Source organism: Streptomyces oryzae, assembly GCF_017676365.1.
GTDB lineage: Bacteria > Actinomycetota > Actinomycetes > Streptomycetales > Streptomycetaceae > Streptomyces > Streptomyces oryzae.
On record NZ_JADKMA010000036.1, the window covers coordinates 1 to 43,232 of the forward strand.

The 43,232-nt window shown below is 71.1% G+C and carries 46 protein-coding genes; 23 read left to right on the forward strand and 23 right to left on the reverse strand.

Translation table 11 applies throughout. The features are described 5' to 3' along the window. The first annotated feature begins 103 nt into the window (after positions 1–103). Both ITI46_RS09670 and ITI46_RS09675 read left to right on the forward strand, forming a co-directional pair. A complete protein-coding gene (locus tag ITI46_RS09670; protein WP_209239076.1) occupies positions 104–1,162 on the forward strand; it encodes a LacI family DNA-binding transcriptional regulator in 1,059 nt (352 codons plus the stop codon). 97 nt (positions 1,163–1,259) lie between these two features. Continuing rightward, the gene (locus ITI46_RS09675; RefSeq protein ID WP_209239035.1) at positions 1,260–1,805 is read left to right on the forward strand and encodes a MarR family winged helix-turn-helix transcriptional regulator; all 546 of its coding nucleotides are present in this window, start codon (positions 1,260–1,262) and stop codon (positions 1,803–1,805) included. An 80-nt stretch (positions 1,806–1,885) separates the two neighbouring features. On the opposite strand, the gene ITI46_RS09680 is transcribed toward ITI46_RS09675, so the two are convergent. Continuing rightward, entirely contained in the window at positions 1,886–2,536 is a 651-nt protein-coding gene (locus tag ITI46_RS09680; protein ID WP_209239036.1) for a TetR/AcrR family transcriptional regulator, read from the reverse strand. 294 nt (positions 2,537–2,830) lie between these two features. On the opposite strand from ITI46_RS09680, the gene ITI46_RS09685 reads away from it, so the two are divergent. Together ITI46_RS09685 and ITI46_RS09690 are read left to right on the forward strand one after the other, a co-directional pair. Next, positions 2,831–3,667 carry an alpha/beta fold hydrolase gene (locus ITI46_RS09685; RefSeq protein ID WP_247745732.1) on the forward strand — a complete coding sequence of 279 codons (837 nt, stop codon included), beginning with the start codon at positions 2,831–2,833 and terminating at the stop codon, positions 3,665–3,667. A gap of 73 nt (positions 3,668–3,740) precedes the next feature. Further along, on the forward strand, positions 3,741–4,268 hold the full coding sequence (locus ITI46_RS09690) for a DinB family protein (RefSeq protein ID WP_209239038.1): 528 nt from the start codon (positions 3,741–3,743) through the stop codon (positions 4,266–4,268). Between the two features lie 66 nt (positions 4,269–4,334). Here ITI46_RS09690 and ITI46_RS09695 read toward each other — a convergent pair whose 3' ends face one another. Continuing rightward, the gene (locus ITI46_RS09695; RefSeq protein WP_209239039.1) at positions 4,335–5,612 is read right to left on the reverse strand and encodes a DUF6986 family protein; all 1,278 of its coding nucleotides are present in this window, start codon (positions 5,610–5,612) and stop codon (positions 4,335–4,337) included. Positions 5,613–5,995: 383 nt separating this feature from the next. Between ITI46_RS09695 and ITI46_RS09700 the strand changes: the two genes are divergently transcribed. Then, positions 5,996–6,445: a subtilase-type protease inhibitor gene (locus tag ITI46_RS09700; RefSeq protein WP_209239040.1), complete on the forward strand. Its 450-nt coding sequence runs from the start codon at positions 5,996–5,998 to the stop codon at positions 6,443–6,445. Between the two features lie 93 nt (positions 6,446–6,538). On the opposite strand, the gene ITI46_RS09705 is transcribed toward ITI46_RS09700, so the two are convergent. The 3 genes from ITI46_RS09705 to ITI46_RS09715 all read right to left on the reverse strand — a co-directional run bounded on the left by ITI46_RS09705 (position 6,539) and on the right by ITI46_RS09715 (position 8,938). Next, positions 6,539–7,501, reverse strand: a complete 963-nt coding sequence (locus ITI46_RS09705) for an electron transfer flavoprotein subunit alpha/FixB family protein (RefSeq protein WP_209239041.1) — start codon at positions 7,499–7,501, stop codon at positions 6,539–6,541. A gap of 81 nt (positions 7,502–7,582) precedes the next feature. Beyond that, positions 7,583–8,374 carry an electron transfer flavoprotein subunit beta/FixA family protein gene (locus ITI46_RS09710; protein ID WP_209239042.1) on the reverse strand — a complete coding sequence of 264 codons (792 nt, stop codon included), beginning with the start codon at positions 8,372–8,374 and terminating at the stop codon, positions 7,583–7,585. Between the two features lie 231 nt (positions 8,375–8,605). Next, entirely contained in the window at positions 8,606–8,938 is a 333-nt protein-coding gene (locus tag ITI46_RS09715) for a TlpA family protein disulfide reductase (protein ID WP_209239077.1), read from the reverse strand. A gap of 140 nt (positions 8,939–9,078) precedes the next feature. On the opposite strand from ITI46_RS09715, the gene ITI46_RS09720 reads away from it, so the two are divergent. Beyond that, positions 9,079–9,798 (forward strand): lysophospholipid acyltransferase family protein, encoded by a 720-nt coding sequence (locus ITI46_RS09720; RefSeq protein WP_209239043.1) that lies wholly within the window; start codon positions 9,079–9,081, stop codon positions 9,796–9,798. A gap of 214 nt (positions 9,799–10,012) precedes the next feature. On the opposite strand, the gene ITI46_RS09725 is transcribed toward ITI46_RS09720, so the two are convergent. The 6 genes from ITI46_RS09725 to ITI46_RS09750 form a co-directional block, all read right to left on the reverse strand. Continuing rightward, entirely contained in the window at positions 10,013–10,444 is a 432-nt protein-coding gene (locus ITI46_RS09725; protein ID WP_209239044.1) for a MarR family winged helix-turn-helix transcriptional regulator, read from the reverse strand. Between the two features lie 72 nt (positions 10,445–10,516). Further along, complete coding sequence (gene asnB / locus ITI46_RS09730) at positions 10,517–12,358, reverse strand: asparagine synthase (glutamine-hydrolyzing) (RefSeq protein WP_209239045.1); 1,842 nt, start codon at positions 12,356–12,358, stop codon at positions 10,517–10,519. 163 nt (positions 12,359–12,521) lie between these two features. Next, positions 12,522–13,103: a transglutaminase-like domain-containing protein gene (locus ITI46_RS09735; protein WP_209239046.1), complete on the reverse strand. Its 582-nt coding sequence runs from the start codon at positions 13,101–13,103 to the stop codon at positions 12,522–12,524. A gap of 88 nt (positions 13,104–13,191) precedes the next feature. Next, a complete protein-coding gene (locus ITI46_RS09740; RefSeq protein ID WP_209239047.1) occupies positions 13,192–14,298 on the reverse strand; it encodes a threonine aldolase family protein in 1,107 nt (368 codons plus the stop codon). Next, entirely contained in the window at positions 14,277–15,068 is a 792-nt protein-coding gene (locus tag ITI46_RS09745) for an SDR family NAD(P)-dependent oxidoreductase (protein WP_209239048.1), read from the reverse strand. The genes ITI46_RS09740 and ITI46_RS09745 overlap by 22 nt, the downstream gene beginning before the upstream one ends. A 53-nt stretch (positions 15,069–15,121) precedes the next feature. Then, positions 15,122–16,534 (reverse strand): DUF6421 family protein, encoded by a 1,413-nt coding sequence (locus tag ITI46_RS09750; RefSeq protein ID WP_209239049.1) that lies wholly within the window; start codon positions 16,532–16,534, stop codon positions 15,122–15,124. A gap of 247 nt (positions 16,535–16,781) precedes the next feature. Between ITI46_RS09750 and ITI46_RS09755 the strand changes: the two genes are divergently transcribed. Further along, a complete protein-coding gene (locus tag ITI46_RS09755) occupies positions 16,782–17,465 on the forward strand; it encodes a glycerophosphodiester phosphodiesterase (protein WP_209239050.1) in 684 nt (227 codons plus the stop codon). Positions 17,466–17,471: 6 nt separating this feature from the next. On the opposite strand, the gene ITI46_RS09760 is transcribed toward ITI46_RS09755, so the two are convergent. Then, positions 17,472–18,026, reverse strand: coding sequence for a GNAT family N-acetyltransferase (locus tag ITI46_RS09760; RefSeq protein ID WP_209239051.1), 555 nt, complete (start codon positions 18,024–18,026; stop codon positions 17,472–17,474). Between the two features lie 44 nt (positions 18,027–18,070). Here ITI46_RS09760 and ITI46_RS09765 point away from each other — a divergent pair, with 44 nt between their 5' ends. Further along, positions 18,071–18,463: a VOC family protein gene (locus tag ITI46_RS09765; RefSeq protein WP_209239052.1), complete on the forward strand. Its 393-nt coding sequence runs from the start codon at positions 18,071–18,073 to the stop codon at positions 18,461–18,463. Positions 18,464–18,487: 24 nt separating this feature from the next. Here ITI46_RS09765 and pdxR read toward each other — a convergent pair whose 3' ends face one another. Beyond that, complete coding sequence (pdxR, locus tag ITI46_RS09770) at positions 18,488–20,074, reverse strand: MocR-like pyridoxine biosynthesis transcription factor PdxR (RefSeq protein WP_209239053.1); 1,587 nt, start codon at positions 20,072–20,074, stop codon at positions 18,488–18,490. 28 nt (positions 20,075–20,102) lie between these two features. On the opposite strand from pdxR, the gene ITI46_RS09775 reads away from it, so the two are divergent. Then, complete coding sequence (locus tag ITI46_RS09775) at positions 20,103–20,717, forward strand: LysE family translocator (RefSeq protein WP_209239054.1); 615 nt, start codon at positions 20,103–20,105, stop codon at positions 20,715–20,717. A gap of 35 nt (positions 20,718–20,752) precedes the next feature. Beyond that, positions 20,753–21,451 carry a B3/B4 domain-containing protein gene (locus tag ITI46_RS09780; protein WP_209239055.1) on the forward strand — a complete coding sequence of 233 codons (699 nt, stop codon included), beginning with the start codon at positions 20,753–20,755 and terminating at the stop codon, positions 21,449–21,451. A gap of 40 nt (positions 21,452–21,491) precedes the next feature. On the opposite strand, the gene ITI46_RS09785 is transcribed toward ITI46_RS09780, so the two are convergent. Further along, positions 21,492–22,721, reverse strand: coding sequence for an acyl-CoA dehydrogenase family protein (locus tag ITI46_RS09785; protein WP_209239056.1), 1,230 nt, complete (start codon positions 22,719–22,721; stop codon positions 21,492–21,494). Between the two features lie 165 nt (positions 22,722–22,886). On the opposite strand from ITI46_RS09785, the gene ITI46_RS09790 reads away from it, so the two are divergent. Beyond that, positions 22,887–23,540 (forward strand): TetR/AcrR family transcriptional regulator, encoded by a 654-nt coding sequence (locus ITI46_RS09790; protein ID WP_209239057.1) that lies wholly within the window; start codon positions 22,887–22,889, stop codon positions 23,538–23,540. A gap of 168 nt (positions 23,541–23,708) precedes the next feature. On the opposite strand, the gene def is transcribed toward ITI46_RS09790, so the two are convergent. Then, on the reverse strand, positions 23,709–24,236 hold the full coding sequence (def, locus tag ITI46_RS09795; protein ID WP_209239058.1) for a peptide deformylase: 528 nt from the start codon (positions 24,234–24,236) through the stop codon (positions 23,709–23,711). A gap of 121 nt (positions 24,237–24,357) precedes the next feature. Between def and ITI46_RS09800 the strand changes: the two genes are divergently transcribed. The 4 genes from ITI46_RS09800 (at position 24,358) to ITI46_RS09815 (ending at position 27,830) form a co-directional block, all read left to right on the forward strand. Then, positions 24,358–25,596: a MurT ligase domain-containing protein gene (locus ITI46_RS09800; RefSeq protein WP_209239059.1), complete on the forward strand. Its 1,239-nt coding sequence runs from the start codon at positions 24,358–24,360 to the stop codon at positions 25,594–25,596. Positions 25,597–25,665: 69 nt separating this feature from the next. After that, positions 25,666–26,394, forward strand: a complete 729-nt coding sequence (locus ITI46_RS09805; protein WP_209239060.1) for a type 1 glutamine amidotransferase — start codon at positions 25,666–25,668, stop codon at positions 26,392–26,394. Between the two features lie 129 nt (positions 26,395–26,523). After that, positions 26,524–27,480: a cytochrome c oxidase assembly protein gene (locus tag ITI46_RS09810; protein ID WP_209239061.1), complete on the forward strand. Its 957-nt coding sequence runs from the start codon at positions 26,524–26,526 to the stop codon at positions 27,478–27,480. Between the two features lie 176 nt (positions 27,481–27,656). Beyond that, entirely contained in the window at positions 27,657–27,830 is a 174-nt protein-coding gene (locus tag ITI46_RS09815; protein WP_209239080.1) for a hypothetical protein, read from the forward strand. A gap of 113 nt (positions 27,831–27,943) precedes the next feature. Here the strand turns inward: ITI46_RS09815 and ITI46_RS09820 are convergent, their stop codons facing one another. From ITI46_RS09820 to ITI46_RS09830, 3 genes are all read right to left on the reverse strand, one after another. Next, positions 27,944–28,483 carry a type 1 glutamine amidotransferase domain-containing protein gene (locus ITI46_RS09820; protein WP_209239062.1) on the reverse strand — a complete coding sequence of 180 codons (540 nt, stop codon included), beginning with the start codon at positions 28,481–28,483 and terminating at the stop codon, positions 27,944–27,946. 96 nt (positions 28,484–28,579) lie between these two features. After that, positions 28,580–29,407, reverse strand: a complete 828-nt coding sequence (locus ITI46_RS09825; RefSeq protein ID WP_209239063.1) for an ABC transporter permease — start codon at positions 29,405–29,407, stop codon at positions 28,580–28,582. Positions 29,408–29,439: 32 nt separating this feature from the next. After that, complete coding sequence (locus ITI46_RS09830; RefSeq protein ID WP_209239064.1) at positions 29,440–30,261, reverse strand: ABC transporter ATP-binding protein; 822 nt, start codon at positions 30,259–30,261, stop codon at positions 29,440–29,442. Positions 30,262–30,335: 74 nt separating this feature from the next. Between ITI46_RS09830 and ITI46_RS09835 the strand changes: the two genes are divergently transcribed. Both ITI46_RS09835 and ITI46_RS09840 read left to right on the forward strand, forming a co-directional pair. Then, complete coding sequence (locus ITI46_RS09835; protein WP_209239065.1) at positions 30,336–30,974, forward strand: TetR/AcrR family transcriptional regulator; 639 nt, start codon at positions 30,336–30,338, stop codon at positions 30,972–30,974. Positions 30,975–30,985: 11 nt separating this feature from the next. After that, entirely contained in the window at positions 30,986–31,312 is a 327-nt protein-coding gene (locus ITI46_RS09840) for a DUF6204 family protein (protein ID WP_307808112.1), read from the forward strand. Positions 31,313–31,319: 7 nt separating this feature from the next. Here ITI46_RS09840 and ITI46_RS09845 read toward each other — a convergent pair whose 3' ends face one another. Beyond that, positions 31,320–32,201 carry a DMT family transporter gene (locus ITI46_RS09845; RefSeq protein ID WP_209239078.1) on the reverse strand — a complete coding sequence of 294 codons (882 nt, stop codon included), beginning with the start codon at positions 32,199–32,201 and terminating at the stop codon, positions 31,320–31,322. A gap of 294 nt (positions 32,202–32,495) precedes the next feature. Here ITI46_RS09845 and ITI46_RS09850 point away from each other — a divergent pair, with 294 nt between their 5' ends. Both ITI46_RS09850 and ITI46_RS35460 read left to right on the forward strand, forming a co-directional pair. Next, positions 32,496–34,430: an HAD-IIIC family phosphatase gene (locus ITI46_RS09850; protein WP_209239067.1), complete on the forward strand. Its 1,935-nt coding sequence runs from the start codon at positions 32,496–32,498 to the stop codon at positions 34,428–34,430. After that, the gene (locus ITI46_RS35460) at positions 34,427–35,236 is read left to right on the forward strand and encodes a 2-oxo acid dehydrogenase subunit E2 (RefSeq protein WP_209239068.1); all 810 of its coding nucleotides are present in this window, start codon (positions 34,427–34,429) and stop codon (positions 35,234–35,236) included. The genes ITI46_RS09850 and ITI46_RS35460 overlap by 4 nt, the downstream gene beginning before the upstream one ends. A 28-nt stretch (positions 35,237–35,264) precedes the next feature. Here the strand turns inward: ITI46_RS35460 and ITI46_RS09860 are convergent, their stop codons facing one another. After that, positions 35,265–35,738, reverse strand: a complete 474-nt coding sequence (locus ITI46_RS09860) for a GbsR/MarR family transcriptional regulator (RefSeq protein WP_209239069.1) — start codon at positions 35,736–35,738, stop codon at positions 35,265–35,267. An 83-nt stretch (positions 35,739–35,821) separates the two neighbouring features. Between ITI46_RS09860 and ITI46_RS09865 the strand changes: the two genes are divergently transcribed. The 4 genes from ITI46_RS09865 to ITI46_RS09880 all read left to right on the forward strand — a co-directional run bounded on the left by ITI46_RS09865 (position 35,822) and on the right by ITI46_RS09880 (position 39,772). Next, positions 35,822–36,781, forward strand: coding sequence for an ABC transporter ATP-binding protein (locus ITI46_RS09865; protein ID WP_209239070.1), 960 nt, complete (start codon positions 35,822–35,824; stop codon positions 36,779–36,781). Between the two features lie 26 nt (positions 36,782–36,807). Further along, positions 36,808–37,578, forward strand: a complete 771-nt coding sequence (locus ITI46_RS09870; RefSeq protein WP_209239071.1) for an efflux permease Rv1217c-related protein — start codon at positions 36,808–36,810, stop codon at positions 37,576–37,578. A gap of 306 nt (positions 37,579–37,884) precedes the next feature. Then, positions 37,885–38,634 (forward strand): lysophospholipid acyltransferase family protein, encoded by a 750-nt coding sequence (locus ITI46_RS09875; protein WP_209239072.1) that lies wholly within the window; start codon positions 37,885–37,887, stop codon positions 38,632–38,634. 82 nt (positions 38,635–38,716) lie between these two features. Further along, the gene (locus ITI46_RS09880) at positions 38,717–39,772 is read left to right on the forward strand and encodes an NAD-dependent epimerase/dehydratase family protein (RefSeq protein WP_209239073.1); all 1,056 of its coding nucleotides are present in this window, start codon (positions 38,717–38,719) and stop codon (positions 39,770–39,772) included. Positions 39,773–39,890: 118 nt separating this feature from the next. Here the strand turns inward: ITI46_RS09880 and ITI46_RS09885 are convergent, their stop codons facing one another. The 3 genes from ITI46_RS09885 to ureG all read right to left on the reverse strand — a co-directional run bounded on the left by ITI46_RS09885 (position 39,891) and on the right by ureG (position 43,197). Then, positions 39,891–41,555 (reverse strand): alpha/beta hydrolase, encoded by a 1,665-nt coding sequence (locus ITI46_RS09885; protein ID WP_209239074.1) that lies wholly within the window; start codon positions 41,553–41,555, stop codon positions 39,891–39,893. A 137-nt stretch (positions 41,556–41,692) separates the two neighbouring features. Next, positions 41,693–42,499: an urease accessory protein UreD gene (locus ITI46_RS09890; protein ID WP_209239075.1), complete on the reverse strand. Its 807-nt coding sequence runs from the start codon at positions 42,497–42,499 to the stop codon at positions 41,693–41,695. Then, complete coding sequence (gene ureG, locus ITI46_RS09895; protein WP_209239079.1) at positions 42,496–43,197, reverse strand: urease accessory protein UreG; 702 nt, start codon at positions 43,195–43,197, stop codon at positions 42,496–42,498. The genes ITI46_RS09890 and ureG overlap by 4 nt, the downstream gene beginning before the upstream one ends. Positions 43,198–43,232: the final 35 nt, after the last annotated feature.

A 43,232-nucleotide genomic window follows, 5' to 3' on the forward strand; every position in this document is an offset into this window, starting at 1 on the left:
CTCCCGAGCTCTCCCCCGCCCCACCCTCCGACAAGGAACAGGACCCGTGGCCGCCGACGTATCCGAGCCCGCCGATTCCGCACTCCCCCAGCCTCCCGCAGGCATGCGTGCCGCGGGTCGGCGCCGTGGGGGGCGCCCCCATGGGGGGCGGCCGACGATGAAGGACGTGGCGGCCCGCGCAGGCGTCGGCCTCAAGACCGTCTCCCGCGTCGTCAACGGCGAGGCGGGGGTCTCCACCGACACCGAGCGGCGGGTGCAGGAGGCCATCACCTCGCTGGGCTTCCGGCGCAACGACAGCGCCCGCGTACTGCGCAAGGGCACCACTGCCAGCATCGGCATGGTGCTGGAGGATCTGGCCGACCCGTTCTACTCCCCGCTCAGCCGGGCGGTCGAAGAGGTGGCCAGGGCGCACGGTGCGCTGCTGATCAACGGGTCGAGTGCGGAGGATCCGGAACGGGAGCAGGAGCTGGCGCTGGCGCTGTGTGCCCGCCGCGTCGACGGGCTGGTGATCGTCCCGGCCAGTGAGGACCACCGTTATCTGGCCCCGGAGATCGCCGCCGGGGTGGCCACCGTGTTCGTCGACCGGCCGCCGGGGCGGATAGCGGCCGACCTGGTGCTCTCCGACAACTTCGAGGGCGCGCGTACCGGTGTCGCACATCTGATCGCGCACGGGCACCGGCGTATCGGGTTCATCGGAGACCGGCCCGGCATCCACACCGCCAAAGAGCGGCTCCGCGGCTACCGGGCCGCGATGGAGGAGGCCGGTCTGCCGGTGGCCGACTCCTGGGTGGCTCCGGGCAGTACGGACTCCGACCGGGTACGGGCCGACGCGGCCCGGATGCTGGACGGCACCGGCGGCACGGAGCCGGTGACCGCGTTCTTCTCCGGAAACAACCGGGTGACGGTCACCCTGGTGCGGGTGCTGGCGGCGCCCGAGCGGCGGGACCGGCCCGTGGCGCTGGTCGGGTTCGACGACTTCGAGCTCGCCGATCTGCTCTCGCCGCCGGTCACGGTCGTCGCCCAGGACCCGGCCGACCTCGGCCGCAGCGCAGCCGAGCTGCTGTTCAGGCGGCTGGACGGCGCCGACGACGAGCCCCGTACGGTCTCTCGCCCGACGACGCTGATCGCCCGGGGCTCGGGCGAGATCCCGCCGCTCGACTGACCGGCGGAGCAGTCCCCCTCGACGCCGGCTACCCCAAGGGGACAGCGCAGTCAACTGCCCCCGAGGAGGTGGTCAACTCCCATGCTTAAGTGGGTTCATGGCTGACGAAATCCCGGAAAAGACCCCTACGAAGGGCCTTGTGGCAGACCCCGCGGCGGACCCCGCGACAGTGGGTCCCTCGCCCGCGTCCACTGCTCCCACCGCCCCTGACGTGCTCACCACCGCACCCGGTTATCAGGTGCGACGCCTGTATCAGGCGTATCTCGCGGTGTGGCTGCGCCATGTCGGCCAGACGCTGACCGGACCGCAGTTCGCGGTTCTGACGACGGTACGGGCCAATCCCGGCCGCGATCAGAGCTCACTCGCCTCCGCCGTCGCGCTCGACACCTCCACCATGGCGGACCTGGCGCGGCGGCTGGAGAACCGCGGCCTGCTGGAGCGCAGGACGGCCACCTCGGACGGCCGCCGGAAGCTGTTGTATCTCACCCCGGAGGGCGAACGAGCACTCCATGAAGCAGAGGGCCGGGTACGGGAGTTGGATGAGAGGCTGCTCGCCCGGTACGGCTCCGGGACCCGCGAACGGCTGCTGCGCGAACTGACCGCCCTCGCCGACGACTGGGAGCGACTGAGCGTCAGCCCCTAGGCAGCGGACGGACCCCGCCTCACAGGACGGACCCGGCCTCGCAGGGCGGCCGCCGAGAGGGAGGGCGACGACGGCGGGCGTCAGTCGGCGGTGGGCAGGGCTGCCGGGTCCGTGGCGGCTGCGCCCAGCCGGTCACGGATCCCGCGGCGGGCCCGCTGGTAGGGCGTGGCGTCGACGCTGTCGTCACCGTGCAGTACCGACTCGGCGTTGCTCGCCTCCAGCAACGCGATGATCTCGAAGGCGAGTTGCGCGACGTCGGTGTCCTCCGCGAGCTCTCCGGCCTGCCGGGCTTCCTCGAGCGTGCGTTCCACGAACGCGTTCCAGTCGGCGCGCGCCTGGGCGATGCTGTCGTGCACCCGGCCCTCGCGCGCGTCGAACTCGGCGGAGACGGAGGAGAAGAAGCAGCCGCCGGGGAAGACCCGCTCCCGCGAGTAGGTGAGCCAACTCTCGTACAGGCGCACGACCCGGCGCAGCCCCGCCGGCTCCTCCAGCGCCGGCCGCACCACATGCGCGGTGTAGATATTCACGGCAGCCCGTACGGTCGCGAGCTGCAGTTCCTCCTTGGAGCCGAAGAGGGTGAAGACACCGCTCTTGCTCAGCTTGAGCTCGCCTGCGAGGCGGCCCAGTGAGAGGCCGTCGAGCCCCTCAGCTGAGGCGACCCGGGTGGCGCGGTCCAGGACCAGCCGCCGCGTCTGGTTGCCGCGTTCGACACGTCCGTCCGACCGTTGCACAGCTTCTCCCGCCCCTCTGTCCGGTCCCGTTCCGTCGCGGGCCCGCAGCTCCGCAGGTCTGCCGGCTCGCAGGTCCGCAGTCTACTCAGTGGACGACCGTTCGGTCATCTGGCAGACTCCAGCAACAAACCGCACGACCGTGCGGTCATATTTCTGCCCGGTCGCACCATCGACGCGGCGCGAGCCGGAACGAAACGGGAGGGCGGCATGCGGACACAGCCGACACGGCAAACAGAGCGAACAGAGCAAACACGGCGAACAGAGCAAACACGGCGGAATCAGCGCGCCAAGGCCATGCTGGGGGCGACCCTCAACGCCGGAGCGGCAATCTCCCCGGCGTTGGCGGAACGCATGGTGTACGCCGTCTTCCGGGCGCCCCTCAAGCGGGGCAAGGTGCTGCCGTCCGAGCGCGAGGTACACCTGCGGGCGAAAACCGGCGAACTGGTCTCGGAGGGGCGCCGCGTGACCACCTACCAGTGGGGCGACGGGGAATGCCCGGTGCTCCTGCTGCACGGCTGGCAGTCCCGCGCCTCCCGCTTCGCCGCGTTCGTGCCCCGGCTGGAGGCCCTGGGGCTGAGCCCCATCTCGTTCGACGCGCCGGGGCACGGCGACTCCGAAGGGCGTACGACGACGGTTCTGCAGAACGCCGCGATCGCCGCGCGCCTCCAGGACCGGTTCGGCCCCTTCCACTCAGTCGTCGCGCACTCCTTCGGAGTCCTGTGCGCTTTCGTCGCGCTGCGCGAACAGATCAAGGCCGAGCGGCTGGTGGCCATCGCGGGCGTGAGCGACTTCGGTTTCCTCGTCGCCCAGTTCGGCCGGATTCTCGGGCTGGACGCCGCTCTCCGCTCCGGGCTGCGGCGCCAGGTCGAGACGCGGCTGTTCCCGGAGGTCGACAACGTGTGGGAGCGCTTCGACGCGACGCACCGGCCCGGTGACATCGACCTCCCGCTGCTGCTCGTCCACGACGAGGGCGACCGGGTGGTGCCGCTCCGGCAGGCGCACCGGCTGCTGTCGGCTCATGACACGCGGGCCGAACTTCTCGTCACCACCGGTCTGGGTCACCGCCGCATCCTCGACGCGCCGCTGACCGTCGACAGCGCACTCGACTTCCTGGAAAGGAAGGGGAGTTGACCGGCGCGGACCTCGGCGCCCGCGCGAAGGAAAACCGGTTTCCCGAGGGGAGACCCAGTGGCACGGTCGGACGATGCAGGCATCGCGAGCCGAACTGCTGCGCTGGCAGTTCGATCTGACATGGTCACTTTTCGAGTACCACTTGGAGCGGCTGGAGCCCGGGGACCTGCTCTGGGAGCCAGGGCCGAACTGCTGGACCGTACGGCGCGGCGCCGACGGCAGCTGGGTGCCCGACTTCGCGGAGACGGAGCCCGACCCGGTGCCCGTCCCGACGATGGGGTGGGTGAGCTGGCATCTGGGCTGGTGGTGGAGCGTCGCCCTGGACCATGCGAAGGGCCGCCCGCCCCGGGAGCGTACCGCCATCGCCTTCCCGGGCGAGGAGGCCGCCACCGTGGCGTGGCTGCGCGGGCTGCGGGACGAGTGGCTGGCGGTGCTGGAGGGGCTGACCGACACCGAACTCGACGCGACGGCGCCCTTCCCGTGGGAGGGCGACCCGGCACATACAGTCGCGCACATGGTGGCGTGGGTGAACGCCGAGCTGATGAAGAATGTGACGGAAATCGGTCAACTCCGCCTGCTGCGGGCCTCGTCGGCAGCGTGAGCCGGTGTTGAGAAGGTGGAGCCGGGCGGCCGCGCGAGACCTGGGCGGCCGCCCGGGATTTGGGGGTCAGCGGCCGGCGAGCCGGTCGAGCGCGGGGCGGTCCAGACCGGAGACCTCCGCCACCTCGGCGGCGTCGAGCGCGCCGCAGTCGAGGCCGCGCAGCAGATAGCCGCTGAGGGCGCGTGCCGTCGCGGGCTCGTCCATCACATCGCCCTGGGCCTGGCCCATATAGGCGGCAAGCCGCTCGCCCGCGCGGCGCATGCCCTCGCGGTAGAAGGCGTAGACGGCGGCGTAGCGGGTGGGCAGATGGCCGGGGTGCATGTCCCAGCCCTGGTAGTAGGCGCGGGCGAGGGAGCGCCGCACGAGGGAGTGGTGCAGCCGCCATGCGTCGTGCACCTGCGCGCGGTCACCGGTGGGGACGATGTTGGTGGAGCCGTCGGAGAGCCGTACGCCGGTGCCGGCTGCGGCCACCTGCATGACGGCCTTGGCGTGGTCGGCCACCGGGTGGTCCATCGCCTGGTAGGCCGCGGAGACCCCGCACGAGGCGCTGTAGTCGAAGGTGCCGTAGTGCAGCGAGGTGGCACGGCCCTCGGCGGCGTCGATCATCCGGGCGACGGTGGCCCGGCCGTCGGCTCCCAGGATCGACTGCGTCGTCTCGATCTGGATCTCGAATCCGATGCGTCCCACGTCGAGACCGCGTGCCTTCTCGAACTCCTCGCACAGCCGGACCATCGCGGTGACCTGCTCGGGGTAGGTCACCTTGGGCAGCGTGAGGACGAGCCCGCCGGGCAGCCCGCCCGCCTCCATGAGGCCGGTGAGGAAGATGTCGAGCGTCCGGATGCCCCGGTCACGGACGGCCGCCTCCATGCACTTCATGCGGATACCCGCATAGGCGGGTACGGGCCCCTCGGCGCCCTCGGCGAGGGCGGCGGCGACCAGCTCGGCGGCTCGTGCGGCGGCGGCGTCCTCCTCGGCGTCGGGCCGGACGCCGTAGCCGTCCTCGAAGTCGATCCGCAGGTCCTCGACGGGTTCGCGGCGCAGCTTTTCCCGGATCCGGGTGTGGACCGGTGCCGCCAGCTCCTGGTCCATGCCGAGGATCCCGGCGAGCGCTTCGGCGTCGGGGGCGTGGGTGTCGAGCAGCGCCTGCGCGGCCTCGCCCCACTCCCGTACGGTGCCGGGCGTAATGGCGTCGGCCGGTACATAGACGGTGTGCACCGGCTGCCGCATGCCCGGGTCGCCCGGGTAGCGCCGGGCGAGCTCTGCGTCCACCGGCGCGAGCAGCTGTGCAACCCCCTCCAGTGCGCCGCTCCCCAAGCTGGTACCGACCGTGACGCGCTGCGCCATCTGTACTCCCTCTGCCGCTCTCCGAGCAGGCATCAACAAAACGTTGAAGCCAGTGTCGTGACGCTAATGGCGGCCTGACCAGCCAGTCAAGGGTTGCCCATACGGCCCGCACTCCGGGCCCGCACCCGGGCGGCGAGCGGCCCGAAACCACGGTTTCCGGTCGTAGTGGAGCGCCGGGGATCAGGCCATCCCGGCCGAACAAGCATGCCGACGAAGGGTGTTGTCGCAGGCGGAGGCCACGGCGAGGCGTTACTTTACGCCACTGATTCAATGCGAAACGTTACCGAAACATAAGGTGCCGATGTGCTTTATCCCGACGGACTCGGCAAACTCACGGTCGCCGATAGATCCGGCACAAACCTCAAAGCGGAAGGAAGCACACAATGCGGAAGACCGCACCCTGGCGCACCGTCCTCACCACGGCGGCTGCTGTCACGGGGGCCGTCAGCGCCCTCGCGCTCACGGCAGCACCTGCCCAGGCCGAGCCGGCGAAGGCCACCTCGCTGTACGCGCCCTCGGCCCTGGTGCTCACCATCGCGGACGGTGAGAGCGCCGCGACCACGGCACCCCAGCGTGCCGTCACGCTCGACTGCATGCCCGGGGCGTCCGGCACCCACCCCGCGGCGAAGGAAGCCTGCACCCAGTTGCGGGCCTCGGGCGGGGACTTCGAAGCCCTGGCCAAGGCGGACGAGAACACGTACTGCACCAAGGAGTGGCGGCCCGTCGTGGTCACCGCGCAGGGCGTGTGGGACGGCAAGCGCGTGAACTTCGAGCGCGTCTACGCCAACAGCTGCATGAAGAGAGCAGGGGGCGCCTCCGTCTTCTCCTTCTGACAGGGCTACAGGCAACGCCTCTGACAAACGCCGGGGCCCCGCACCGGACACACCGGTGCGGGGCCCCTCAGACGCCGGAGCTCTCGAAGAGCGTCAGCCCTTGCGGGTCTTGATCTCCTCGGTGAGCTGGGGGACGACCTCGAAGAGGTCGCCGACCACGCCGTAGTCGACCAGGTCGAAGATCGGGGCCTCGGAGTCCTTGTTGATGGCCACGATCGTCTTCGAGGTCTGCATACCGGCGCGGTGCTGGATGGCGCCGGAGATGCCGGTGGCGATGTAGAGCTGCGGCGAGACGGTCTTTCCGGTCTGGCCCACCTGGTGCGAGTGCGGGTACCAGCCCGCGTCGACCGCGGCCCGGGAGGCGCCCACCGCGGCGCCCAGCGAGTCGGCCAGGCCCTCGATCAGCGGGAAGTTCTCGGCGCCGTTGAGGCCACGGCCGCCGGAGACCACGATCGCGGCCTCGGTCAGCTCGGGGCGGCCCGTGGACTCGCGCGGGGTGCGCGAGGTGACCTTGGTGCCGGTGGCGTTCTCGCCGAAGCTCACCGAGAGCTGCTCCACCGCACCGGCGGCGGGGGACGCCTCCGGGGTGGCCGAGTTGGGCTTGACGGTGATGACCGGAGTGCCCTTGGTGATCCGGGACTTGGTGGTGAACGCGGCGGCGAAGACCGACTGCGTGGTCACCGGGCCCTCGTCACCGGCCTCCAGGTCCACCGCGTCGGTGATGATCCCGGAGCCGAGGCGCACCGCGAGGCGCGCCGCGATCTCCTTGCCCTCGGCGGAGGAGGGGACCAGCACGGCCGCGGGCGATACGGACTCGTAGGCCGCCTGCAGCGCGTCCACCTTGGGGACGACCAGGTAGTCGGCGAACTCCGGCGCGTCGGCGGCCAGCACCCGGGTGGCGCCGTACTCGCCGAGCGTCTTGGCGGCGTCCTCGGCGTTCGGGCCGAGGTGCACGGCGACCGGGTCGCCCAGCCGGCGGGCGAGGGTCAGCAGTTCGAGGGTGGGCTTGCGGACGGCGCCGTCCACGTGGTCGACGTAGACAAGGACTTCAGCCATGGTGCTCTCCTGCGGAAGATCAAAGGGAGGTCGGACGGAAGGTGCGCTGCCGGGTCCAGAGCTCCGGCGCGCCGGGCTGCCTCAGACGAACTTGCGCTCCGCGAGGAAGGCCGCGAGCTGCTTGCCGCCGTCGCCCTCGTCCTTGACGACGGTGCCCGCGGTGCGCGGCGGGCGCTCGGCGACGTCCTCGACCTTGGTCCAGGCGCCCTCCGGGCCGACCTCCTCGGCCTCGATGTCCAGGTCGTCCAGGTCCAGCGACTCGACGGGCTTCTTCTTGGCGGCCATGATCCCCTTGAAGGAGGGGTAACGCGCCTCGCCCGACTGGTCGGTGACGGAGACGACGGCCGGAAGCTGGGCCTCCAGCTGCTCGGTGGCGGCGTCGCCGTCGCGCCGCCCGGTCACCTTGCCGTCCGCCACGGAGACCTCGGACAGCAGCGTCACCTGCGGCACGCCCAGCCGCTCGGCGAGCATCGCGGGCAGCACGCCCATCGTGCCGTCGGTGGAGGCCATGCCGCAGACGACCAGGTCGTAACCGGTCTTCTCGATGGCCTTGGCCAGTACGTACGAGGTGCCGAGCGCGTCGGTGCCGTGCAGATCGTCGTCCTCGACGTGCACGGCCTTGTCGGCGCCCATGGACAGCGCCTTGCGCAGCGCGTCCTTGGCGTCCTCCGGGCCGACGGTGAGCACGGTGATCTCCGCGTCGTCGACCTCGTCGGAGTCCGCGATCTGCAGCGCCTGCTCGACCGCGTACTCGTCCAGCTCGGAGAGCAGGCCGTCGACCGACTCACGGTCGGTGGTCAGGTCCTCCGCGAAGTGCCGGTCACCGGTGGCGTCGGGCACGTACTTCACACAGACAACGATCCTCAAGCTCACGCCGGCTCTCCTACTGCTTCGACTTACGGGTTCCGGTCCGGTGGGACCGGGCGTCCGTCCACAATATTACTCGTCAGTACATCCAGCACGTGCCCCGTTCTCAATACTGTCCAGGTGTGACGTTGCCAACGGGGCGAGTGAACAGCCCAACTCCATCACGCAGGACGGTACGAAGCGAGTGCCCCGGAGCGGGATCTCGATCACGCCGCGCACCCGCCAGGCGCCCGCCCGTCATGCGATGGCGAGACCCAGCGCCGCGATGACGTCCGGTTTGCGAGGCTGTCCCGTGGCGCGCTTGACGATGCGGCCCCCGGCGTCGAGCACGAGCACCGTAGGTGTGCCGGTGATGCCCAGTTCCCGCACCAGGGCCAGGTGCTCCTCCGCGTCGATCTCGATGTGCGCGACCCCCTCGACCATCGCCGCGACCTCGGCGAGCGTGCGCCGCGTGGCGCGGCAGGGCTGGCAGAAGGCGCTGGAGAACTGGACGAGCGTGGCCCGCTCCCCCAGCCCGTCGGCGGCCCCGATCGCCTCCGCACTCACCTGGTCCGCCACGAAGTCCTCCATTCCCGCGTGCATAGGGACAAGTCTGCCGTGAGGGTAGCCAGGAGCAACGCTTTGGGGAACGATCTGCCGGAGTCGGAAGTTACGCCCCCGTAAGTAGTCCGAGTAAGTACCGGCATCCCGAGACGAAGGGTTCCCCCGACGTGGCAGATCTCCTCTACCCGCCGGTGATCGGTGCAGCGCGAGCGTGGTTCAAGGCTCTCGATCTGCGCTTCGACATCCGCGGCACCACCCATGTGCCCTCGAGCGGCGGCGCCGTACTGGTGAGCAACCACATCAGCTATCTGGACTTCGTCTTCACCGGCCTCGCGGCCCGCCCCGCCAAGCGTCTGGTGCGGTTCATGGCCAAGGAGTCGGTGTTCCGGCACAAGGTCTCCGGGCCGCTGATGCGCGCGATGAAGCACATACCGGTGGACCGCTCGCGCGGCGAGGACGCGTACGCGCACGCGCTCAAGGCGCTGCGGTCCGGCGAGGTCGTCGGCGTCTTCCCGGAGGCGACCATCTCACCCTCCTTCACGCTCAAGGACTTCAAGACCGGAGCGGCCCGGCTGGCTCAGGAGGCGCGGGTGCCGCTGGTGCCGATGGCGCTGTGGGGTACGCAGCGGCTGTGGACCAAGGGGCACAAGCGGGACTTCGGCCGCAACCACTTCCCTGTCGGCATCCACGTCGGCGAACCGGTCGAGCCGGAACGGGACGAGACGGCACTCAGCGTCACCGAGCGGCTGCGGGAGCGTGTCCACGAGCTGCTGGAAGCGGCGCAGCGCGCCTATCCGGCGTCGCCGCGCAACGCCGCGGACGCCTGGTGGCTGCCCGCCCATCTCGGCGGCACCGCACCGACACCGGCCCAGGCCAACGCGGTGTAGGCCGCGCCCGGTCTGCCCCTTGCCGTGACCTGCGGACTGCCCGTTCGTTGTGGTGGCTCGCGCGGTTCCCCGCGCCCCTGACGGGGCGCATCTCCCCTACTGCCTCTGTGCTTGGGAGGTCTGCGCCTGGGGGTACCCCCTGCTCGAAGAGCTTGGGGGAGCAAGGGTGGCAAGCGCAGCCCCCATGCGGGTACGCAAGATCGTCCGGCAAGCCCTAGCCGTGCCCCGCGTCCGCGAGCAGGCGCAGCAGGGGGGCCGTGGCCAGTACGCGGTCGGCCTCACCGTCCGAGAGCTCTTCCAGGCGCTCCAGCAGTACGCCGGCCTCGCCGAGGGCGACGCCGCGCAGGGCGGTGATCCCCTCATCGGTGACGGCCACGCGTGTGGCGCGGCCGTCGGTGGGGTCGGGTTCGCGGCGTACGAGGCCGAGCGTCTCCAGCTCCGCGACCACGGCGGTCGCCGTCGGCTGGGAGCAGGGGACCCGGTCGGCGATGACGCCGATCCGGCTGGGGCCGGCCTCCGTCAGCAGGGACAGGGCTATCAGCTGGGTGGGCTGCAGCCCACCCGTCGGGCTGGCCCGGCGCAGCGACCGCAACAGCCGGTGCAGGGCCAGGACCATCTCGAACGCCGCGTCCTGCCGGGTCCCCATCGCTCCCCCATGGGCTCGTCCTGACCGGATCGGAAGATCAGCAGCTCCCGAACTGATCAGGTCTTGATCGGATCAGGAGAGTGTAAGCGTCGGTGCGTACATGTCGATCCACAGCGCCAGGTCAAGCACCCGCTCCAGGCCGCGCCGGCCGGTCTGGGTGATCTGCGGCGTCCCGGCCTTGACCGCACGCTCCAGCCAGTCCCTGCTGACCAGCTCGAAGACCTGGTGCGACGGCTTGGCCAGCAGGTCCTTGACGTTCTCCTGGAGTGCCGTGTGGTACTTCGGGTCCTGCGTGGAGGGGTAGGGGCTCTTGACCCGGTCGTAGACGGACCGGGGCAGCACGTCGGCGGTCGCCTCGCGCAGCAGGCTCTTCTCCCGGCCGTCGAACGACTTGAGCGCCCAGGGAGTGTTGTAGACGTACTCCACCAGCCGGTGGTCGCAGAACGGTACGCGCACCTCGAGGCCGACGGCCATGCTCGCGCGGTCCTTCCGGTCGAGCAGTACGCGGACGAACCGGGTGAGGTGGAGGTGGCAGATCACCCGCATCCGGTACTCGAAGTCGCTCTCCCCCTCCAGGCGCTGGACGCCGGAGACGGCCGAGGAGTAGCTGTCCCGCACATAGCCGGGCAGGTCGAGGGCGCGGGTGACCGGGTCGTTGAGGACGTTGCCGTCCTCGCTCATGGTCTGCGCGAACTGGACCAGCCAGGGGAAGGTCTCGCCCTTGCGGGCCTCCTCGTCGAAGAAGTGCTTGTAGCCACCGAAGACCTCGTCCGCCGACTCGCCGGACAGCGCGACCGTCGAGTGCTGCCGGATGGCCTTGAAGAGCAGGTAGAGCGAGGCGTCCATGTCGCCGAGGCCCATGGGGATGTCACGGGCGCGGATGACGTGGGAGCGCACCTCGGGGTCGGCGAGGTCGCCGGAGCTGAGCACGATGTCCTGGTGCTCGGTGGCCGACTCCCGGGCGACGTCGTGCACGAAGGGGGTGTCCGGGGTGGCGCGCAGGTCGTCGGCGACGAAGTTCTCGGTCTGGCCGACGAAGTCGACGGCGAAGCTGCGCACCGTCTCGCCGCTCTCCCGCAGCTGCCCGGCCGCCAGCGCGGTCATCGCCGAGGAGTCGAGACCGCCGGAGAGCAGGGTGCAGCGCGGTACGTCGGAGACGAGCTGGCGGCGCACGATGTCGTCCATCAGCTCCCGCACATGCGCGATCGTCTCGTCCTTGCTGTCGGTGTGCGGCCGGGTCTCCAACTGCCAGTAGACGTGGGTGCGTACGCCGCTCTCCCCGACGGTCACCACCGTGCCCGGCTCGACCTCGCGCATGCCCTCCCACACCGCGTGGCCGGGGGTCTTGACAAAGGCGAACAGCTCGCGCAGACCGTCGAGCGTGACCTCGCGGCGGGCCAGCGGGTTGGCGAGGATCGCCTTGGGCTCGGAGCCGAACAGCACGCCGTCGGCGGTCTCTGCGTAGTAGAAGGGCTTGATGCCCATCCGGTCGCGCACCATGACCAGCTGCTTCGTGCGGCCGTCCCAGATAGCGAAGGCGTACATCCCGTTCAGCCGCTCGGCCAGCGCCGGGCCCCACTCCAGGTAGGCGCGGAGCACCACCTCGGTGTCCGAGTCGGTGGCGAACCGGTGGCCGCGGCCGGTCAGTTCACGGCGCAGCTCGGTGTAGTTGTAGGTCTCGCCCGAGTAGACGAGGGCGACGGTGCCCTCGGGGGTCTCGGCGGTCATCGGCTGCCTGCCTCCTGGCAGGTCGATGATGGCGAGCCTGCGGTGTCCCAGTGCTGCGGGGCCGGCTATCCAGGTGCCGGCGTCGTCCGGACCACGGCAGGACATGGTCTCCGTCATGGCGTCGACGGTTGTCCGCTCGGACGCCAGGTTCCTGTTGTAGGAGACCCATCCGGTGATTCCGCACATGTTTCTTCCTCCGCCTCCACTGTGTGTATCGGGCACCTATACATCTGCCACTGTGTCACATCCGTGTTTCGGCGGACAGCGGGGGCTGCGCGGAGCATACGAATCACGCCACGCACCGCCCCCTGTTCCGGCGGAACCCGTCACTACGGGCGAGCAAGTGGTCCTATAGCGCCGTGTCCAGCAACTGCCACAACTGAGCGCGGTCCGTGGCCTGCCGCAGGGCGCGCAGGACGACCGGATGCGGCTCCGCGTAGAGCACCGGGTAGTCGCACTCCCCCTTCTCCGGCCATACGGCGAAGGCGAGCTGTTCGCGCTCCAGGCTGAACTGGGCGTTCACGCCCGGCTTGTTGCCCCGCGCGTCCTGCCGCACCCAGCGCCCGCCTCCCGGAAGGCGCAGCGCGATCAGCCCGTGCAGCACGTTCAGCTTCTGGTAGCAGAACCCCGCGGGGATGCCCTCCGCGCGCAACAGGGCGACCAGCGCATGCGACTTGGCGTGACAGATGCCGACCCGCTTGGCGAGCACATCGGAGGCGCGCCAGGTGATGCGCCAGTCGTCCACGTCGGCGGAGTGGGCGATGGTGTCGCGGACGAACTCGTAGGCGGCGCGGGCGTATGCGGCCAGATCGCCGTCCGTCCCGGCGCTCAGCCGGGCGGCCGTCTCGCGGACCAGCGGATGGCTGTGGTCGACGACATCGTCGGCGGCGAGGTAGGCGGACTCATCGGCGGTGACGGGGGTGAGCATCATGCCGCGTCAGCGTACGGGGCAGCCCGCCGTAGCTCAATGGATTTACGGCGGACTGCATAAATATTCAGAACGGTTCAGAGGCGGGGTGCTAGCGGGCCATCTCCTCACGGAGTGCGGCGAGGAAGCCGTCGACGTCCTGCTCCGTGGTGTCGAACGAGCACATCCAGCGGACCTCGCCCGCCGACTCGTCCCAGAAGTAGAAGCGGTAGCGCTTCTGCAGGCGTTCGCTCACATCGTGCGGAAGGCGCGCGAAGACGGCGTTGGCCTGCACCGGATAGCAGATCTCCACCCCGTCCACCTCCCGTACGCCGGCGGCGAGCCGCTGCGCCATGGTGTTGGAGTGCCGCGCGTTGCGCAACCACAGGTCCCCGGCCAGCAGCGCCTCCAACTGCACGGATATGAAGCGCATTTTGGAGGCCAGCTGCATCGACAGCTTGCGCAGGTGCTTCATATGGCGCACCGCGTCCGGGTTGAGCACGATGACGGCCTCGCCGAAGAGCATGCCGTTCTTGGTGCCGCCGAAGGAGAGGATGTCCACGCCCGCGGCGTTGGTGAAGGCACGCATCGGGACGTCCAGCGCCGCCGCCGCGTTGGCGATACGCGCCCCGTCGAGATGGACGAGCATGCCGCGCTCGTGCGCGTGCTCGCACAGGGCACGGATCTCCTCCACTGTGTAGAGGGTGCCGAGCTCGGTGTTCTGGGCGAGGGAGACGACCTGCGGCATCGCTCGGTGCTCGTCGTCCCAGCCGAACGCCTCCCGGTCGATCAGCTCGGGGGTGAGCTTGCCGTCCGGGGTGGGCACGGTGAGCAGCTTCAGCCCGCCCACCCGCTCGGGGGCGCCGCACTCGTCGACGTGGATGTGGGCGGTGTCGGCGCAGATGACGGCGCCCCAGCGGTCGGTCAGCGCCTGGAGCGCGACGACGTTGGCCCCGGTGCCGTTGAAGACCGGGAACGCCTCGGCACGCCGCCCGAAGTGGCTGCGGACGACGGTCTGGAGGTGTTCGGTGTACTCGTCGGCGCCGTAGGAGGACTGGTGGCCGCCGTTGGCCACCGCCAGCGCCGCCAGGATCTCCGGGTGCGCACCCGCGTAGTTGTCGCTGGCGAAGCCGCGGACGTCCGGGTCGTGCCGGCGCCTGGCATCGGTGGCCGGCGCCGGCCCGGACGCGGGTTGGTTCAGGTGTTGGGCGTCAGCCACAGGCGGGTTCCGTTCAGCTCTTCGGCGGGCTTGGTCCAGGTGTCGACGATGGCCTTCGCGAGGTCCTTGACGTCCGTGAAGCCCGCGAACTTCGCGTTCGGCCTGTCGGCGCGCATCTGGTCGTTGACCAGTGCCTTCACCACCAGGATGACAGCGGCTGCCGGTGGCCCGTCCTCGCCCCCTGCCTTGCGGAAGGAGTCGCCCAGCGCCAGCGTCCACGCCTCGGCCGCCGCCTTGGAGGCGGCGTAGGCGGCGTTGCCCGCGGTCGGCTTGCTCGCGCCCAGCGCGCTGATCAGCAGGAACCGCCCGTCGCCCGCGCGCTTGAGCGCGGCCTCGAAGGCGAGCGAGGTGTGCTGGAGGGTGCGGACGAGGAGGTTGTGCAGGGTGTCCCAGTCGGCCAGATCGGTCTCGGCGAACGAGGCCGAGCCGCGCCAGCCGCCGACCAGGTGCACCAGACCGTCCACCCGGCCGAACTCCTTCTCCGTCTTGTCCGCCCACGCCCGGGTCTCCTCCAGGCTGAGCAGGTCCACGGTGTCGCCGGTGACGGTGGCGCCCCCGTGCGCGAACCGGGCGGCGTCCACGGCCTGCGCCAGGCGCTCCGCGTCCGCGTCGCAGGCCACCACGGTGGCGCCCTCCTCGGCCAGCCGCAGCAGTGTGGCCTGCCCTGCGGGTCCTGCCGCTCCGGCGACCGCGATCACCCGGCCTTCGAGGCTGCCCTCGCCGTTGCCCTCGTAGCCGCGCTCTGTCGTGGTGTCCGTGATGCCCGTCATCTCCGTCGCCTCCTCGCCCTTCTGCCCTCCGCTGTGCCCCTGGGACGACCCGCTCATGCGGCGGCCGGGACCGGACCGGCAGCGGTGATGCCCCGGGTCGATGCGATCACACTCCGGAGCTTCTTCGCGAGGGCTTCGTAGAACATGCTGAGCGGAAACTCGTCGGGCAGCACCTCGTCCACCAGCTTGCGCGGCGGGAGGGTCAGATCGAGCGCGTCCGGGCCCTTGGCCCACTGCGAGCCGGGGTGCGGGGCCAGGTAGGTGGAGACCAGCTCGTACGCCTTGAACCAGTGGACGATCTTGGGCCGGTCGATGCCGGCGCGGTAGAGGGCCTCGATCTCCTCGCGCAGCGCGACGGTGACCTGACGGGCGCGGTCCCAGTCGATGGACAGCTTGTTGTCCGTCCAGCGCAGCGCGTCGTGCTGGTGGAGGTAGGCGAAGAGCAGCTGGCCGCCGAGACCGTCGTAGTTGCGCTTGCGCTCGCCGGTGACGGGGAAGCGGAAGAGCCGCTCCAGGAGCATGGCGTACTGCACGTCGCGACCCTGCGGGTAGCCGTCGGCCTCCAGTTTGACGCCCTCGTGGAAGGCGGTCAGGTCACAGCGCAGCTCCTCCAGGCCGTACATCCAGAACGGCTGCCGCTGCTTGATCATGAAGGGATCGAAGGGCAGGTCACCGTGGCTGTGGGTGCGGTCGTGGACCATGTCCCACAGCACGAACGCCTGCTGGCAGCGTTCCTGGTCGGCCAGCAGTTCCTGCGCGTCCTCGGGGAGTTCCAGGCTGGTGACCTCGCAGGCCGCCTGGACGACGCGGCGGAAGCGGGCCGCCTCGCGGTCGCAGAAGATGCCGCCCCAGCTGAACCGCGCGGGCGCCTCCCGCACGGCGATGGTCTCCGGGAAGAGCACGGCGGAGTGGGTGTCGTAGCCGGAGGTGAAGTCCTCGAAGGTGATACCGCAGAAGAGCGGGTTGTCGTAGCGGGTGCGCTCCAGCTCGGCCAGCCAGTCGGGCCAGACCATCCGCAGGACGACGGCCTCAACATTGCGGTCGGGGTTGCCGTTCTGCGTGTACATCGGGAAGACGACCAGGTGCTGGAGGCCGTCGGCGCGGTTCTGCGCGGGCTGGAAGGCCAGCAGCGAGTCCAGGAAGTCCGGCACACCGAAACCGCCGTCGGCCCAGCGGCGCAGGTCGGCCACGAGCGCGCGGTGGTACGCGGCGTCATGCGGCAGCAGCGGCGAGAGCTCCTGCACGGCGGAAACGGCGCGCTCCACCTCGTTCCGCATCTCCTGGCGGGTGGGTGCGTCCTCGGCGTCGAAGTCGATGGAGCCGTCCTTGGACTGCGCCGGGCGGACAGCCTCGACGGCGGCCTTGAGCACCGCCCAGGCGGGGTGTGCGGCCACGCTCTCGGCGGGTCCGTCCGCGGACGGCGAAACGCCACCCTGAACGGGCGCCGTCGAAAGAATTTCCGTCATGTTGACCCCTCCACAGAAGAAACTCGCGTATGGAAACCGTATACGTGCCGGCGTTTCCTCTCAAGGGGAGAGATCAAGAGATTATCCTGCGTGCCCCCGGGGTAAGCCGTTGTTTTTCCTGTGATACGCGACGGACACTGCCACTCTTTCCCGTCCTCCGGGGGTTCCCACGGCCTGCGGCGGGATGCGGGGCGAGGACCGCTAGTCTGGCGATCCACTGCCGTCCCGCACGAAAGCGAGAGCGCCCGTGCCACTGCTCACCGTCGGACACCGCGGAGTGATGGGCGTCGAGCCCGAGAACACGCTGCGCTCCTTCGTCCGCGCCGAACGCGAAGGGCTCGACGTCGTCGAGCTCGACCTGCATCTGAGCAAGGACGGCGAGCTCGTGGTGATGCACGACGCCGACGTGGCGCGTACGACCGACGGCAGCGGCCCGATCAGCGACTTCACCCTCGCCGAGCTGCGGGAGCTGGACGCGGGTCAGGGTGAGCGGGTGCCGGTCTTCGAGGAGGTCGTGGAGGCGATCGGCAGTCCGCTGCAGGCGGAGATCAAGGACCGCGCGGCGGCGCGGGTGCTCGCCGAGGCCATCCAGCGGCGCCAGTTGCAGGACCGGGTCACGGTGATCTCCTTCCACGCCGAGGCGCTGCGCGAGACCCGCGAGCAGCTGCCGGACATCCCCCTCGTGCTGGTGGCCGGCCGCTCCTCGCCCACCGCGCCGGAACGCGCCCGGGAGCTGGGCGCGGGGATGGTCTCCCTGGAGCTGCAGCACGTGGACGCCGACATCGTCGGCCGTGCGCACGCCGCCGGGATCCAGGTCATCAGCTGGACCGTCAACACCGACGAGGACCTGGCCCGCGTCCGGGAGCTGGGCCTCGACGGGGTCGTCACCGACATGCCCGCCATCAGGCGGGCCACCGAGCGGCTGAGCTGAGCCCGGTCACCCGTTCAAGGGCTTGACCAGCAGCTCGAACGCCAGGTCGGCGCGCTGGGGGATGCCGAAGCGTTCGTCGCCGTAGGGGAAGGGGCTCAGCTTTCCGGTGCGGGTGTAGCCGCGGCGCTCGTACCAGGCGATCAGATCCTCGCGCTGGCGGATCACCTGCATGTGCATCTCCTCGGCGCCCCACTCCGTACGGACCGTGCGCTCGGCCTCCGCCAGCACCGCGCGGCCCACCCCGCCGCCCTGGAGCAGCGGGCTGACGGCGAACATCCCGAAGTAGGCTTCAGCGCCCCGGTGCTCGAGCTGGCAGCAGGCGATGACGGCGCCGTCCCGCTCCACGGCCAGCATGATGCTCTTCGGGTCACGGACCACGGCGGCGACCCCTTCCGGGTCGGTGCGCTGGCCGTCCAGCAGGTCGGCCTCGGTGGTCCAGCCCGCACGGCTCGCCTCGCCCCGGTAGGCGGATTCCACGAGCTCGGTGAGGGCGGGGATGTCGGCCTCGACGGCGCGGCGGAAGGTCAGGGGCAGCTCGCCCCGCTGTGCGGTGTCGGTCATGTCGGCCGAGCCTATCCGGAGGGGACCGGAACTAGAGTGCGGGCATGGTGCATGTGCTGAGCAGCCGGGTGTTGCTGCGGCCCGTCGATCCGGACAGGTCCCGGGCCTTCTACGGCGACACGCTCGGTCTGGAGATCGCTCGCGAATTCGGTACGGGGCCCGAGCGCGGAACCGTCTATTTCCTCGGCGGCGGCTTCCTTGAGGTCTCGGGGCGGAGCGAGGAGCCGCCCACCCCCACGCTCCAGCTGTGGCTCCAGGTCGCCGACGCCGACGCCGCGCACCAGGAGCTGCGCGCGGCCGGTGCGGAGATTCTGCGGCCTCCGGTCAAGGAGCCCTGGGGCCTGATCGAGATGTGGATCGCCGACCCGGACGGCCACCGACTGGTGCTGGTGCAGATTCCCGCGGACCATCCGCTGCGGTACCGGCCCGGCATCTGATCCCCGTCGGGGCGTGTGACGGCCTCAGGGTAGGTGAGCGCGGCACCGGGCGAGCAGGGCGATGCCTTCGGCGATGGTGGTCGGGGTGGCGGCTGCGTAGCCGAGGACGAGCCCTGGGCGGCCGGGGCGCTGGGTGTGCCAGGACAGCGGCTGCGTCTTGACGCCGTGTGCGAGGGCGCGGGAGGCCAGCGCGGTGTCGCTCACTCCGGGCGGCAGGGTGACCATGAGGTGCAGCCCCGCGGCGGCGCCGTGGACGCGCGCGTACGGCAGATGGGTACGGATCGCGGCGATCATGGCGTCGCGGCGGGCCCGGTGGCGGCGCCGGAGCAGCCGGAGGTGCCGTTCGAAGGCGCCGGACTCCATCAGCCGGGCGAGCACCAGCTGCGGCAGCGCGGCATTGCCGAGATCGGCGAACCGCTTGGCGTCGGTCAGCGCCTCGCGGTAGCGGGCCGGCGCGAGCAGCCAGCCGACGCGGAGGGCAGGTGCGAGGAGTTTCGAGACGCTGCCCGCGTAGCAGACGTGGTCCGGCGCCAGCGCGGCGAGCGCCGCCACCGGTGCGCGGTCGTAGCGGTGTTCGGCGTCGTAGTCATCCTCGACGACCAGCCCGCCCTCGCCGGCCCAGCGCAGCAGTTCACGGCGGCGCTCGCCGCCCAGGACGACGCCGGTGGGGAACTGGTGCGCCGGGGTCAGCAGCACGGCGGGCGCCCCCGTGGCGCGGAGTGCGTCGACCCGTACGCCCTCGGAGTCCACGGGCACCGGCGGCGTCGCCAGACCCCAGCTGTGCAGATGCTGGCGGGCGCCGAGGGAGCTGGGGTCCTCGACGGCGAGCCGTTCGGTGCCCTCGGCGCGCAGCACCTGCGCCACCAGGCCGAGGGCCTGTGCCGTACCGGCGACGATGATGATCTCCGCGGCCTCCGCCGTGATGCCCCGGTTGACCCGCAGCCAGCCGGCGACCGCACGGCGCAGCGCGAGGGTGCCCCGGGGGTCGCCGTATCCGAGGTCGGAGGCGGCGAGTTCGGCGAGCACAGCGCGTTCGGCGCGCAGCCAGGCGGTGCGGGGGAACGCGGCCAGGTCGGGCAGTCCTGGTGACAGGTCGATCCGCGCGCGTGCCACGCGGAAGGCGTCGAAGACATCGGCTCCGGGCGGTCCGTCGAACACCCCGGAGGGCGCGGGCGCCCCGGCGGCCCTGTCGGATCCGGCCGTTTCGTGCGCCCCGTTCAGCCCGCCGTGCGCGGCGTTCGCGCTGTGCGCTCCTGGCAAGCCGGGGGCTCCGTTCAGCGGGGTGGCCGCCACGACGGTGCCGGCGCGGCCCCGGCCCACCACATGACCGTCCTCGACCAGGCGGCGGTAGGACTCGGTCACCACGCCGCGCGACACCTTGAGGTCTGCGGCCAGCACGCGCGTTGCGGGCAGCCGGCTGCCGGTCGGCAGCCGGCCGTCCGCGATGGCGCGCCTGATCTCGTCGACGAGCCAGTCCGACAGCCCGCCCCTGGGCACCTCGGCGGCGCTGAGCTGGAGGAAGTCGGATGCCGCCGCGGTGCCGGATGCCGCAGGAGTGCCGGAGCCGGCATTTATGGTCCTGTCGAACGAAGATCCTTTGGCTCTGTTCACAGGCCCATTCTGCCGACAGGGTCAAGGCATGGACTTTCTGCTGACCGCGCTGGTGATCGTGGTGACCCCGGGCACCGGCGTCCTGTTCACCCTCGCCGCCGGGCTCTCACACGGCAGGCGGGCGAGCCTCGTGGCCGCCCTCGGCTGCACGCTCGGCACCCTCCCGCAGGCGCTCGCCGCCATCACCGGACTCGCTGCGCTGCTGCACACCAGCACGGTGGCGTTCCAGGTCCTCAAGTACCTGGGGGTCGCCTATCTGCTGTGGATGGCCGTCAGCACGCTCCGGGACAGAAGCGCGCTGACGGCGCCGGAGGGGGACGACCCGGCGGGGAGCGCACCGCGCACCACGTCGAAGGTCATTGTGTCGGCTGTGCTGCTCAACGTTCTCAACCCGAAACTGACGCTGTTCTTCGTGGCTTTCCTGCCGCAGTTCGTGCACGGGGACGACCCGCATGCCGTGCTGCGGATGTCGGAGCTGAGCGCCGTCTTCGTGCTGCTGACCCTGATGGTCTTCGCCGGGTACGGGCTGGCGGCGGCGACCATGCGCGAGCACGTCATCTCGCGGCCGAGGGTGGTGCGGTGGATGCGCCGGGTCTTCGCCGGCACGTTCGCCGCGCTCGGCGCCCGCCTCGCCTTCTTCTGAACGCCGGCCCCAACGGAACCCTGGAGGACAGCACCATGCGCTTCGCCCACTCACCGCAACTGTGGCGGGACTTCCCCCAGTTGGTGCCGGGCGTCCTGCACGCCAAAGGCATCGCTGCCGAGATCTCAGCCGAGGAGACCGTACGGCAGCTGTGCGCACGGACGGCGGCGCGCAGCGCGGAGGGCGGCGGCCAGGAGAGCGGGCTGCCGCAGATCCAGGCGTGGCGGCGGACCTTCGCGGCACTGGGCCTGAAACCGACCCAGTACCGCTGTGCTGCCGAGTCGCTGCTGCGGCGCTTCCGCAAGGAGGGGTCGCTGCCGCGCATCCACCCGCTGATCGACCTGTGCAACGCCGCCTCGCTCGCCTTCGCGATCCCGGTCGGGGTCTTCGACCTGGCACGGATCTCCGGCGACCTGTGGGTGCGGTATGCCGACGGTGACGAGGTCTACGAGACCTTCGCCGGGGACGAGGAGCGCCCCGAGCCGGGTGAGGTGATCTTCGCCGACGACGCCCGCCGCGCCCACGCACGCCGCTGGACCAACCGGCAGAGCGGTCACTCCGCCGTGCGCGAGGAGACCGGCGAGGTGCTGATCGTCGCCGAAGCACTGCACGAGACGGCCCCGGGCGAGATGGCGGAGCTGATGGACGTGCTCACCGACGCGCTCCGTACCGACTGGTCGGTCACCCCGTGCTCGGCCGTCCTCACCCCGGCGGCTCCCGCCTTCGAGCTTTAGGCAACTGCCGGACCGCGCCGACCGCTTCGCCCGCTCCCGCTCAGCGGATCGGCATGCCCGACAGAGTGCGGGCGATGACCAGGCGCTGGATCTCGCTGGTGCCCTCGAAGATGGAGTAGATGGCCGCGTCGCGGTGCATCCGCTCGACCGGGTACTCACGGGTGTAACCGTTGCCCCCCAGGAGCTGGATGGCCTGAGCGGTCACCTTCTTGGCCGTCTCGCTGGCGAACAGCTTGGACATGGAGCCCTCGGCCGACTCGAACTTGCGGCCGCTCACGCCCATCCAGGAGGCCCGCCACACCAGCAGCCGGGCGGCGTCGACGCTCGTGCGCATGTCGGCCAACTGGAAGGCGACGCCCTGGTTGTCGATGATCGGGCGGCCGAACTGCTCGCGGGTCTTGGCGTATTCGAGCGCGACTTCGTACGCCGCACGCGCGGTGCCGACCGCCATCGCGCCGACGGCGGGGCGGGACGCCTCGAAGGTGGCCATGGCCGCGTTCTTGATGCGCTCACCGCCCTTCGCCCGCTCCCGGGCGCGGGCCAGGCGCTCGTCCAGCTTCTCCTTGCCGCCGAGCAGGCAGTGTCCTGGCACCCGTACGTTGTCGAGCACGACCTCGGCGGTGTGCGAGGCGCGGATACCGTGCTTCTTGAACTTCTGACCCTGCGACAGGCCGGGGGTGCCGGGCGGGACGATGAACGAGGCGTGCCCCTTGGAGCCCAGCTCGGGGTCGACGGCGGCCACCACGACATGGACGTCGGCTATGCCGCCGTTGGTGGCCCAGGTCTTGGTGCCGTTGAGTACCCACTCGTCCTTGGCCTCGTCGTAGACGGCGCGGGTGCGCATGGAGGCCACGTCCGAGCCGGCGTCGGGCTCGGAGGAACAGAAGGCGGCGACCTTCACGTCGTTGGCGTCGCCGTACATCTGCGGCACCCAGGTGCCGATCTGCTCCTCGGTGCCGTTGGCGAGCACCCCGACGGCGGCGAGTCCGGTGCCGACGATGGACAGCGCGATGCCCGCGTCCCCCCAGAACAGCTCCTCCATCGTCATCGGGATGCCGAGTCCCGTGGGGTCGAAGTACTGCTGGGCGTAGAAGTCGAGCGAGTACAGGCCGATCTTGGCGGCCTCCTGGATGACCGGCCAGGGGGTCTCCTCGCGCTCGTCCCATTCGGCGGCGGCGGGACGCATCACATCGGCGGCGAATCCGTGGAGCCAGCTTCGGACTTCCTTCTGGTCGTCGTTGAGATCCAGTACGAACTCGGTCTCGGCCATTTCGGGGGTCCTCCGCCTGTCTCAGCAGCTCGTTACCATCGGTAATCCGCAGTCTGTTACCCACGAGTAGCGGCTGTCAACTCCCGCTCGCCTGAACATTCGTGCACGTGAGGGTGTTACGTTGCGGCGGGGCAATCGCAGACAGGGGCGGGGAGAGTACCGACGATGGAGACGACACGGCAGTCCGACCGGGACGACCGGGCCGCCAGCACCGAGCAGCGCCGCAAACAGCTGCTGGAGGCCGCCGAGCGGGTCGTGCTCCGCGAGGGCCCCGGGGCCTCCATGAACGCGATCGCGGCCGAGGCGGGCATCACCAAGCCCATCCTCTACCGGCACTTCGGCGACAAGGGCGGCCTCTACCGCGCGCTCGCCATCCGGCACACCGACGCGCTGCTGTCCTCACTGCGGGCCGCGCTCGACGCGCCCCGCGAGCGGCGTGAGCGCGTGGAGGCCACCCTGGACACCTATCTGGCCGCCATCGAGGCTCATCCGCAGGTTTACCGGTTCCTGATGCATCCGGCCGAGGACTCCCCCAGCAGCGAGCGCGGGTTCGACGTGGGCCAGCACTCGGCGCCGCTGCTGCGGCGGCTGGGCGAGGAACTGGCCAAGGTGATCGCCGAACGGCTCGATCTGGGGCCGGACAGCGAGGAGCTGGCCCGGGTGTGGGGGCACGGGATCGTCGGCATGATGCATGCCGCCGGGGACTGGTGGCTGCGGGAAAAGCCCTGTGAGCGGGCGGCGTTGGTGCGGCACCTGGCCGATCTGCTGTGGGGGCGGCTGGCTGCCGCGGGCGACCGCGTGGGCGGGCCCCGGTTCTAGCCGTTGCCCCCTCTCTTTTGTGCTGGGGAGGGGGTGCCCCTGCCGGTGCTTCGCAGACTGCGGGTGCTCCCCCAAGCAGGGGGACCCCCAGGCTCCTCGCCCAGTTCCCCGCGCCCCTTACGGGGCGCGTCTGCTCCCCTGCTGTACTTGCCAGCCCCCCATGCGGGGTCACTTCATGATTCGGCGCAGGACACGTCGGCGGGCCCACCCGGTGAGCCCGTCAACGTAGAGGCGCCCTTCCAAGTGGTCGTACTCGTGCTGGAGGCAGCGGGCGAAATAGCCGCTGCCCTCCACCCGTACCGGCGCTCCGGTCACGTCCTCGCCCTCGATCACGGCCACATCGGCCCGCGGGGTGGGGGCTTCAAGACCGGGGAGCGAGAGACAGCCCTCGGGGCCGCGCACGCGCACCCCGTCCACCTGCACCGGCCGTGGGTTGACCACATGGCCCCGGTGCCGTCGGTCCTCGTCGTCGGGGCAGTCGTAGACGAACACCCGCAGCGGCACCCCGATCTGGCAGGCCGCCAGCCCGACCCCGTGCGCCGCGTACATCGTCGCGTACAGGTCCTCCATGAGCGCGGGCAGCGAAGCGCGGTCGCCGGCCGCGACCGGGCGGCTGGGACTGTGCAGCACCGGATCGCCGTACGTCCGCAAAGGGCGTACGGCACCCGTGCTGCCGGGGATGGGGCCGCGTCGCATGGCTGTCAGCGTACGCCCGGCGACGCACCGTCGATCTTCGCAGGGGTGGCGCGGTCGGGGCCACGGCGGGATCTCGGTAGGCTTCTCTCCTATGCGCGAGGGGCAAGGAGGTTCAGACACGATGGCAGGCAACACGGAGCCGCTGTCGCCGCGGTCCCGGCTGGCCGTGACGGCGGGCAAGGCAGCCGCGGCGGTGTCGCGGGCTGCGGGCCGCGGCAGCGGGTCGGTGATCGGCGGGAAGGTGGCGCTCAAGCTCGACCCCGACCTGCTTCAGCGGCTGGCCCAGCACCTGGACGTGGTCCTGGTGTCCGCGACCAACGGCAAGACGACGACCACCCGGCTGATCGCCGAGGCGCTGCGCGCCAACGGCGAGGTGGTCTCCAACGCACTGGGCGCCAACATGCCTGCCGGCATCACCTCGGCGCTGGCCGGCGGCTCGAGCGCGCGCTACGGCGTCATCGAGGTGGACGAGAAGTACCTGTCCGGCGTGGCCAAGGACGTCACGCCGAAGGCCATAGCGCTGCTGAACCTCTCGCGTGACCAGCTCGACCGCGCGGCGGAGACCCGGATGCTGGCCGAACGGTGGCGCGAGGGCCTCTCGGGCCAGAAGGCCGTCATCGTGGCCAACGCCGACGACCCGCTGGTCGTCTGGGCCGCCTCCTCCTCCCCCAACGTGGTGTGGGTCGCCGCGGGCCAGGAGTGGAAGGACGACGCCTGGTCCTGCCCGGCCTGCGGCGGTGTGATGCAGCGCCCCGGCGACGACTGGTTCTGCGCCGAGTGCGGCTTCCGGCGCCCCAAGCCGACCTGGGCCCTCTCCGGCGACCATGTGCTGGACCCGCACGGCTCCGCCTGGCCCATCCACCTCCAGCTCCCCGGCCGGGCCAACAAGGCGAACGCCGCGACCTCCGCCGCCGTGGCCGCCGCCTTCGGGGTGCCGCCGCAGGTCGCGCTGGAGCGGATGTACGCGGTCAAGGCCGTGGCCGGACGGTACGACGTGGTGCAGTACCAGGGCCGGGACATGCGGCTGCTGCTGGCCAAGAACCCCGCCGGATGGCTGGAGACGTTCTCGCTGATCGACCCGCCGCCCACCCCGGTCATCCTCTCGGTGAACGCGCGCGGCGCGGACGGCACCGACACCTCGTGGCTGTGGGACGTCGACTACGGACGGCTGGCCGGGCACCCCATCTGCGTCATCGGCGACCGCAAGCTGGACCTGGCGGTGCGGCTGGAGGTCGCGGGCGTGGACTTCCAGGTGTGCCAGGACCCCGCTGACGCGGTGCGCCGGTGCCCGCCGGGGCGGATCGAGACCATCGCCAACTACACCGCGTTCCAGGATCTGCGCCGCGCCGTCGGCAACTGATCACCCGTATCTTGGGGTCCCGGGCGGTCGTGCGCCCGGCCCATCGATCCGCTCAAGGAGACTGGCGGCATGAGTGACACGAGTCTGCGTCTGGTCTGGGTCTACCCTGACCTGCTGAGCACCTACGGCGACCAGGGCAACGCGCTCGTGGTGGAGCGGCGGGCGCGGCAGCGCGGGCTGGACGTCCAGCGGCTGGACGTCCGCTCCGACCAGCCGATCCCCACGTCCGGCGACATCTATCTGATCGGCGGCGGCGAGGACCGGCCGCAGCGGCTGGCGGCCGAACGGCTGCTGCGCGACGGCGGTCTGACCCGGGCGGTGGACAACGGCGCCATCGTCTTCGCGGTGTGCGCGGGCTACCAGATCATGGGGCACGAGTTCGTCAACGACCTGGGCGAGCGCTCGGCCGGGCTGGGGCTGCTGGATGTGATCAGCACCCGCGGCGAGGCCGAGCGGTGCGTGGGCGACGTACTCGGCGACGCCGACGAGCAGCTGCGCCTCCCCCAGCTCACCGGCTTCGAGAACCACCAGGGCGTCACCCACCTCGGCCCTGGGGTGCGTCCGCTGGGCCGGGTGCGGCTCGGCCACGGCAACGGGACGGGAGACGGCACCGAGGGCGCCTGGCGGGACACCGTCTTCGGGACGTATCTGCACGGTCCGGTGCTGGCCCGTAACCCGCACATCGCGGACCTGCTGATCAAGCTGTCGCTCGATGTGAACGCGCTGCCACCGACCGACGACACCTGGTACGAGGCGCTGCGCCAGGAGCGGATCGCGGCGGCGACCCAGCCCGCCTGATCCGCGCACGCGTACGCTCCATTCGGCTCGCCGCGACGCAACCGCCCGTCTCGACCGCCCCCGTGAGGGCGGCCGGGGTGGGCGTTCTAGTCTGGTACGGGCTTATCGGTCGGTTGCGGGAGAGTTCGGATGGATCACGGCGGGCACGGCATGACGATGGACCTACCGCCGTTCACGGTCGCGCGGGGGCTGGAGTTCACCGGCGATCCGTTCTTCCTGGTGGGGTGTCTGCTGGCGCTCGCGCTCTACGGCTGGGGCGTGGTGCGGCTGCGGCGCAGGGGCGACAGCTGGCCGGCCGGGCGCACAGTGAGCTTCGCGGTGGGTGTGGCCACGGTGGCGCTGGTGATGTGCACGGCACTCAACGAGTACGGCATGGTGCTGTTCAGCGTGCACATGGTGCAGCACATGGTGATCAGCATGCTGTCGCCGATCCTCCTGCTGCTGGGCGCCCCGGTCACGCTGGCGCTGCGGGCGCTGCCGTCGGCGGCCCGCAGCCAGGGGATGCGCAAGGGTCCGCGTGAGCTGCTGGTCGCGCTGCTGCACAGCCGCTACGTGCGGGTGATCACGCATCCCGCGTTCACCATCCCGCTGTTCATCGCGAGCCTGTACGCGCTGTACTTCACGCCGCTGTTCGACTTCCTGATGGGCTCCAAGGCCGGGCACATCGCGATGATGGTGCACTTCCTCGCCGTCGGCCTGGTCTTCTTCTGGCCGATCATGGGCGTGGACCCGGGCCCGCACCGCCCCGGCTATGTGATGCGGATGCTGGAGCTGTTCGCGGGGATGCCGTTCCACGCGTTCTTCGGCATCGCGCTGATGATGGCTTCCGAGCCGATGGTGGACACCTACGCCGACCCGCCGGCCTCGCTCGGCGTCAGCGCGCTGTCCGACCAGACGGCGGCCGGCGGCATCGCCTGGGCGTTCAGCGAGATCCCCTCGGTGCTGGTGCTGATCGCGCTGGTCTTCCAGTGGTACGTCACCGAGCAGCGGCAGGCCCGTCGCCGGGACCGCAAGGCCGACCGGGACGGCGACAAGGAGCTGGCCGCCTACAACGCGTACCTCGCTTCCCTCCAGCCGAGGGAGTGAGCGCCCGCTTCCCGCGCCTCCGCAGGGGGCGCGGGAGGGGAGGAGGACACGGGCGCATCGGAGCGCGCAGTGGCGCGCGGGGCCCTTGGCGGGCGACCATGGGGACTTGGCCGCGGCCCCTTTTGTGCGTGCGCGACCTGTGCGTCCCGGGGCCGCCGGGAGAGGACGGTGTTGTGATGTCTGGGATGACGCGCATGCCGGTGTCCGCGAAGGCGATGACCGTGTGCACGGTCGTGGCCCTTGTGGTGGTGACGGCGTACACCGCGGCGCTGGGGAGCAGCGGGTGGCTGTGGTTCTGCTGGGTCGTGCTCGGACTGGCGACCCTGGGCGTGTTCGCGACCCGTGAGTGAGCCGCCACGAGACGTCGCCGGGCCCCGCGGTCCGTCCCCTTCCGGGGCGGGGCGCGGGGCCCGGTCGCTGAGACAGCAGCAGAAGACCGGCGGGCCGCGGCGGGCCGGAGAGGTCAGCCGCCGGCCCCGAACTCGGTCAGGAACGCCTTGTCGAACGCTTCGAGATCGCCCGGCTTCCGGCTGGTGATCAGCTTGTTGTCGCCGGCCTCGCAGACCTTGACCTGCTCGTCGACCCAGGTGCCACCGGCATTGCGGATGTCGGTGCGCAGGCTCGGATACGAGGTGAGGGTGCGGCCCCGCACCACGTCGGCCTCGACGAGGGTCCAGGGCGCGTGGCAGATCGCGGCGACGGGCAGTCCCGCGTCGAAGAAGCCCCGCACGAAGGCCACGGCCTTCTCGTCGGTCCGCAGGAAGTCCGGGTTGGCGACACCGCCGGGCAGTACGAGCCCGTCGAAGTCGGCAGGCTCGGCCTGCGAGACGAGTTGGTCGACGGGGAAGGTGTCGGCCTTGTCCAGGTGGTTGAACGCCTGGACGGTCTTCCCGCGGGTGGAGAGCAGGACGGGGGTGCCGCCCGCCTCCTTGACGGCGTCCCACGGGTCGGTCAGCTCGATCTGTTCGGCGCCCTCCGGCGCGACGAGAAAGGCAACACGCACGTACCTCACGTCCTTTCCGTCATCTCGTGTGCACCCCGCCGGGTCCCCACCGCGCGGGCAGCTCATGCGTCGGGGCGGGGGCGCGTGTCCGCAGGTTCAGCCCCGCTCGGCGCCGCTCCGGCCCGTACCGCGGAAGAGCCGGGTGGCCGCCATCAGACACAGCACCGCCAGTCCGACGGTGACGGCGGCGCCCGCAGCGACGGTGCCGGTGGTCAGCTCGCCCCGGAAGACGTCACGTACCGCGTCGGCGGTGTAGCGGAAGGGGACGGCGCGGGAGACGGCCTCGAGCCAGTCGGGGGCGAGGCTCATGGGCAGCAGCAGCCCGGAGAGGAGCATCAGCGGCATCACGGCGGTGTTGGCGACGGCGGCGAACTCGGGCGGGGTCGCGATCCGCATGGCCAGACCGTGCGAGAGGGCGGCGAGCGCTCCGGACAGTACGGCGACGAAGGCCAGCCCGACGACGATCCCCCACAGCGGGGCGCGCAGCCCGAAGGCGAGACCGAGGAGGATCAGCAGCACGCTCTGCACGACGAGTTGGACGACGTCGCGCAGTGCCCGCCCGAGCAGCATCGCCATCGGGCTGAGCGGGGTGACGCGCATCCGGTCCACCACGCCGGTGTTCCGTTCCACCAGCAGACCGAGTCCGACGTACGAGCCGCCCAGCAGCGTGAGTTGGACGAGGACGCCGGGCACGAAGGTCTGCCAGGAGGACCCGTCGACGCCCAGGTCGAGCCGGGTCAGGAGCGGCCCGAAGAGGGAGAGGAACAGCAGCGGCTGGAGCATCCCGAAGAGCATGTTCGTCTTCGAGCGCAGGGTCGCACGCAGACAGCGGCCGAAGATCAGGCCGATGTCGGCGGCGAAGTGCCGGAACCGGTCGAGAGGCGGGGTGGGCGTCGTGGCGACGGCGGCGGTGCTGGTTGTCATGGCAGTGCCCATAGGAAGGCGTTGAAGGGGCGTCAGACGGCCACTGGCTCGTGGCTCGGGCCTCGTCCGGTGAGGGCGAGGAACGCGTCCTGGAGTGAGGCGCCGGGGCCGGGTCCGTGCGTGCGCTTGAGCGCTTCCGGAGTGCCCTCGGCGATGGTCCGGCCGCCGTCGACCACGACGATGCGGTCGGCGAGCGCGTCGGCCTCGTCCAGATAGTGCGTGGTGAGGAAGACGGTGGTCCCCCGCTCACGGCGGATGCGGCGGACCAGCTCCCACAGCTCGGCGCGGCTGCCCGGATCGAGCCCGGTGGTGGGCTCGTCCAGGAAGAGGACCTCGGGATGGTTGACCAGCCCGAGGGCGATCTCCAGCCGGCGGCGCTGACCGCCGGAGAGGGCGGCGGTCGGCCGGTCCAGCAGCCCGGTCAGGCCCAGTTCCCCTGCCAGCTCTTCGGCGCGGTGCCGGGCCGCCTGCTTGGGCATCCGGTGCAGCCGGGCCTGGGTGACCAGTTCCTCGCGCACGCCGCAGGCCGGGTCGAGGCCGCCGGTCTGGGCGACGTAGCCGATGCAGGACCGCACTGCCGACGGCTCGGCGAGCAGGTCGTGTCCGGCGACCTGGGCCTCACCGCCGGTGGGGCGCAGCAGCGTGGTGAGCATCCGCAGGGTGCTGGTCTTCCCGGCGCCGTTCGGACCGAGGAAGCCGAGGATCTCACCGCGCGGCACGGTCAGATCGATGCCGCGTACGGCCTGTACAGGGCCCGACTTGAGGGCGTAGGTGAGGCTGAGCGCGCGGATGTCGAGAGCGGCGCGGGGCGGGGACGGGGCGGGCCCGGGCTCTGGTGTCGGTGGGGGTGTCATGCCGCCGATGGAAGCACAGTCGATTGCAAAGTCGCAATCCATTTCAGTTTTGCAGTCGGGTTAGGATTCCCTGTATGAGCGAGGGGCTGCGGGAGCGCAAGAAGCGGCAGACACGGCAGCGCATCCACGAGGTGGCCATGGGGCTGTTCGTGGAGCGGGGCTTCGACAAGGTCACGATCGCCGAGGTGGCGGCGGCGGCCGAGGTGTCCGTGAACACCCTCTACAACTACTTCGAGGCCAAGGAAGACCTTGTGCTGCCGCCGGAAGAGGCGTCGCCGCAGCGGCTCGCCGAGATCGTCCGGCAGCGCGCACCGGGCGAATCGCCCGCGCGGGCCGTGCTCTCCCGGCTGCGCGCCGAGGTGCACGCCCGGGAGCGGAAGCTCGGACTGACCGAGGGCTTCGGCGCCGTCTTCGAGATGATGCGGGCCGCACCCACCCTCACGGCCCGCCTGGGCGACCTCGGCCGGGAGATGACCGACGCGCTCGCCGCGCAGCTCGCCGAGGAGACCGGCGCGGCACCGGACGACCCGATGGTGTGTGCAGCGGCGAGCCAGATCGGGTGGTTCCACTCGCTGGTGTTCGCCGAGGTCGGCCGCCGCCTGGTGGCCGGGCGGACCCCGGACGAGATCGCCGGCGACGTGCTCGCGCTGCTGGACTCCATCGAAGGGCTGCTGGGCGAACGCGCCTTCACCTACGCCGTACGAGAGGACTGACCGTGTTCCGAGTGACCATCCGGGGAACCTTCACCGGCCTGGACGAGGCGGGCCGCGCCGCGCTCCGGGAGGGGGCCGAGAGCTACGGCGCCTCCTTCACCGAGACCGGCACCTTCACCTGCGACAGCAGTCTGTCCGCCTTCACCTTCCGCTGCCAGGTCCCGCCGCCGCCCGAGGGCGAGGAGCCCGACGAGGAGGGGTGGGCCGCCCTCCGGGCCACCGAGGCGCTGGAGGCCCACGGCTACCCGCACCGGGTGCTGCGGCTGGCGGTCACGGACATGCGCGGCATCAAAGTGCGCCGCAAGGGCCGCGGGAACCGTGGCGGCCGCCCGCGCTGACGCCCCGTCAAGTGGCTTCCGTCTCCTGGATCTCACGCTGCTTGCCCTCCGGCAGCACCGGATGCCTGCCGAGGATGAAGACCCCGACGACCACGGCCAGCAGTCCGGTCACCTCGCCTGCCAGGGCGCCAGGGGTGAGCCGGATCGAGTCGCCCAGAAAGCCGATCCCGCAGGCGATACCGGCCAGCGGCTCGGACGCGGTCAGGGACGGCAGCGACATCCGCAGCGGCCCGCCCTCGAAGGCACTCTGTACGAGCACCAGCCCGATCACGGCAAGGGCGACGATGGTGTAGCCCTGCCAGCTCATCAGCACGCCGGTCAGCCCCGAGGAGTCGTAGATGCCGCCGACGACCCGGGTCAGGGCGTCCTGGAGACCGTAGAGCGCCCCGGCCGCGGTCGCCAGCAGGGGCGGCTCCTTGAAGAGTTCGAGGTGCCGTGCGATGAGCACCAGGACCAGTGCGATCCCGGCGAGGATGCCGAAGACCAGCCAGTGGCGCAGGGGGCCGGCCTCACGGTCGGTGCCCTCCGGGCGGCCCGCCACGATGAAGGCGGTCACTCCCCCGCTGAGCAGCACCACGCCGGCCCAGCCCGACCAGCCGAGCCGCTGGCTGCTGAGCCGTCGTGCGAACAGCATGGCGAAGACGAGGTTGGTCGCCAGCAGCGGCTCGACCGTGGACAGATCCCCCTGCATCAGGGCGAACGCGCTGGTGAGCTGACCGGCCACCATGCTGGCGATACCGAGCAGCCAGCGCGGCACCCGCACCAGGTCGAGCAGCAGCCGGAAGGACAGTACGTCGGCCACCGGGGCCCGGGCGGCAGCGTCCTGCTGCAGCACAAATCCCAGACCGAGGAAGCAGGCGGCGACCAGCCCGTAGACGTAGAGAGTCAGGGGACGCCCCTTTCCACCGCCCGTCCACCCGTCCGTCCGTGAACAGCGCGGCCGAGATTAGACGCCCCGACGGACGGACACCACGACACCCGCCGCCGGAGCCGGACGGCACACCCCCTGAGCATGAAAGCCCGAGGGCCGAATGGCGCTTTGGCCCGCCCCGAAGGGGCGCGGGGAACGGCTCCCCCAAGCTCTTCGAGCGGGGGGGGGACCCCCTCCCCAGAAGCCGAGCCCACGACTAGGGCGCCTTTAGCCAAACCGACGATCCTGGAACCCCGCACGGGAAGGCAGCGAATGGACCGAGCACCGAGCGCTACGGGCGCCGTTTCCGCTCCGTCGGCAACCGGCGGAGCAGCCGCGGACACCCTGCTGCGGATGTACCGGGAAGGGCAGCTGGTCGCCCGCTACCCGGAGGTCAGCCAGCTGGTGAGCACGCTGACCGGCTCGGATCTGATCAGGGCAGGACATCTGCTCAGCCGGGTGGACCCGGAGGAGGTCATCGCCGCGCACCCGGAGGTGCCGGTGCTCAGCGTGGCGGTGACCGGGCACGGCACCCTGGCGGCCCTGGTCCCCGCGCTGACCGCCGAACTGGCCAGGCACGGGCTGCTGATGCGCCGTCACCTCGCCGATTTCGACAGCTACGTCTTCGCCCTGGGCGACCCCGGCAGCGAGCTGTACGCGGCCAGGCCCGATGTCGCCCTGTGTGTGCTGGACCCGGCTGTGGTGTTCGACGAGGTGCCGACGCCGTGGCTGTCGGAGCATGTCGAGGAGGCGGGCCGGCGGAAACTGGCCCTGCTGGAAGGGCTGGCCGACCGGTTCAAGGACAGCTGCGGCGGCACGCTGGTGTTCAACACGCTGCCGCTGCCCCGCCGCTTCACCGCGCAGCTGGTCGACCACCGGTCCCGGGCACGGCTCGGCGCCCTGTGGCGGGAGTTCAACGCACGGCTGCTCAGCCTGGCCGAGGAGCGCCCGTGGCTGGTCGTACTGGATCTGGATCCGCTGACGGCGGGCGGGGTGCCCGCCGAGGACGTACGGCTGAGCATCTACACCAGGGCACACCTCTCTTCCCCCCTGCTGGCCGAGTACGCGCGCGAGGTCGGCCACCTGGCGCGGCATGTGGCGGGAGCGACCAAGAAGGCACTCGTCCTCGACCTGGACAACACGGTGTGGGGCGGCGTCCTGGGGGACGACGGTCCTGACGGGATCGAGGTGGCCGGGAGCCACCGCGGCGAGGCGTTCGCGGCGTTCCAGCGCGTCGTCAAACAGCTCGCCTCCCAGGGCGTGCTGCTGGTGGCGGCCAGCAAGAACGATGTGGAGCCGGTGCGCACGGTGCTGCGCGGCCACCCGGACATGACTCTCAGGGAGGAGGACTTCGTACGGATCGCCGCCGGCTGGGGGCCCAAGCACGAGGCGATATCAGAGGTCGCCGAGGCGCTGAATCTCGGCACGGACGCGTTCGTGTTCGTGGACGACAGCCCCTGCGAACGGGGGCTGGTGCGGGGTGCGCTGCCCGAGGTGACAGTGGTCGCCCTGGACGACGAGCCGGCGCTGCACGTCGACGCGCTGCTGTACGACGGCTGGTTCGACTGCCGCCGGCTGACGCACGAGGACCACCAGCGGGTCGGCCGCTACCAGCAGGAGGCGCGGCGCAAGGACTTCCTGGAGGGGTTCGCCTCCGTCGAGGACCATCTGCGGGAGCTGGAGGTCCGGGTGCTGCTGGCTCCGCCCACGGCGGCGGAAGTCGCCCGGGTGTCCCAACTCACGCTGCGTACGAACCAGTTCAACATGACAGCACTGCGGCTGCAGCCCGCCGAGGTGGAGGAGTGGCTGGCAGCGCCGGGCACCGAGGTACTCGCGGTGCACAGCAGCGACAGGTTCGGCGACAACGGGCTGGTCGGCGCGGTGTTTCTGCGCCGCGAGGCGGACCGGCTGCACATCGACAACTTCGTGCTCAGCTGCCGGGTCTTCGCCCGCGGTATCGAGCAGACCTGCCTGTCGTCCGTCCTGCGGTACGCGAAGGACAGCGGCGCCGGGTCGGTGACCGGCGCCTACCGCGGGACGGCGAAGAACGGAAAGGTCGCCGGGCTGTACGCCGCCCACGGCTTCACGGAGGTCGCCGGCGACGGCGACGGAACCACAACCGTCTTCCGCCACGACCTCGGTGACGTTCCGGCGCCACCGCCGCACGTGCATCTGACGGAGAGCTTCGGACGGGAGCCGAGGACATGAGAGCGGAGCCCTTTGCTCGCGAGCGCCGGCACACCGCGTACTTCCTGAGGGAGATTAGCCACTACGCGCCGGTGTTCCTGGGAGCCGAGATCGACATGACCGCCGTACGGCGCCACCAGCGGGAGGCGCGGGCCCGGGGCGACAGATACCCGACCGTCAGCTACGTGGTGTACACCGCCGCGCGGGTGCTTGCCGCGCACCCCGCGGCGAACGCCGCGCTCCGCGGCGGGCTGCGGCCCCGTCTCGCCCACTACGACACGGTGGCGGCGAAGCTCACGCTGGACAAGACGATGGCGGGACGCCGCGTCGTCCTCTCCGCCGTGCTGCCGGACGTCCATCTGCGGGGCCTCCGGGACATCGCCGAGCAGACGGCCCGCTTCCGCGAAGGGGATCCCGACCGGATGCCGGAGTTCGCCGGGGTACGGGCCCTGCACCGGCTGCCGGGCCCGCTCGGGCACCTCGCCTACCGGATGGGTACGCGACCGCTGCGCCGCCGGATCACCACCAACGGCACATTCTCGGTGACGTCTCTGGGACACCGGCCCGTGACCGCGTTCCATTCCGTCGGCGGCACCACGGTCACCCTCGGCCTGGGCGCGGTCGCGGACCGTCCCGTGGTGCGCGACGGGGCGGTGGCCATCGCCCCCGTACTGCCGCTGTCGCTGACCTTCGACCACCGGGTGATCGACGGGGCGGAGGCTGCCGACGTGCTCGGCGACCTCAAGCAGGCGCTGGAGAGCTTCGCTGGCAGTGGCGACGGCCCCCGCGACAGCTCCACGCCCCACGAGGAAGCGGTACGCCCATGAACGAGGTGGCAGTTCGGCCCGGCCCAGGTCACCCGGCGCTGTCGTACTGCTCGCGCCACTGGTCGATCAGGGCGGGCAGCTGACGCTCCATGTACGCGTAGAAGTCCCGCATCTCGTGCAGACGGCTGCCGAGGACGCCGTCCTGCCCGGCCGCCTCGATACCCTCGGCCGCGGAGTCCTTCATGACCGTGAGCATCGCATTCTGATTGCTCATCAGCGTGGCCCAGGCGTGTTCGCGGAAGCGGTAGTGGTCGCGTCGGCTGCCCGGGGCGGGGACCCGCTCGATCATGCCGGTCGGAATGAGCTGCTTGACCGCGCCGGAGACGGCGCCCGAGCTGATCTGCAGTTCCTCGCAGAGTTCACCGGCGGTCATGGTCTCCTGGCGACTGAAGAGCAGCGCCGTCATCACACGCGCGGTGGTCTTCTGCATGCCGCCCTGCGCAAGGGTCAGCGCCAGCTTCTCCGCTGCCTCGCGCAGCCGGGTGTCCTTGTCATCAGCCATGACTCCCAGTGTAACGAGAACTCTCAGAGTTCAGATCTCTCTTTGCATTTACAGATCTCTGAACGCTGAGTATGTTCTGAGTCATGGAGAACGCCATCGAGCTGCGTGAGCTCACCAAGACGTACGGAACCCGCCGGGGACTCGCCGGGCTGTCGCTGGAGGTGTGCGCCGGGGAGGTCTTCGGGTTCCTCGGGCCGAACGGCGCGGGCAAGTCCACCACCATCCGGCTGCTGCTGGATCTGATCCGCCCCACCGGCGGCACCGCCACCGTGCTGGGCCTGGACCCGCGCCGCGACGGGGTCGAACTGCGCGGCCGCGTCGGCTACTTGGCGGGTGATTTCGTCTGCGACGGACGGCAGAACGTCCGTACCTATCTGCGCTTCCTCGCCGCACTGCGCGGAGGCGTGCCGCAGGAGCGCATCGACGGCCTGGCCGACCGGCTCGGCCTGGACCAGAGCGCGAAGATCAAGAAGCTGTCCAAGGGAAACCGGCAGAAGGTCGGCCTGGTCCAGGCGTTCATGCACACCCCCGAACTGCTCGTCCTGGACGAGCCCACCTCAGGGCTCGACCCGCTGGTCCAGCAGACCTTCCTCGACCTCGTCTCCGAGGCCGCGGCGCAAGGGCAGACCGTGTTCATGTCCAGCCACGTCATGGCGGAGGTCGAGGCGGTCGCCGACCGGGTCGGCATCATCCGGGACGGCCGGCTCGTCGCGCTGGACACCGTGGCAGGACTGCGGGCCGGCACCGTCCGCGATGTCCGGATCACCTTCGCCGATCCGGTGCCCGAGGCCGCCTTCGCGCAGATCGAGGGAGCTCAGCAGCTGCGGCTCGACGGCCACGGCACCACCCTCACAGGCCGGCTCACCGGCAGCCCCGACCCGCTCGTCAAGGCCCTGGCCCGGTACACCGTCACCGGAATTCGCCTCACCGAGCCCGCACTCGACGAGCTCTTCCACTCCTACTACGCGGGCGCCGAGGCCGCGCCGCGAACCACCCCCGCCGGCACCGCCACCACAGCCGGTACCGCCGGCACCGCCGCCTGAGCCCGCCGAGAGGACACCCGACCGCCATGAACACCGCGATCTACACCAAGTCCCTGTCCGACAGCCGCCGCAGCCTGCTGGGCTGGACGCTGGGCACCGCGACGATCGGCATGATGTACGCCTCCACCTACCCCTCGCAGAAGGAGAACACGGCCAGCCTGCCCGAGGCGATGCGCGAGGCCCTGCACACCGACGCCACCGCCGCCGGCTATCTCCAGACCAGCGTCTTCGGGCTGATCGTGCCGCTGCTGGCCACGATCTACGGCACGGCCACCGGCTCCCGCACCACCGCGAGCGAGGAGGAGTCCGGACAGCTCGACCTGCTCCTCGCCCACCCCCTCCCCCGCTCCCGCCTGCTCCTCCAGCGCTTCGGCGCTCTGGTCACCGGAGCGGTGGCCGTCTCGGCCCTGGTCTGGGTGGCGATGCTCGCCGTCCGCGGCAGCGCCGACCTCACCAGCATCACCCCAGTGGAATTCCTCGCGCAGTGCGTCAACCTGGCGCTGCTGGCGATCGTGTTCGGCGCCCTGGCGACCGGCCTGGGAGCCGCTTCCGGGCGCCGCGTCGTCGTCCTCGCCGGCACCGCCGCCGTCGGCGTGCTCACCTACACCGCCCACGCCTTCGCCGCCCAGCTCGGCGCCGACTGGCTCGCCCGGCTGTCCCCCTTCCACTACTACATCGGGAGCGAGCCGTTGAAGCACGGCTTCCAGTGGGCCGACGTCTCCGTCCTCGCCGGGACCGCTGCCGTGCTCGTCGGCCTGGGCACCGCGGCCTTCGCCCGCCGCGATGTGAACAGCTGATACGGCCGACGCGGCTGATACGGCTGATACGGCCGACCCCGGCCGGGCTCCGCCCAGCGACTGTCGGGGGTCGCCGGCCCGTCGCGTCCGTGTTGGGCGGACGCCTCGGGCCTCAGGCGCTACGATACGTTACCTCGATCACACCACCTGATGGTCAGTCAGGAAGTCAGCGGGGAGTCAGCATGGGTCGGAACAGACGTGGTCTCAGGTGGCCGGCGGCGCACCGCGCCGCAGCACCCCCGGCGACCGTCCCGACCTGCGACAACGCGACCGCTGAGTCGATACGGTAGAGCCAGAGGTGACCCCGTGTTCTATTACGTACTGAAGTACGTGCTGTTGGGGCCGCTGCTGCGGCTCGTGTTCCGGCCCCGGATCGAGGGGCTGGAGAACGTGCCGGACGAAGGACCCGCGATCGTCGCCGGAAACCATCTGTCCTTCTCCGACCACTTCGTGATGCCCGCGATCCTCAAGCGCCGGATCACCTTCCTGGCCAAGGCCGAGTACTTCACCGGGCCCGGCCTGAAGGGACGGCTGACGGCGGCGTTCTTCCACAGCGTGGGCCAGATCCCCGTCGACCGCTCCGGGAAGGGCGCGGGTCAGGCCGCCATCGACGAAGGGCTCGGCGTCCTGCGCAAGGGCGAGCTGCTCGGCATCTATCCCGAGGGCACCCGCTCCCACGACGGCCGCCTCTACAAGGGCCGGGTCGGCGTCGCCGCGATGGCCCTCGGCGCCGGGGTGAAGGTGATCCCCTGCGCGATGGTCGGCACCTTCGAACTCCAGCCGCCGGGGCGGAAGGTGCCGCGTATGGGCCGGGTGACGATCAGGTTCGGCAAGCCGCTGGACTTCTCACGGTTCGCCGGGATGGAGAACGAGCGGACGGTGCTGCGGGCCGTGACCGACGAGATCATCCACGAGATCATGCGGCTGTCGGGCCAGGAGTACGTGGACATGTACGCGCCCGACGCGAAGGCGGCCCGGGCCGAGGAGCGGGCCCGCGAGAAGCAGCGCAGGGAGAACAAGGACAAGCCGCGGAAGAGCAGCGGATCGGTGAGCTGAGGGCCGGCCGTCAGCCCTCGGCGTAACCCTCGCGCGCTGAACTTTCTGGTCACCGCGGGCGCCGCCGCCCTAGCGTGCAGCCATGGGTGGATCACGGGCACTTGTGCTGGGTGCGACGGGACAGATCGGCCGGGCCGCGGTGTGCGCACTGGCCGAGGACGGGTGGGAGGTGACGGCGGCATCCCGCAGCGGCGGAGCGGGTGCCGGTTGGCCGGAGGGCGTGACCGCCGCCGCGGTGGACCGGGACGAGGAAGGCGCGCTGGAGCGGGCCGTCGGCGACGGCTGCGAACTGCTGCTGGACGTCACGGCCATGACGCACGCGCACGCCCGCCAGATCGCGGGCCTGGCCGACCTGCTCGGCTCCGCCGTCGTCCTCTCCAGCGGCGCGGTGTACGAGGACGACAACGGCCGCAGTTTCGCCACCATGGCGGACCCGGACGGGGCCCCGCGCTTTCCGGTGCCGATCCCGGAGACGTACCGCACCGTTCCGCCCGGCCGCGACGAGTACGGCTCCCGCAAGGTGCTGATCGAGAACGAGCTGACGTCGCTGGGCGACCGACTGCCCGTCACCCTGCTGCGCGCGGGCGCGGTCCACGGCCCGTGGTCCCGCACCCCGCGGGAGCTGCACTTCGTCAAACGGTGGCTGGACGGGCGCCGGGTCCGCGTGCTGGCCCACCGCGGGGAGAGCCGCTTCCACCCCGTACACGTCGACAACATCGCGGAACTGGTGCGGCTGGCCGCGCGGCAGCCCGCGACGAGGGTGCTGAACGCGGCCGACCCCGAGGCGCCCACGGTGGCCCGGATCGCGGAGCTGCACGACGAGGTACTCGGCTGGGAGTGCCGGACGGTGCTGCTGGACGGCGCCCCGCCCGAGGACGCGCCGACGGTGGGCCGTACCCCGTGGTCGCTGCCGCATCCGCTGGTGCTGGACATGGCCGCAGCCGAACGGGAGCTGGGCTACCGGCCGGTGACGACGTACGAGCAGGCGCTGCCGCAAACCGTCGACTGGCTGCTCGGGCAGATCCGCGGTCGGGACTGGCGTGAAGCGCTGCCGGAGATGGCGGCAGCGTACGACCCGAAGGGCGATCTGTTCGACTACGCGGCCGAGGACCGCCGACTCGCGGAGAACCAGCGCTGAGGGGCGCCCCGAAGGGGCGCGGGGAACGGCGCGAGCATGGACAGCTCACCCGCAGCCCGCACCCCTCGGGCAGTGGCACCGCCTCACCTGATCAAGCTGTGCAAGGCAAGCCCCGGGCTCACGGCGTGAGCGCGGGCACCGCTGCGGCCTCAGCCTTGGCGGTCGCCTTGGCCGGGGACTTGACCGGCTCAGGGGTGGCATGCGGGGCGCAGGTCACATCCTTGCTGTCGACGGTGCCCTTGAGCAGGTAGGCGTCGACGCGCTTGTTGATGCAGGGGTTCTCCAGGTTGGTGATGCCGTGCGAGCCGGCGTCCTTCTCCGTGATCAGCCGGGAGCCCTTGAGACGCTTGTGCAGCTCGACACCGCCCGGGTAGGGGGTGGCGGCGTCTCTGGTGGCCTGGATCAGCAGCACGGGGTGCGAGGTCTTGGCGCGGATCTCCAGCGCGTCGTGCTGCTTGAGCGGCCAGACGGCGCACGGGTAGTTCATCCACGCGTTGGACCAGGTGAGGAACGGATACTTCTCGTGGAGCCGGGTGTTGTCCCGGTCCCAGGTCTTCCAGTCGCGCGGCCACTTGGCGTCGTTGCACTCGACGGCGGTGTAGACGGCGTTGCCGTTCTCGCTCGCCTTGTTGCCCGCGACGTCGGACATGTCCGGGCCCGCGGCCTCGACCAGCGGCTTCTCGTCGCCGTTGAGGTAGGCGGACCACACCGCCGCGACCTCGGCCCACGCGGAGTCGTAGTACGGCGCGCTCTGGAAGAAGCCCAGCAGCTCGGACGGGCCGACGACGCCGCCGATGGGGTCCTTCTTGGCGGTGGCGCGCAGCTCGCGCCACTTGGCCTCCACCTTCTCGGGCGTCGAGCCGATGCCGTAGACGTCGTCGTGCTCGGCCACCCACTTCTTCCAGTCGTCCCAGCGGGTCTGGAAGGCCACGTCCTGGTCGAGGTTGACGTCGTACCAGATCTTCTTCGTCGAGGGGTTGACCACGCTGTCGGTGATCATCCGCCGGATGTGGCCGGGGAAGAGCTCGGCGTAGACGGCGCCCATGTAGGTGCCGTAGGAGACGCCGAGGAAGTTGAGCTTCTTGTCGCCGAGTGCGGCGCGGATGACGTCGAGGTCACGCGCCGCGTTGGGCGTGGTCATCTGGGCGAGCAGCGCGCCGTTGCGCTCCTTGCAGCCGTCCGCGTACTCCTTGGCGAGCTTGCGCTGGGCGAGCTTGTCGGCCTCGCTGTCGGGCACCGGGTCGGCCTTGGGGGCCTTGACCCACTCCTGGGGGTCGGCACAGGAGATGGGCGCCGAGTGGCCGACACCGCGCGGGTCGAAGCCGACGAAGTCGTAGGCGGTCGCGGCCTTGGTCCACAGCGGGTTCTTGTCCGGGATGCGGTTGGGGAAGCGCAGTCCCGAGCCGCCGGGGCCGCCCGGGTTGTAGACGAGGGAGCCCTGCCGCTTCTCCTTGCCGCCGGTGGAGCGAGCCCGGTCGACGGCGAGCCGGATCTGCTTGCCGTTCGGCTTGGCATAGTCGAGCGGAACCGTCACCCAGCCGCACTCGACGCCCTTCTTGGTACCCCAGTCCGCGGGGCACTCCTTCCAGTCGACACCGGCGCGCGCCGCGCGGGCTGCGGCCTGCTGGACGCCGCGCGCCTCGGCGGCGCCGGAGCGCTCGGTCTGCTGCGCCCGGCTGCCGCTGCCGTCCGCCAGCGCTGACGGAACGGATATGAGCCCCGCCGTGAGGGCTCCGGCGGCGATGGTGCCGGCGGCGGCTATGGCCGCCTTCCGTCTGTTCACGTGTGTTCCCCCTCCGGGTACTGCCGCGTTGTGGCGGTGGTCGGTGACCACGGTGGTGGCTGTCGACCACTGTGGTGGTCTTCAGAGGGGATCCTTCATCGTCGCGGACGGTAAGGCACAGGGCAACGGAGCGTTCTTTACCAAGACGTGAACGTCAGTGCGGAATCGAGCGTCCGCCGCAACTGAAGCGCGTCCGGTGCGACGGCGGTGACCAGCAATGCGGGCCCCACCAGCGGCGTGACGACGGCCGTGTCCCCCAGCACCCGCGACGCCTCCGGCTTCCTCGCCGTCAACTCCGGGCCGACCACGAGGAGTTGACCCACCGCACGGTAGCCGCCCAGGGCCGCGCCGCCGTCCCACCCGAGGGCGCCAGGACCGAAGTCGAGCTGCTGGTCGAGCAGTGGCCGCCCGCCACGGCGCACGGTGAGCCGGCTGCTGAGCCTGCCCGGCCCCTCCCCCGTGCGGCCGAGCACCTGCTCGTCCCGCACCACGAGGCGTGCGCCGGGCGCCAGTTCGGCACTCACGCGCTGCCGCAGCTCGCTGCCGCGTACGGAGATCAGCGGTTCCGGCAGCCAGTGCAGCCTGCCCTCCTCGCCGACCTCGAGGCGTACGTCGTAGCGCGCCGGCTCCCCCGTACGGCCGGGCAGTGCGAGGGTGGCGGCGCTGCCGTCCACCCGCAGCGCCGCGCCTGCCGCGACCCGGGTCTCGACGGCGAGCCGGTCCCCGCCCAGCGGCGCGCTCATCGCCCCGACCAGCGTGACCCGTGCCGCCGCCGGGTCGGCCGAGCGGGTACGGCGCAGCGCGACCGGACCCGCGCCGCTGAGCAGCGGCAGCGCGGTGCCGCCGCGTCCGTCGGGTTCGGCGGCGATCCGGGCGCGGGCGCTGACGCCGGAGGCGGGCGGCGGTGCGGCTGCGGTCGCGCCGGCGGCTGCAGGTGCCGTCATGCCGGGAGGGATGTCTTCGCCGTCCAGGCGGCGTACTGTCCGCGCACCCAGTCCGCGACCGGCCCGACGCCGGGCTCACCGCGCAACGACTGGAAGAGCACCGGCAGTTCGCCGCGCTGTTCCTCGGCGTCCCGCGCCATGCCCTCCAGGTCGGAGCCGACGTAGGGGGCGAGGTCGGTTTTGTTGACGACCAGCAGATCGGCCGTGGCGACGCCCGGGCCGCCCTTGCGGGGGATGTCGTCGCCGCCCGCCACGTCGATGACGAAGATCTGCGCGTCGACCAGCCCCTTGGAGAAGGTCGCGGTGAGGTTGTCGCCGCCGGACTCGACCAGCACCACATCCACCAGCCCGAGTTCGTCCTCCAGGTCCTCGATCGCCTCCAGGTTGGCGGAGATGTCGTCCCGGATCGCGGTATGCGGACAGGCGCCGGTCTCCACCGCGACGATCCGCTCCGGCGGCAGCACGGCCTCACGCAGCAGGAACTCGGCGTCCTCGCGGGTGTAGATGTCGTTGGTGACGACGGCAAGCGAGAGCCGGTCGCGCAGCGCGTGGCACAGGGCCGCGACGGTGGCGGTCTTACCGGAACCCACGGGTCCGCCCAGGCCGACGCGGAGCGCACGACGGCTGCCGTCGGGCCGGACCGTCGCCGAGCTGCTGTGCCGCTCGGGGTAGGTGGTGCCGGGGTGATCGAGGTGCACGTGCTCCTCCGGGGGATCGGGGGTGGGGAAGTCGG

What these genes read in the sequence shown, in the direction of transcription:
- ITI46_RS09880 (WP_209239073.1), top strand. Translation starts at nt 38,717, where the DNA reads ATGGGTGGATCACGGGCACTTGTGCTGGGTGCGACGGGACAGATCGGC.
- ITI46_RS09735 (WP_209239046.1), bottom strand. Translation starts at nt 13,103, where the DNA reads ATGATGCTCACCCCCGTCACCGCCGATGAGTCCGCCTACCTCGCCGCC.
- ITI46_RS09835 (WP_209239065.1), top strand. Translation starts at nt 30,336, where the DNA reads ATGAGCGAGGGGCTGCGGGAGCGCAAGAAGCGGCAGACACGGCAGCGC.
- ITI46_RS09765 (WP_209239052.1), top strand. Translation starts at nt 18,071, where the DNA reads ATGGTGCATGTGCTGAGCAGCCGGGTGTTGCTGCGGCCCGTCGATCCG.
- ITI46_RS09825 (WP_209239063.1), bottom strand. Translation starts at nt 29,407, where the DNA reads ATGACAACCAGCACCGCCGCCGTCGCCACGACGCCCACCCCGCCTCTC.
- ITI46_RS09675 (WP_209239035.1), top strand. Translation starts at nt 1,260, where the DNA reads ATGGCTGACGAAATCCCGGAAAAGACCCCTACGAAGGGCCTTGTGGCA.
- ITI46_RS09685 (WP_247745732.1), top strand. Translation starts at nt 2,831, where the DNA reads ATGCTGGGGGCGACCCTCAACGCCGGAGCGGCAATCTCCCCGGCGTTG.
- ITI46_RS09700 (WP_209239040.1), top strand. Translation starts at nt 5,996, where the DNA reads ATGCGGAAGACCGCACCCTGGCGCACCGTCCTCACCACGGCGGCTGCT.
- ITI46_RS09725 (WP_209239044.1), bottom strand. Translation starts at nt 10,444, where the DNA reads ATGGGGACCCGGCAGGACGCGGCGTTCGAGATGGTCCTGGCCCTGCAC.
- ITI46_RS09775 (WP_209239054.1), top strand. Translation starts at nt 20,103, where the DNA reads ATGGACTTTCTGCTGACCGCGCTGGTGATCGTGGTGACCCCGGGCACC.
- asnB (WP_209239045.1), bottom strand. Translation starts at nt 12,358, where the DNA reads ATGTGCGGAATCACCGGATGGGTCTCCTACAACAGGAACCTGGCGTCC.
- ITI46_RS09790 (WP_209239057.1), top strand. Translation starts at nt 22,887, where the DNA reads ATGGAGACGACACGGCAGTCCGACCGGGACGACCGGGCCGCCAGCACC.
- ITI46_RS09860 (WP_209239069.1), bottom strand. Translation starts at nt 35,738, where the DNA reads ATGGCTGATGACAAGGACACCCGGCTGCGCGAGGCAGCGGAGAAGCTG.
- ITI46_RS09890 (WP_209239075.1), bottom strand. Translation starts at nt 42,499, where the DNA reads ATGACGGCACCTGCAGCCGCCGGCGCGACCGCAGCCGCACCGCCGCCC.
- ITI46_RS09780 (WP_209239055.1), top strand. Translation starts at nt 20,753, where the DNA reads ATGCGCTTCGCCCACTCACCGCAACTGTGGCGGGACTTCCCCCAGTTG.
- def (WP_209239058.1), bottom strand. Translation starts at nt 24,236, where the DNA reads ATGCGACGCGGCCCCATCCCCGGCAGCACGGGTGCCGTACGCCCTTTG.
- ITI46_RS09830 (WP_209239064.1), bottom strand. Translation starts at nt 30,261, where the DNA reads ATGACACCCCCACCGACACCAGAGCCCGGGCCCGCCCCGTCCCCGCCC.
- ITI46_RS09815 (WP_209239080.1), top strand. Translation starts at nt 27,657, where the DNA reads ATGTCTGGGATGACGCGCATGCCGGTGTCCGCGAAGGCGATGACCGTG.
- ITI46_RS09870 (WP_209239071.1), top strand. Translation starts at nt 36,808, where the DNA reads ATGAACACCGCGATCTACACCAAGTCCCTGTCCGACAGCCGCCGCAGC.
- ITI46_RS09715 (WP_209239077.1), bottom strand. Translation starts at nt 8,938, where the DNA reads ATGGAGGACTTCGTGGCGGACCAGGTGAGTGCGGAGGCGATCGGGGCC.
- ITI46_RS09865 (WP_209239070.1), top strand. Translation starts at nt 35,822, where the DNA reads ATGGAGAACGCCATCGAGCTGCGTGAGCTCACCAAGACGTACGGAACC.
- ITI46_RS09745 (WP_209239048.1), bottom strand. Translation starts at nt 15,068, where the DNA reads ATGACGGGCATCACGGACACCACGACAGAGCGCGGCTACGAGGGCAAC.
- ITI46_RS09670 (WP_209239076.1), top strand. Translation starts at nt 104, where the DNA reads ATGCGTGCCGCGGGTCGGCGCCGTGGGGGGCGCCCCCATGGGGGGCGG.
- ITI46_RS09695 (WP_209239039.1), bottom strand. Translation starts at nt 5,612, where the DNA reads ATGGCGCAGCGCGTCACGGTCGGTACCAGCTTGGGGAGCGGCGCACTG.
- ITI46_RS09805 (WP_209239060.1), top strand. Translation starts at nt 25,666, where the DNA reads ATGAGTGACACGAGTCTGCGTCTGGTCTGGGTCTACCCTGACCTGCTG.
- ITI46_RS09785 (WP_209239056.1), bottom strand. Translation starts at nt 22,721, where the DNA reads ATGGCCGAGACCGAGTTCGTACTGGATCTCAACGACGACCAGAAGGAA.
- ITI46_RS09690 (WP_209239038.1), top strand. Translation starts at nt 3,741, where the DNA reads ATGCAGGCATCGCGAGCCGAACTGCTGCGCTGGCAGTTCGATCTGACA.
- ITI46_RS09800 (WP_209239059.1), top strand. Translation starts at nt 24,358, where the DNA reads ATGGCAGGCAACACGGAGCCGCTGTCGCCGCGGTCCCGGCTGGCCGTG.
- ITI46_RS09760 (WP_209239051.1), bottom strand. Translation starts at nt 18,026, where the DNA reads ATGACCGACACCGCACAGCGGGGCGAGCTGCCCCTGACCTTCCGCCGC.
- ITI46_RS09750 (WP_209239049.1), bottom strand. Translation starts at nt 16,534, where the DNA reads ATGACGGAAATTCTTTCGACGGCGCCCGTTCAGGGTGGCGTTTCGCCG.
- ITI46_RS09810 (WP_209239061.1), top strand. Translation starts at nt 26,524, where the DNA reads ATGGATCACGGCGGGCACGGCATGACGATGGACCTACCGCCGTTCACG.
- ITI46_RS09850 (WP_209239067.1), top strand. Translation starts at nt 32,496, where the DNA reads ATGGACCGAGCACCGAGCGCTACGGGCGCCGTTTCCGCTCCGTCGGCA.
- ITI46_RS35460 (WP_209239068.1), top strand. Translation starts at nt 34,427, where the DNA reads ATGAGAGCGGAGCCCTTTGCTCGCGAGCGCCGGCACACCGCGTACTTC.
- ITI46_RS09705 (WP_209239041.1), bottom strand. Translation starts at nt 7,501, where the DNA reads ATGGCTGAAGTCCTTGTCTACGTCGACCACGTGGACGGCGCCGTCCGC.